The sequence below is a fragment of the Chryseobacterium pennipullorum genome (genome assembly GCF_003384725.1).
Classification (GTDB): domain Bacteria; phylum Bacteroidota; class Bacteroidia; order Flavobacteriales; family Weeksellaceae; genus Chryseobacterium; species Chryseobacterium pennipullorum.
In genome coordinates this window covers 346,030-402,773 of the sequence record NZ_QNVV01000001.1, presented here as the reverse complement: position 1 = coordinate 402,773, position 56,744 = coordinate 346,030, and the positions used below count along the sequence as shown (strand labels likewise).

Here is a 56,744-nt window from a genome sequence, read left to right as displayed (position 1 = left end):
CCGTAGAAAGACAGAAAGATCTTTTTGATTTTTCTAAAAAGAAATTGCGTGAACTCCACCTGTATCCCAAATTTCAAAGTTTTGGTGATGGTTTTGCGGGGCTTCCTACCTTTGCTCCCTTCGATAAAATTATTGTAACCTGTGGAGCTTCGGTTCTTCCGACAGAGCTTTTGAAGCAGCTGAAAGTAGGCGGAAAAATGGTAATTCCTTTAGGACCTACGGATGAGCAGGTGCTATACAGGTTTACAAAAGTAGGACCCACAGAATTTGAAAAAGAAGAATTTGGCGCCTATAAATTTGTTCCTATGCTGGGCAATACCAATCAATAATTGACGATCTGAAAACAGGGGAAAGTTAGGTGCTCTTACGATATGAAAACCTCGAACCATCCTATTTAAGATAAGGCCTGATCTGCGGAATTGGGGGTAAATATCTATTGTCTAAACCAAGCTGGTTTCTATCTAAAGAAACGAACCTCGGATCAGGTATAAAAGTTGTGGAGAAACGAAATTTTTTTTCCTGTTATACTTTTGCCTTGAAGCAAAAGTATACAAAAATTCAAGACTGGAATCATCCACTAAAAATTGACCTTGTCTCCTAAAATTTCCAAACTCGCATGGATTCAACATTGGTTATTCGACTCAATAGAGTGGCCATGCTCAGACACTGGAAATTTTTTAACGGATTCAAGATCAATTTTTTTAACACTCCTGATTCCTAGGTCGATTAAAAAATACTTACAACTATTTTTCTTAGTTCTTATTGGGTTGAAAGCCGATTAAAAAAAACTCTGAAAATATCCTCAAACATCTGTGGTTAATTTTTTTTTACTTGTACATTAAAACCGAAGATTATCTCTCTTTAGTCGATGAATGTTATTTCTACAGACTCAAACAGTGATTGGTCTACAATCCCAATATTATTTTTTCTATTCATATTAACGCAACTTTTTGCTTGCCCTCCAACTTTTGCGCTTGATTCCCAAATCTCAGTCTGTTTTTTTAATCATAATTTAAAATACTTTAACCTGTTCGGAACGGAAATTGGACTTACCTATGACCTAATCACTTAAATCTTATTATTATGGATACGAACAGATTTAAATCATCACACGATTTCAGTAATATTGAGAAGAATTTGCATAATAATCCTGGCTACAGTATAGAAAGCTATTCACAGCAAGCCAAAGATTATATCAATGAAATGAAAAGTAAGAACCAGGAGGCTACCAAACAGGGATTTTTGAGTCATGCCCAAAAATCAGCAAAAGAAGTCTGGGAAGAGATTCAGGAAATTGCTTCTGAAGCCTGGGAGAAAAATAAAAAGCATGCGGATGAAAATGAATAATTTTAATATTAAAGTTCAGTAACCTTACTTTTGCAAGTGAGGTTTTTTATTTAAACAGATTAACGGATATTTATGAGAGTTTTTATCAATAAAAGGATTCCGGAGCTGGGAATCACAATGCTTGAAGAGGCTGGATTAGAGGTAATCCTTCCGGAACATGATGATCTTTCCTATGAAGAATGGCTGAAGTACTGTCAGGACGCTGATGCTATTTTGAGTATAGGGAGCGATTTTAAATACGATAAGAAATTTTTTGAAGCTTGTCCCAATATTAAAGCGATTGCCTTGTATTCAGTGGGCTTTGACCATGTTGATATTCAGGAAGCCAATCAAAGAAATATTCCTGTAGGAAATACACCGGATGTTTTGAGCAGAGCCACCTCTGATGTCGCTTTTCTACTGATGCAGTCGGTATCCCGAAGAGCAAGCTATAATTTTCAGAAAGTAAAAGAGGGCAATTGGAAAACATTTGATCCGTTACATGCATTAGGACAGGAGCTTTACGGAAAAACTTTAGGGATCTTCGGACTGGGGAGGATTGGTTTTGAAATGGCAGAAAAGTCCAGAAAGGCTTTTGATATGAACATCATATACCATAACCGCCATCAGAATGAGCAAGCCGAAAAAGAGCTGCAGGCACAGTATGTATCCTTTGAAGAACTGATTGCCCATTCAGATGTACTTAGTGTGCATGCCAGTTTTACGCCTGACCAGAAAGAGCTTTTTAATCGTTCAGTATTTGAAAAAATGAAACCCAATGCTATTTTTATCAATACCGCAAGAGGGGGCTTTCATCAGCAGCAGGATCTTTACGAAGCATTGGTCAATGGGGCGATCTGGGGGGCAGGGCTTGATGTGACCAATCCTGAGCCCATGTCTGAAAATGATCCTATATTGGAGCTTTCAAATGTGTGTGTGCTTCCGCATATAGGTTCTGCTACCATCGAAGCCCGGAATGGAATGGCAAGGCTGGCCGCAGAAAATATTATTGCTTTTTCTAAAGGAGAAAAGATGCCACATTGTGCCAATCCTGAAGTTTATTAAGGCATCGAATACCATCTTGGAATTATTTTTGTTCTGAATATATAAATATTAAAACACTAGATTATGGCACCAGAAGATAATATTAATGAGCAAAACAGAGAACTGGAAAAAATGGATTACGATTCCAACGAGGATATTTTTAAAAAAGAAAAACACATTTCGCTGGATGGCGATGGCAACCCTATTTTTGATGAAGATGAAGACGATGATAAAATTGATAAAGGACTTGACATCCCGGGCGCAGAAGACGATGATGCTATGGAAGAAATAGGAGAAGAAGATGAAGAAAATAATTATTGGAGTCTCAGTGACAATGAAGATGACCATGAAGAAGAAAATGATGATGTTTTAACATAATAAGGCATACCCGTAAATAATGAACCTTGCTGAATTACAGTGAGGTTTTTTTATATTATAAGAGTTAATATGTGGGGACCATTTCCCTTTGGAGAATGAGATTGCAGGTGTGCTATTCCAAATATAATAGTAAGTGAACAAAATGTGATGATATGCAGATTCAATACTTTTGCATAAGCCATAAGCCATAAGCCATAAGCCATAAGCCATAAGCCATAAGCCATAAGCCATAAGCCATAAGCCATAAGCCATAAGCCATAAGCCATAAGCCATAAGCCATAAGCCATAAGCCATAAGCCATAAGCCATTTTCCCTTTTACTTGTCTATATTTCCTAATTTGAATATCTTTAAAACTTAAAAAATTGTTTAAACATAGAACTTTAAATAGCAATATGACATTTCAAGAACAGATACAGCAGGGAATTCCCAATCAGCTGCCACAGCAAAAACCATACGAGACCAACATCAACCATGCTCCGAAGCGTAAGGAAATTTTAGGCGAGGAAGAAAAAAAGCTGGCATTAAAGAATGCACTGCGTTATTTTGATCCTCAGTTTCATGCTGAGTTAATCCCTGAATTTAAGCAGGAGCTGGAAGATTATGGGAGAATTTATATGTACCGCTTCCGTCCGGATTATGAGATGAAAGCGAGACCCATTTCAGACTATCCCGGAAAATCCGAACAGGCAAAAGCCATCATGCTGATGATTCAGAATAATCTGGATTATGCTGTAGCGCAACACCCTCATGAGCTGATTACCTATGGCGGAAATGGTGCGGTCTTTTCCAATTGGGCGCAGTATCTTCTGACGATGAAATATTTGTCTGAAATGTCGGATGAGCAGACGTTGGTCATGTATTCAGGACACCCAATGGGGCTTTTTCCTTCCCATAAAGATGCTCCAAGAGTAGTGGTGACCAACGGAATGATGATCCCGAATTATTCGAAACCGGATGACTGGGAGAAGTTTAATGCGCTTGGAGTAACCCAATACGGGCAGATGACGGCGGGAAGCTATATGTACATTGGACCGCAGGGAATTGTTCATGGAACAACAATCACGGTTTTAAATGCTTTCAGAAAAATTAAAAAAGAACCGCAGGGAGGTCTTTTTGTAACCTCCGGACTAGGCGGAATGAGTGGCGCTCAGCCTAAAGCAGGGAATATCGCCGGCTGTATTACCGTATGTGCAGAAGTAAACCCGAAGATCACCAAGATCCGTCACGATCAGAAATGGGTGAATGAGATCCATGAAGATCTTGATGCTCTGGTACTGAGAGTAAGAGATGCGCAGGCTCATAAAGAAACGGTCTCCCTGGCTTACCTGGGGAATATTGTAGAAGTTTGGGAGAAATTTGCTCAGGAAGACCTGAGAATCGATATCGGGTCAGATCAGACTTCCCTTCACAATCCATGGGCTGGTGGCTATTATCCGGTTGGACAGACTTTTGAAGAATCCAATACAATGATGGCCGAAAATCCTGAGTTATTCAAAGAAAAAGTTCAGGAAACATTGAAAAGACATGCGGCAGCCATCAATAAACATACTCAGAAGGGAACGTATTTCTTTGATTACGGAAATGCCTTCCTGCTGGAAGCTTCTCGTGCAGGAGCAGACGTGATGGCAGAAAACCCTACACTGGGAAGAGAATTCAAATATCCAAGCTATGTTCAGGATATTATGGGCCCTATGTGTTTCGATTACGGTTTCGGACCATTCCGTTGGGTATGTACCAGCGGAAATCCTGAAGATCTGCAGAAAACAGACGATATCGCTTGCTCGGTATTGGAACATATGATCAAAAGCTCTCCTGAAGAAATTCAGCAGCAGATGAAAGATAATATCCAATGGATCAAAGGCGCTCAAGAAAATAAATTGGTGGTAGGATCCCAGGCAAGGATTCTGTATGCAGATGCAGAAGGTAGAATGAAGATTGCTGAGGCTTTCAACAAAGCCATTAAAAACGGAGAGATAGGTCCTGTGGTATTGGGCAGAGATCATCACGATGTCTCCGGAACAGATTCACCGTACAGAGAAACGTCCAATATTTATGACGGTTCCCGTTTTACTGCTGATATGGCCATTCACAACGTGATCGGAGATAGTTTCCGGGGGGCAACCTGGGTGTCTATTCACAATGGTGGTGGAGTAGGCTGGGGAGAAGTAATCAACGGAGGTTTTGGAATGCTGCTTGATGGAAGCGATGATGCGGACAGGAGACTGAAATCTATGCTTTTCTGGGATGTAAACAACGGAATCTCAAGAAGAAGCTGGGCAAGAAACGAAGGTGCTATTTTTGCCATTAAAAGAGCCATGGAAGCAGAACCCAACCTGAAAGTGACTCTTCCGAATCTGGTAGACGAAAATTTACTGTAATACATACCATTCAACTTTGGCAACAATCAATAAAAAATTATTTGCCCATCTCAATGTAGAGGATCATGATCCTGTATGGGAGAAGTTTGCGGAAGTTGAGTTTTCAAAAAAAACTGTATTTCCGGACAAGAAAGCCTATCTTGTAGAAGATGGCATTGTCCGGAAATATTATATCAGCAGCACATCGGAAATTGAAACCGAAATTTGTGCGGAATTCTACTTTCCCGGAGATATTTTCACCGTTGAAGAAAAAGGTTCTGATGCTGTTTATGAGTCCCTAAATAAAGGGTTGGCCTGGGAAATTACCCTGGATGAGGTGAAGGAAATGTTTGCCTTCAATCCCCATTGCCGTTTCGTTCAGAATTATTACCTGAGCAGAAAGCTGAATGCAGCGATGAAAAGGGAAATGCTTCTTCTGAAAAATACTCCTCAGGATCTGTATGAATATCTGCTGAAGAACAAACCCCATTATATTCAGAATATTCCTTTAAAATACCTCGCATCTTACATCGGGATCACACCTATTTCTTTAAGCAGGATCAGAAAAAGGATTATGTAAGCTGGAAGAGGGGAGCAGGGAGTTGGAAGTTACTCTCAGTCTTTAGATTCTCTGTAAGTTTTAATCATTCAATTGGTTAATCATTTCAAATAAAAAAAAGAGATATAGTTATTCTATCACCTCAGTAACTCCCATTCTCCATCTCCCAACTTCAATACTTTCATTAATTATCTTTTGTTTATTGTCTTGTCTTCCGCAAGTCTTTTCCTTTGTTAAAAAAAAGAACATGGAAATACAAAAGTTAAACTGGGCCGGGATCCGGCTTAGTGCTCACAACAAAACAATCCTCATAGACGCTGCAGAAGACTTCTCATATTATAAGCCCGTTTTGGGTGATGCTGTAGAGGGTCTTATAGAATTTTCAGATAAGATACAGGCAGATTACATCCTGTTTACCCACATGCATCTGGATCATTTTGATAAGAAAGTCATCAGGAAGTGTTTAAAGAACGACGGAAAACTGATTGTATATACAGGATTGGAGGTTATTGTAAAAAAAGTTGTAGGCGACGTAACAATTATTGCCCTGGATCTCAACGAAACTTTTACGGAGGACGGGATAACCTTCAAACCGGTGTTTGCGATGGATGGTGTAGGAGAAATACAGTCTTCATGGATTGTAGATGATGGAACTACAAAAATCTTCCATGGCGGTGATACCATCTGGCACAACCAGTTCTGGAAGCTGGGAAAAGAGAATCCTGATATTGATTATGCATTTTTGCCTGCCAATGGAGTCGTTGTCAATTTTGAAGTCATAGGATTACAATACAGCCCGGTTCCCGCTTCTCTCAATCTGAAAGAAGCTTTTGCGGCAGCCCGCCTTTTACACGCCAGAAAGCTGATCCCGATACATTATAATTTATTTGCCCATGAAAGATGCTATATTCCTCAGGTATTTGGTCAGGAAGATCTGGAAAGAGTTTCAGAGGAACTGGGACAGGAATATATGATTTTGAAGGATGGGGAAACGCTGACAGATTTTTAATGGTCACCACTTGCGGTAGCTGGAAGCAGTAAAATGTGCTTTTTATCCATTTCTATTACGGTCATACAGCTGGCTTTAACCAAAATGTAGAGTGAGTTTTGGGTAAAGCCATAGGTATTCAAATACTTTTGGCTTTATGAGTTGACGTCTGAAACAAATTTTATTGTGCGCTACAACCTTTTCTGTCATTAATGCATCATTATAAGAAAAAGGAAACTATGAAAATTACCATCCCCAAACCCTGTCATGAGAACTGGGAAAATATGAGCGCTGATGAAAAAGGAAGATTCTGTTCAGTCTGTTCCAAAACAGTCCACGACTTTACCGGTTTTACAGATCGGGAACTGGCTGATAGCTTTACATTAAATGATGATCTCTGTGGGAGATTCCGCGAAGATCAACTGGGAAAGAACCTGAATTTTTCGATTGCTATTACTTTGGCCTTGGGATTTTGGGCAGTAAGCAGTACCTTAGCGTCAGTCAAAGCACAGGAAATAAAACCTCCGGCTGCCCGTCAGGTAGCAGCAGTAAGCGAACAGATTGGTAAAGTTGCTATCTGTCAGCCCGTTCAGACCAATACGCGGGTTATGATAGGAGCTCCTCGTTCCAGGCCTGCAGAAAAACCAATGATTTTACTGGACCGTAAAGAGATTTCAGACCAGGCAATGAAAGAGGTAAAGCCTGAACATATTGAAACAGTAAATACTCTTTCCCCCGAAGAAGCTCTTAAAAAATTTGGTAAAAAGGGTAAAAACGGAGTGATCCTGATCACGACAAAGAGAAAATACAGAAGATAACTACTGAAAAAGACAGATTTTTGAGCATTCCTGTTTTTAGATGACCGGTTATTTTTAGGAAATAGTTTAATACATGAACAACATGAAAAAAATAGGAATTATTGGTTGTGGATGGCTGGGTACCCATATGGCGGAGCGGTTAGCCACGCAGCATGAAATCTTCGTAACCACCACGTCAGAGTCTAAAATAAAAAACTTATCGGATAAAGGATATCACGTCACAAAAGTAAGCTTTCCTGATGATATCACCGGAACCATAGCAGAATGGGAGATCACCTCACAGCTGGATGCAGTAATTGTTACCGTTCCCTTTTCAGGCGTAAGGGGCGCTGAAATTTCATTGAAGGAAAGAAATGAAAATCTGTTGACATTCCTTGGTGATTACAAGGGCCAGCTCTTTCTGATGAGTTCTACGGGAGTGTATCCGGATCTGGAAAAGGAATTTATAGAAGAGGACCGTTCCGCAGATGAGGTTCCCAGTGAAAATTTCATTAAAAACAGGTTTCCTCAGGTCAATATTTTGAGATTGGCAGGACTGATGGGAGATCAGCGGCTATTGAAAAATTATAATATTTCAAATCTGGAACAGTTGGTCAATCACATTCATTATGCGGACATTTGTACGGTTGTTGAGAAAATGCTGAATAACGAATCTCAATCCAAAGTATATAATGTCGTGGCGCCTGTTCATCCCAATAAAGAAGAGATCATCAGTGCTCAGAAAGATCTGCCTTACTCAGGAAGCCGCACCACGCAGGGGAGGACGATATCTCCCTCAAAATTGATTTCAGATCTGAATTTTGAATTTCATTATCCTGATCCACGGTATTTTCATCTTGAAAGTATTTAGGAATAGTGGATGTTTACCAGTAATATTTACTTTTTTTGAAAGAAGTCTTCTATCTTAGTAATCCATTCCGGTTTTTTTAGATTTGTGAGGTTGCAATATTCTTCACAGATTGCTTTTTTATTTTCATCAATGAATTTTGCTATTTCATCTTTTAAATGTTTGGGATTTCCTACTATATTTTGTGAGGAATCAGGAAAAATAATAGAATTATCACCTTTAATAAAACTGTTTTTTGATTTCTCATCAAATTTAAACTTTCCAAAAATTCCTTGTATATCTTCTCTGCCAGAGTTTTTAATTATATTACTCAAAGCTTCATAAAAACCATTGGGATCTAAAGCTTCTTCTATCTCCGTTGGATATTTAATATCAGTAGTAATTTTATGCAATTCAATTGATTGATTGTCCATTACCTGTAACCGTCTCATCTTAAGTAATCCATTTTTATGATCGTCTTGAAAATCCTTTATCCCAATTCCTTGAAAGTCAGTGTCAATTAAACAATATATTTTACCATTTAATTCTGAATTTTCAGCATTGTGAGATATTGGTGCATATAAATAATTGTATAATAACTTAACAATTGCAGATCCGCCAACAGGAAGAATCTTTAAATTCTTTACTTTTTCTATGTGTTTTTTAATATAGTTTTTGTCTTCCTCACTCTCTACAATAAGCCAATTATTACTTTTTATTCTCAACGAGCTTATTATAGCAGAAGATAAGTCAAAAAAGCTTTTAAAATGTATATCACTTGATGTGCCCTTTACATCTTCAAAATAATTACGGAATGCAAATTGACTTATTTCGACATTGTCTGCTTTATTATCAATATGAAATAAATTTCCTTTTTCGATTATTGGTAATGCACCATACCAGTGAGTCGTTACAAGCATCTGGATATCAAAATTGTTAGCTAGCTCTTGAAGCCTTTCAAATTGATCATAACACATTGAAATATGTAAAGATGATTCGGGCTCATCAATAGCAAGTATAATTTTGTTTTTTTTTATTTCTTCTTGTATTAAAAATGAATAGGCAATATCTATTAATGCTTTTTTTCTCTCGCCTGCTGATAGATATTTAATTTGTTTTCCATTTTTTTTTAGTTTTCTTTTTGAAAAATAAGTTTCAATCATTACATCAGATAAATGATTGGCTGTTAATTTGGTTTTAGCCTTGTATTCTTTTGCGAAATCATACTCCTTATCAATATCTTGTATTGTTTTTTCGACTTCCTTAATAAACACCTCCAAATCATTATTAATTATTTCAAGGATAGTTTTATTCTGAGATCTATCAGTGTCTATTTCAATAGGGTGCTTTTTATTAAGAACGTTTTCAATTCTTTTTTTTACATCTTCACTCATTAAATCCTGCATGCCTTTTGATTCTAGTCGTAAAAAATCATCAATGGATGTCTCAACAGGTATATATAGAAATTTATATTTGTTAAGGATATCTAATTTTAATTTACTTGTAGTTGATTGATAAACTTTTTGGTCTTTAAAATCATCTAATTCTTGTATTTTCTTTTTAATGAGACTATCAAATGCGAAAAATGATTGGTTGCTATTATCAGTTTGGGGCCAAAATGCAATTGAGAATATGAAATGAGTATCCTTTAAAGTTTTTAAAAAGGTCTGTTGATCCTTGAAACTTTCATAAGGTTTATAATTGGATTGTGAAATATTTACTTCTAACAGAGCATTAGAAATAATAGGTATTATTTGTTGAACTTTTTTGTCATATTTAGAAAGCTCATCTTTTTTTATTAAAAATAATGGTGCAATATATGCATCTGATTTTTTTTCACTTGTGTGGTATATGAATTCAGAATTATTAAAAAAACAATTTAAACTTTCTAAAATTGAACTTTTACCTGCTCCATTTTGACCAATAAAAAGATTGAAATTTTCAAACTCATTAATTCCAAAAGGAATATATTTTGCAGCTTTATATGTTTTAAAATGTCTTTGAAATAATCCTATTACCATATTAAGATATTTAGTGAACTATCGTTTTAATTAATTTCAAAAATACATTTACTTCATTTGTAATATTTACGGGAACCCGTAATCAATTAAAATAAATCCTCCAATGATCAGAGATCATTGGAGGATCTAGAATATCTTTAGAACAAAAATTTAGTTCTTTACTGCTGCAATAGCTGCCTCATAATTTGGTTCCTGCGAAATATCAGGTACCTGCTCTTCGTAAATAATATTTCCCAAAGGATCAATAACGACAACCGCTCTGCTGAGAAGTCCTTTCATCGGTGAATCGATCATTTCTACCCCATAGTTCCATCCAAAATCAGAACGAAAATCAGAAAGCATCACTACATTGTCAATTCCTTCTGCACCACAAAATCTTTTTTGTGCAAAGGGTAAGTCTTTAGAAATGCAAAGGACAACGGTATTGGGAAGGTTGGCCGCATCTTCATTGAAATGATGGACAGATGCCGAGCAAACTCCTGTATCTACGCTTGGAAAGATGTTGAGAATCACATATCTCCCTTTGAAAGACTCCAGGGTCTGGTCATTCATATGAACATCCGTCAGGGTAAATTTGGGAGCCGGTTTATGAAGCGCCGGTAATTTGGAATAAGTGCGTACAGGTTCTCCTTTCATCAGGACGGTATTGGGTGTTTTAGTCTTTTGGGCAAAACCCATTGCCGAGATGAAGAATAAGGTGCTGAAGATTATTTTTGAAAACATTGAAAAATTATTTTTGACAAAATTATTCTTTTTTTTGACGCCGGGATTAATTTTCGTTCAAACAGCTCTCAAATAGAGCAAATCTATTAAATCTGTATTCTTAAAATCAATTTTTACGTCTAACTTTATTTTTCAAAATATTAAAAAGATACTTATGAATTCAGTAAACAGCTTTTCGTTTCAGAATATTTTTAAAAGTGAAAATGAAATTCCTGAAGAATATAAAGTTCCTGAAATCCATCAGAGAGTGTACCTTCTCAATGGCGAGCTGGTAGAATGGAAAGGAGAAGTACAAAATATCTATTCGCCGGTCTGTATTCCTACGGAAAATGGACTGAAGAGAAAACTGCTGGGCAGTATTCCGAATATCGGGCCTGATGAAGCAATGGAGGTTCTTGACGCTTGTGTAAAAGCATATGATAATGGTCTTGGCGAGTGGCCTACTATGTCTGTAGAAGGTAGAATCAAGTGTATGCAAAAGTTTGTATACCTGATGATCGGGCAACGGGACCTGGTGATAAAGCTGCTGATGTGGGAAATCGGAAAAACCTTTGCCGATTCTACCAAAGAATTTGACCGTACCGTGGATTATATCAACCAGACCATCGATGCACTCAAAGATCTGGACAGGGAGTCTTCCCGTTTCCAGGAAGCAGAAGGGACCATTGCACAGATCAGAAGGGCTCCGTTGGGTGTTGTCCTCAGTATGGGGCCCTTCAACTATCCTTTGAATGAAATTTTCACCACCTTGATTCCAGCACTCATCATGGGAAATACCATTTTGTTCAAGCTTCCAAAGCACGGTGTTTTAGCTCATTACCCATTACTGAATGCGTTTAAAGAAGCATTCCCTAAAGGAACAGTGAATACGCTGTATGGAAAAGGTTCAGAAATTATTACGCCGATTATGGAAAGTGGAAAGGTTAATGTATTAGCCTTTATCGGATCAAGTAAGGTGGCCAACGGATTGAAAAAGCTGCATCCTAAGGTAAACCGTTTAAGAGCTATTCTGAGTCTGGATGCTAAAAATGCCGCCATTGTAACCAAAAATGCCAATCTGGATGTCGCCGTCAGTGAATGTATCCTGGGAGCCCTGTCTTTTAACGGACAGCGCTGTACCGCATTGAAGCTGATATTTGTACAGAAAGAAGTGGCCGCAGAATTTACCGCAAAGTTAAGTGAAGCTGTTTCTGCGCTTCAACCAGGCCTGCCATGGGAGAAGGGTGTGAAGGTAACTCCGCTTCCGGAAGTGAATAAGCCGCCTTACCTGAAGGAATGTATTGATGACGCTGTGGCAAAAGGAGCTTCGGTTGTGAACAGTGAGGGTGGACATACCGAAGAATCCTTTGTCTTTCCGGCAGTGGTTTATCCCGTAAACAGTGACATGAAACTGTATCATGAAGAGCAGTTTGGTCCGGTGATTCCTGTCGTTCCGTTTGAAGATATTGAAGAGCCTATAGAATATCAGGTCAATGCATCACACGGAATGCAGGTAAGTATTTTCAGTGAAGACCCCAGAGAGGTCGCCGCACTCATTGATCCGTTTGTCAATCTGGTAAGCCGTGTCAATATCAATTGCCAGGCACAGCGTGGCCCTGATGTATTTCCTTTTACCGGAAGAAAAGACAGTGCAGAAGGAACCCTTTCCGTTTTTGATGCACTCCGTTCATTTTCCATCAGATCTCTGGTCGCCGCAAAGTTGACCGAATCCAATAAAGAATTATTAAATACCATTGTCAGAGAGCATGATTCCAATTTCTTAAGCATGGATTATATATTCTGATTTCAGATGAGGTATACAGGATAAAAAAAGTTTCGGCGGGCTGAAAGCCCGCCGAAACTTTTTTTACTGTCCTCTTTTCTCTTTTTCTTTTGCAATTTCACTTCTGATCCAATCCATTTGGGGATCCCTTTTATCAATGATATCCTGCATGCTTTCCACGATTGTCACATCGGGAACCACGCCTTTTTGGGAATCCGAAAAATTGATGTTTGGTTGTACAAGAAGCAGCCCGATAGGAAAACTGATCTTGGAATTTGGAAGTTTCTGGTAAGAATAAAAGCCGGCTACTGTTCCGTCATTGGCTCCTCCTGTCTCTTCACCCACAAGAATGGCTCTTTTGTCGCTTTTGAGCTTTGCAGTGATGATAGACGATGCCGAAAAACTGCCACCATTGATAAGCACAAAAACTTTCCCTTGAAAAGCTGTTTTTTTTGGTTTTGTAGGCTTGTCAGCCTTCATTTTATAAAATACTTTTCCGTCTTTTCTGTACGTGCTGAAGGCCTGTGCAAAAAAATAACTCGGATAGGCAAGGCTCTTGAATGCAAAATCCAATGGAGTGCTTTTCCTGAAGTAATTGGTTCTTAGGGGAGTGCCTTTCGAAGTCACCTGGGATGGCTTTATCAGGGTGAAAGGCTGATTAGAAAGATATGAATACAGATTATTGATCTCATGAAGAGAGCCTCCGTAATTGTTGCGGACATCAATGATGAGATAGGCAGAATTGGCATTTTTGATCTTTGCAAAAGTCTTTTTATAAAACTCATCCGAGTAGTCCCTTGAAAAGCTTTTTACCTTTATATAGGCTACGCTGCTGTCTTTATCAAGAAATTTGAAGCTTCTGTTATACGAATTGCTGGAAGCAACATAATCGTTCAGCTTCTTTTCCTGGGTCCGTTTTTTCATTGCCTTATCTTTGCTAAGGTCGATTTCGGATTTCGATTCCCTTCTTAAGGTGTAGGTTTTCTTTTGTCCGTTATACAGCGTTTCTATAACCGCTTTATTGGCGAGGCCATTTTCTGCCGTATAGAAATTAAAAAATAAATCCTTTAAAAAATAAGGCTGGAAGGTTGTATTATAACCATCGCTGCTGATCAGGTTTCTGTATTTCCTGATGTATTCGGAAACAGGGGTCGAATTGATGCTCAGAATTTCAGTTCCGGGTTTTATATTTTGTACCGATTCCCTGTTTTCAATAATGAACATTTTATTGCCGCTAATATAGTACTCAAAACGGCTAAACAGTCCTTTGGTGTTTTCTAAGTTCTTAACTTCCTTTTTAGTAAATTTTCTTCTGGGAATTCTTAGTGAAAGATGTCCTTCGCGGATTCCTGCTATCACAGGCTGAATTTTAAAATAAAATTGAAGAGGAGTAAGAGAATCATTGATCGTCAGCTTAAGACTGTCAAACTTACGGTCCAGTTCCTGTTTGGGAATATACCAATAGAGCTGGGGGTGCATCTGCTGCAGTTTCAAGTAGGCATAATCCACATCCTCTTTCAGTTGCTCCGGCGCAATACATGATGCCCGCTGTTCGTTATGCCTTTTGATAGATGCGCACGACGAAAGCACAGCGAGAAGAAATATGACCGAATAATTTTTCAATTTTTTTGAGTTTTTTTAGTCCGCTAAAATAAAAAGATTAAAATTAATCATCACTTAAATGAATAATAAATTTTCCTGGACACATGATAAATTTAGTTAAAAAAATAGAGCGGGCCCGAACATATTTTCATTTAAAAACAAAAGTCAATACATTTGAAGTTTATTTTTGCACATGATATATTGGATCCTCACTTCGGTGATTGTTTTGGCCGTTACTTTTTTTCTGGTGATGAATATGAAAGCATTCGGTGCCGTGCCGAAAGGAAAAAGACTGAAGCGTATCAGACAATCAAAACTCTATAAAAACAAACAATTCCAAAACATCAGTTATACCCCTTCTATTGCTGAAGGCCACAAAATGTCAAGAGTGACCTACGATTTCTTTTTGGGAAAAAAAGATCCCTTGCTAAAGCCTCTGAAACCGATTCCTGCTCTCCACACGGACCTGAAAACGATCGACAAAAATGAAGATGTATTTATTTGGCTGGGGCATTCATCCTATTACCTGCAGACGAATGGAGTTTCTTTTCTGATTGACCCTGTCCTGAGTGCCTATGGTTCTCCATTCAAATATTTCAATAAGGCATTCAAAGGTTCAGATATTTATACACCGGAAGATATTCCAAACATCGATTATCTGGTCATTACTCATGATCACTTTGACCATCTGGATTATCCCACCGTACAATCTATCAGGGAGCGAACTGGCATGGCCATTTTACCATTGGGAGTAGGAGCACATCTGGAAAGATGGGGATACCCGGAGAGCAGCTTAATTGAAGAAGAATGGGGAGCAGAAGTGGTATTGAAAAATAACATACAGCTGGTTTTTAGTCCAGCCAGACATTTTTCCGGCCGGCGGATCAGAAAGAATGATACATTATGGACTTCCTATGTTCTGATAACACCTACAAAAAAGATCTTTTTAGGAGGTGATAGTGGCTACGATTCCCATTTTAAAATGATAGGAGATAAGTACGGCCCCTTCCATTATGCCATTCTTGAAAATGGACAATATGGAGAAGCCTGGAGATATATCCACACCTTACCAGAAGAGGTTATTCAGGCTGGTCTTGATCTTAAAGCAAAACGCGTTATTCCTGTGCATACATCCAAATTCGCATTGGCTCTTCATCCATGGAATGAACCTTTACAAAAGATAGCGGAACTTGGAAAAGAAAAAGAACTGCCAATTCTTACTCCCATGATTGGGCAGGTGGTTCATCTTAATGATCCCAGTCAGCAATTTAGAGACTGGTGGGAAGATTGATCAGGCATGCCAGATATCTTTATACCTTACCGGGTGATTTTCGAACTGCTGGCGTACAAAGTCACATTCCGGGTCTACAAGCAAATCTTTCTCCTCTGCGTAGCGTACCAGCTCGTCCAGCAATAGCTTTGCATATCCTTTTCCCTCAAGCTGCTCATCCATTTTGGTATAATATACAATCAGCAGTCTTCCATCAACCTTTATGGACATATAGCCTGCTTTTTTTTCGTCAATAAGTAGCTGCAATTCATCCTGATATGGAGATACTGTAAACTTTATATTTTCCATAATTATTGAGATTTGATTGATTAAAAAATAATTTTGAGAGCTCCCGAAGGCATTCTCTTCCTTAAAATTACAAAATTAAATGATATAAAATAACAGTTTACGGGAATCTTAACGAATTTTATAATTGTGAAAAGCGAAAAATTTTCCTCCGTATTTCAGTGGTTTCCCATTGATTTTGTTATTCATCTTCATTTTTGATTACAAGAATTTTATCGATCCTGTTTCCGTCCTTATCTACAATTTCCAGGGTAAGATTTCCTATCACCATACGATCTCCGGTCTTTGGAATGGTATCTGTATGATGAAAGAACAACCCGGAAACACTGACAAATTTTTTCTGTATTTCTTCATCAATACTCACTTTAAAGTATTTTCTAAAATCATGAAGCGAACATTTTCCATCGATCAGCCATGAGGTTTCATCGCGCTGAAAAATGTCTTCCTCCTCCCCAGAAGTAGTATAAACCGTACCGATAAGGTCGTCTAGAATATCATTTAAAGTAACAATCCCTTTGGTGCTTCCATATTCATCGATGACTATGGCAATATGGGATTTATTGGTCTGGAAATTTTCCATCAGCGGGTATATAAACGAGTTTTCACTTACAAAAACTGCTTTTTTCAGGATTGTTTTCAAATGAAAGTCCTGCGGCTTCTGGTTAAACAAATCCCGCACTTTAATAATTCCGATAATATTATTGAGATTGTTGCCCTCCGTAACGGGATAGGCTGAAAACAGACTGTTGCTGATCTTTCCATGTACCGTCTCATAGCTGTCATCGATATCTACAGAAACAATTTTCGAGTGGTGAGTAGACAATGAATTTACTTTTCGGTCTCCAAGCTCAAAGGCATTTCTTAATACGTCATGCTCTTTTTTTTCAATGATTCCGCCTTCTCTTCCTTCACGGATGATTGATTTTATTTCATCCTCAGTAATCGCCTCTTTTTCATGAGTCTGAATACCAAAAAGTTTTAAGACGGCTTCATTACTAATAGAAAGAAGCCATACAAAAGGAGAAGCCAGAAGCGAAAGCCAGTACATGGGTTTTGCGATGAATATTGAAATCTTTTCCGGGAACTTTAAGCCCAGTCTTTTGGGGACCAGTTCTCCAAAAACAATCGATAAATAGGTGACGACTGCTATAATCAGGAAAGAAGCGATGCCGTGGGAATGTTCGGGAAATATGCCTGCCTGTTTAATATAATCCGCCAGATCTGCAGTAAGCCGGTCTCCTGAATAAATTCCCAGAAGAATTCCGATCAATGTGATTCCGATCTGTACGGTAGAAAGAAACTGGTTGGGATTTTCAGAGAGCTTCATAGCAGCTTTAGCATTTGAATTTCCTTTTTTGGTTTCCGTTTTCAGTTTAAAACTTTTTGATGAGACCACCGCCATTTCAGACATTGAAAAAATACCATTTAAAAAAATAAGAAAAATAATAATGAGGATCTCCATGATGAATACATCTATTGATTCTATATAAATGTAAATAATATTTCAATGGTATTCGTTAGATTATGATTTTTTTAACAGAACTTAGGATTATCATTGAATATTTGGCACTTTAATTGAGGAGTCATTCTTGTTTAATTTAAAAGTGAATTGGAATGAAAAAGTTATTGATTACCGCATTACTGATGGGTACATTCAGTATGAGTTATGCCCAGTCAGATTATTATAACGATTACAGAAGAAGCATTACAGATATCAACTGGCAGACTGTGGTTGCTGACCTGCTGCTTTCGACAACACAGGCTAATCAGGTCTATTCGCTGAATGACCGCTACCGTGATTATGACACCTGGAACAGAGTGTATGTCGTAGATCCGGGACGGTGGAGAGGCGACCGATATTCTGAACTGGAGAGAATTCTCGGAAGAGAAAAATATATGGTATTCAAAAAGAAATACTATAGAGGACAAAATCCGGTGATTGTGTATGGCAGAAATAAAAATGATTATAAAAAATACCGTAAACAAAAAGAAAAATACTATAAAGAGAGAGCAAAAAGCTATAAAAAACAACATAAACACCATGGTCATAACGACTAGGTGTATACCATTCTCAACAATTTAATTGAAATGACTGGCAGGTTTGTCAGTCGTTTGTATTATAAAAATACGTTATGAAGCCTTTTGCGGTAAGGAAGTCTCTTTTGATAGATCCTGACATCCATATTTTAAAAAAATTTTAAAAAAATATATTTAAAGTACACAGTCATCTGTTTGAATTTTATAATTTTGATAAATGCAAGAAAGCGAATCAGTCAAAAGTTTTTACGAAAGATACGCCCCCAATCTGGGGTTTCCCTGTGTGGGAACAAGTGGTATGGGACACTTCAATGTATTCTCCAGGGAAGAATGTTCATTGCTGAGCCCTTACAGCAGGAGGGATTATTATAAAATTTCATTGATCATAGGAAAAGGTAAACTTCACTATGCGGATAAATGGATCTATGTAGACCGTCCGGCACTGTTATTTTCCAATCCTATCATTCCGTATTCCTGGGAAGCCGATAATGATGAGCAGGAGGGGTGGTTTTGCCTGTTTACAGATCAGTTTCTGCAAAACGGAAGCCGCCTGGGAACCCTTCAGGAATCTCAGCTCTTTAAAATTGGCGGAACCCCGGTTTTTTTCGTGGATGGGCTACAGCAAAACATCATTTCGGATATTTTCATCAAAATGATGACCGAAATTCAGTCGGACTACATTCATAAATATGATATGCTGCGTGCCTACCTTTACCTGATGATCCATGAAACCATGAAAATGCAGCCGGCAGAAAATTTTGAACCCTATCAGAATGCCTCACAAAGAGTTGCCTCACTATTTATGGAATTACTGGAAAGACAATTTCCCATCGACAGTCCTGAGGCATTTCTCAAGCTAAAAACACCCAATGACTACGCGCAGAGTCTCTCTATTCATGTGAACTCCTTAAACCGTTCTGTAAAAGAGGCTACAGGAAAAACCACCAGCCAGCAGATCACAGCAAGAATCATCCAGGAAGCTAATGCCTTGTTAAAACATACGGATTGGAATATCTCCGAAATAGCCTATGGATTGGGTTTTGATGAACCTGCCTATTTTACCAATTATTTTAAGAGACAAACCGGAACTACCCCCAATGCATTGCGAACACATCCTGTTTGAATTTTATAATTCTTAGTTTGAATTCTATATCATGAGTAGCCAGTACATGTTCTAATTTTGTCATGTAAAAATTAAAATCACAAACCATTATGAAATTTAAGACATTAGGAAAAACAGGTGAAAAGCTTTCTGCGATAGGATTAGGTTGTATGGGAATGAGCTTTGCTTATGGCCCCGCAGATGAGCAGGAAAGTATCAGAACTTTACATAAGGCATTGGATCTCGGGGTGAATTTTTGGGACACAGCAGATATGTACGCCAATGGAGAAAATGAAAAGCTGATTTCAAAAGTTTTGGTCCCGAACCGGGATAAGATCTTTATTGCAACAAAATTCGGATTCAGATTTAAAGATGGCAAAGCCAGCCACAGTGGCGCTCCCGGAACTTATTTTGACGGTTCTCCCGAATGGATCAGGCAGGCTGTAGATCTGAGCCTCCAGAGATTAAAAATCGATACGATCGACCTTTACTATGCACACAGGGTGGATCCGAACGTTCCGGTAGAAGAGACGGTAGGGGCCATGGCGGAACTTGTAAAAGCAGGGAAGGTAAAATACATCGGTCTATCTGAAGCTTCAGCAGAATCAATCAGAAAAGCCAATGAGATTCATCCGATTTCGGCTTTACAGTCAGAATATTCTATCCTTACCAAAGATGTCGAGAAAGAGATCCTACCGACTATCCGGGAACTGGGAATATCTTTAGTACCTTATTCACCGCTGGCCAGGGGGCTTTTTGCCAATATCGAAGATGCGCAGAACCTTGGAGATGATGATTTCAGAAAATCATTACCGCGGTATCAGAAAGAATACCTTGAAAATAATACCAAACTGGCTAGCGAAATTAATGAATTCGCAGCTTCTAAAGGAGTAAAAGGAACGCAGCTCGCCCTTGCCTGGGTATTGAATCAGGGAGACGATATCATCCCGATTCCGGGTACCAAACGAATTAAATACTTGGAAGAAAATATTGCGGCCGTCAAAATAGACCTTTCCCAATCAGATTTGGATACCATTGATGCCATTCTGAAAAAATACCCAAATGTAGGGGAAAGATACACCGAAGGCTCAATGAAACTGGTGAATAACTAAAGACTACAATACAAAAACTGAGTTCCTGCTTATGATGGGAGCTCAATTTTTTTTGTTATTATTCTCACCGAGAATGTATAATTAATGAAAAAAACTAATTTATGAACAGAAGAGAACTATTAAAGAATGGTTTACTGGCAGGAATATTAAGTATGATTCCTTTGTCCAGTGTACTGGCAGAAACTCCCAAAATACCTCAAAAAACAATCGATGATCTTTCCGGCTTTAAAAAACTGAAGCTTGGAGAGCTGGAACTGTTTGTTCTTACAGACGGATATATTCATGAAGAAAATCTCAATGCATTTGCTCCCAGAGGAACTGTTTCTGAGCTGAAATTAATCCTTAAGAATAATTTCAGACCGGAGAATTATATTGATATGGCCATGAATATTCTATTGGTTAAAACAAAGAATAAACTCATCCTGTTAGATACCGGAATGGGTATTTTTGCTGATGAAAAAACCGGATTTTTATTAAAAAGTCTCCAAAAAGCAGGCTTTTCACCAAAAGATATTACAGATGTTTTTATCTCCCATGCCCATCCTGATCATATTGGCGGCGTAGTTGACAAAAAGCAGAATCTGGTTTTTCCGAATGCCAGTATTTTCATTTCAGAAATTGAACATGACTTTTGGATGAATGCTACTATCAAAGATTTTAATAATAGTGGTTTGAAAAAGCAGCCTGAATTACTCCATCAGATTATTCCTGCTGTTCAAAATATTCTGAAAACCATTCAGCCGAAACTTAAGTTTTATGATCTTAATAATCCGCTTTATGACCATTTCGGTTTTCAGCTGGCTCCCGGTCATACTCCCGGTTTAACGGTGACAACCATTTCTTCAGGAAATGAAAAGCTAATCTACATTGCAGATTTGGTTCATTCCGATGTCATTCTTTTCCAACATCCTGAATGGGGTTACTTCGGTGATACTGATCTTGATCTTGCTACCGCTTCAAGGAAAGATCTCCTGAAACACTTGGCAGATACCAAAACCAGAGCATTTGCCTATCATTTACCCTGGCCGGGCCTAGGCTTTACAAAAACAAAATCAGGAGCATTTGAATGGCTCCCCGAAAGTTTTATGAATTAAGTAATAGGTGGCAGATAGTAGGTAATAGGTTGCAGGGATTAAGGATTAAGTGCGACAAATAGAAATTTTAAATAAGGAAAATATCATCTTAACCAATCGTCATAAAGTGCTTGGCATTCCCCTCCTCTGGAGGGGTGGCAAAAATTCAAAGGATTTTTGACGGGGTGGTTTATAAAAGGGATTCAATCAATAGCTGACTTTAGTCCGCTTTTTCAATAAATACTTACTCATCCGGCTTTAGCCAAAACTTATTAATCATCAACATATACAACAAATCCTCCCGGGCAACGAGAGGATCTGTTTTTATACATAAGAAAAATTAGAGTTTATTACCGTTAAGCTTCTCCAAATACCAGCTCGGTAGAATACAGCTTTCTGAACATCAGATAAGTCATTGTAAGTACAGAGAAAGCGACTATTGCGTCTATTGTAGTTGGAAAACCCAGTACCGCAATTTTTGAAAAGAAAGCAAAAATAATATCGAAAAACATTCCTGCAAATACCCATTCTTTCAACCTCATTAATTTGTTAGGAAGAAGAAGAAGAACAAGAACACCTGAAATTTTAAAAACTCCCAGTATATAAATAAAATGAGACGGATAGCCAAGTTGTTGAGTAATGTCCCATACGACAGGATTTTTTGTGAGTTCAAAGAAACCACTGGCTCCGAACCATAATGACATAAAAATAGCGCCTGCCCAATAGATGATTTTTGTTGTTTTTGTTTTCATTGTAGTATTATTTTTAGTTGTTATTATTAATATATTATGTGAAAATTATTTGAAAATTGTTTTTGCTGATCCTGATATCTCTCCCGTTTTTGGATTTTGAATAAAAGCTATTACTTCCCAGTTTTCAGGAGAAAAGCCTTCCGGAAGTTTAAATGTTGTTGTTCCTTCCGCCTGCTTGTTCAGTGAAATCTGATTTTGCTTGTGAACAATCTGCCAGTGATGCAGATGACGGCCTTCATTCTCACCTTTTCCTACCTGGGTAGAAGAATGTTTTTCAACCAGATTAACAAGAAGTATATTTTTAAGATCAGTGGCAGAGGTTTTATACTGTACATTGATTTCCTTCTGAGAAACGTTTGCCGATAATGCAACATTTGTTTTTTTAGAGGAGAATAAGGCTTCCCGGATTGTATTTTTGATATTGGTTTCATCAGAGCCCACAAATTCCGTTTTTCCATTGACAACCAACTGAGGGGTATAAACCTGTGAATTTAAGATACGGCTGTACTGCTGTTGCCTCTGTGAATTCTCAGCATTACTGAACCGGTCTTTCCATCCAAGGCGATTCCAGTAATCAACATGGTACGAGAGAAGATAAACAGGTTCGTCCTTATATTCTTTTTCAATTTGTCCCATCAGTTCTTCTGCTGCCGGACAGCTCGAACAACCTTCTGAGGTGAACAGTTCCAAAACAGCAAAACCACTATTTTCCGGTGTTGAATGCTGTTCTGTTTTTGGCATTTTATGTTGATGGATAAATGCTGAAGCAGCAAACAATAAGGCCGTAAAAGCACTTACTGTCATTACATTTTTTAGTATCATATCTTTTAATTTGATTCAAAAGTAGACACTCTGTAAAGGCAAAAGAATATAAAGAAGGATTAACCGGACAAATTAAAACGTGAATCGGGAAAATCGTGAAGGGAAATATATTTTAGATTGAAGTAAGGATGAGGGATGTAGGAATTTTGTGGAGTGTTATAGAACCTTAAATAAAAGAAACCCTGATCATGACAATCAAGGGTATACTATATCTCAAAATGCATCTGTTTATTGTAACTGACTAAAAGTACTTCCAGTATCCAACCTGCAGCTACATAACTCTTCTATCTGTCCTCCAGCCAGGTGAAGAAACTATGGGTCTTTTCTTTATTAATAAGAAGCTTTTCAGGAGTTTCAATGGTAAGTTTTACCAAGATTTTACGTTGAAAATAATGCTCCATCTCTTTAATTGCTTTGAAATTAACAAGGTACTGCCTGTTGATTCTAAAGAATTGCTTGTCAGAAACCTGCTCCGCCACCTGACCCAAAGGTTGTGTAAGCGGAAATTGCTCTTTGGTAAATGTGACCAGATGCGTCATTTCATTTTGAATATAAAAGTAGGCAACCTCCTCGGTAGGAATTGTGGCATATTTTTGATTTTTAAAAACCAGGAAGCTGCTTTTACCAGAGGGTGGGTTGATTTTCCTGATCAACAACTCCAGATCGGGGAGATCATGTTTCCGAAAGAATTTTTTCAGTTCATCAACCTTTCGTAAGGCTTCAGAAATATCTTCTCTGGAGAATGGTTTTAGAACGTAATCAACTCCTTTGCTTTTAAAGGCATCCAGCATATACTGATCAAAGGCAGTACAAAAAACGATGGGGCAGCTGATGTCCACCGATTTGAAAATTTCAAATGAGAGTCCGTCCGAAAGATGGATGTCCATAAAAATAAGATCGGGCTGGAGCTCCTTTAAACCTTCAATACTAGTTTCAATACTGTCGTAAACACCCAGTATTTTCGAGTCGGGTTTTAAATCTGATATTAAACTCTGTAGGGATTTTGCAGCCCTGAATTCATCTTCAATAATGATTATATTCATGAATTAATGGTAGTTTTATCTGAAAAGTTTTTTCGTCAGAATTAATTGTAATGTCTTTTTCCAGCAAGTGCTTATACCGCATTTTAATGTTGTCTAGTCCGACTCCCAATGAATCTTCAGGATTTATTTTTCGCTGTATAGCATTTTCAATGGTAATGGTATCGCCGGAGGTATATATTTTAATATGCAAAGGTTTACTCTGAGAAACAATATTGTGTTTGATACAGTTTTCTACCAGCAGTTGAAGCGTAAAAGGCGGGATAAGAGTTGCTGTGGCTTCCTCTCCAAGTTGATTAGTGAACAGGATACCTTCTCCAAAACGCGCCTTTTGAAGAAAAAGATACGCATCTACGATTTTCATTTCTTCCTGAATACTGATCAAATCTAATTTTCTGCTTTCAAGAGTAAATCTATAAAAATCAGAAAGTTTTACAATAAAATCAACCGTTTCCTCATCATGTGTTTCTGCCATCAGTTTTAAGGTGTTCAGACTGTTGAAAAGAAAATGAGGGTTGATCTGTTGTTTTAATAGTTCGTACTGAGCCCCCAGATTATCACTTTTTACCTTTTCCAATTCAAGCAATACCTGCTGACCGGTATAGTTATTCTGAAGAAGATTCAGGAACATATAGCATACCAGATTGATTAGAATTCCGCGAACCTCAATCATCAGCATAACCGGTCCAAAATTTATATGGGAGAGAATCAGTTGCTGAATCCATGCCAGCCCAAACATAATCACCATCCCGAAAGCAAGAACCACCATCAGTCTTGAGTAGGAGATATGCTGTCTCCGTTTTTTCGTGCGGTTTAGCATATAAATATTAATATACCACATGATCACAGAAAAGGCCGCTGTAATCGCTGAGTTTACCATAGCCTCTTTCCAGTTGAACTGATGGGAAGCAAGCTGAGGTACGGAGGATAGAATGCCCAGAAAGACAGAGCTGATCCAGATAATGGCCTGTGATATTTTTACTTTTTGCTCTTGCATGAAATCTGCTGATTTAAAAAAGGTTAAATTAATGTTTTTTACTGATAATATTATGATCAATAGTGAAATGGAAAATTGTCCAAAGTACTATTCACAGACACGATCAGAGAGAGTATCACAAAGTAATTCTGAATGGTGCTTTATGGTCTGCTGACCGGACGGTAACTCATGAAATACTGTATTCTTTCTGCCTTGTTAGGGAACGTGGTTTCGGCCATATCATTTCTAACATCATAAGAAATTCCCCCGGCATCATCAGCCTGAATGGTTTCTATGCTTACCAATTCCCCGGTAATAGTTCCACCGATATATTGAGGATTATCATGGTATTTCCAGGTGACCAGTTTCATCAAAGCGCCTGCTTCCGGTGTCTGGCTTTCCTTTGATAAAGACTCTAAAGCTTTTTTATTACCATATAAAGCGGACATGGTTTTTTTCTTGGGATTTAATGAGTTTGAAATAAATTTGAGTGGGCCCGGATCGAAAACAACTCTTGAAAGGGCACTGTCTTTATCATTGCTTTCTTTGTTGCAAGCAGTAAGACAAATAAGGCTTACCAATAAGATGAGGATTGTATTTTTCATTTCTTCTCTAAATTTTGGATTAATCTTTGAGTATTTACTTTCATAGGAACATCAAAAAGATACCCTGTTTTCTCTGCGAGCTGCCTGTGGCAGGCAATGCATGATTCTTTGGCGAAAGAGGCATTTTTCCCTGTTGGATGGAGGTCGTCTCCAGAGAATTTCGCAAATCCCCATCCTTCAGTGTCCCGATATTGTTGGGAATCTTTTACCATAAACTGAGCATTGATAAATTTTCCTGGTCTGATTTCCCCGTCCGGTAGTTCTTCCTGTTTCCACACGGATTTTACAACAATACTTCCGTCTGGCCATGGATGAAAGTTTTCTGTTTCCACAGCTTGTACAGCAATATCATTTCCATAGATGACACGGATGGAGTTGTCAAAGAGCGTACTCATACTGATGACTTTCCAGTTTTTGAAATCAGGAGTATACTGAACTCAATTGGGCGAAACCGGAAGCTTTGTTGGGGCTGCAGCAGATGATGTTGGGGATTGTTGAGGTTCTTTTTTATGTTGAGCTGCCGGATTTACCGGAGATAATGAGAGCGTATATTTTTTGATGGTTTCAATATCTTTTTTTGTAATCTTAGCTGAAGGATGCAGAAGTGTGTATTCATGAAGAGGCATTTTCCCGCTCTGCATCATATTGAGAATTGCATACATATTTCCCTTATGTTCAGCAGGAGATTTTTTTTCCCATTCTGAAAAATTCAGAACTTCTCTGGCCCTCTTGATGTCTTTATTCACAGCCCAGGAAAAAGGAGCGATTTGATCATACCAACTTAGATTCTGCTGGTTGGAATGACAGCTGAAGCATGAGTTTTCAAGAATACTGATCACTTCCCTGGGAGCTTCTATTTTTTTTGTAACCGGTTTTCCTTCCAATGGTTGATTCCATAACTGCAGTCCTCCCAAAACTCCCAGCATTGCCAGAAATAGTATAGCAATAGGATTTTTTCTTTTTTTTACGGTATCCATAATGAGTATTGTTTTTAATTTTCCGAATCAAAAGTAAGTGGTCACTCTGTAAGGTGAAATGAAAAAAAGGCCAATCCGGACAAATTAAAAGGTGAATCCGGAATTTTTAGCCCTGAAAATTAACAAGAAAAATCCCGGTAATTGTGTTACCGGGATTTGATTGATCTGTTATTTATAATGTAATACCACCGTCTATCACAATTTCGGTTCCTGTGACATAACTTGAAATCTGATCATCTGATAAATAAATAACCAGTTTGGCAACTTCTTCAGCTGTTCCCATTTTTTTCAATGGAATCTGATCGATGAGATGATTTTGAATATCTTTCAAAGTTTCTGCATCAAGACCGGCTTTGCTCATAATCTCAGTTTTTATGGGACCGGGGCTTATGATATTCACTCTGATTTTTCTTGGAGCCAGTTCTGCCGCTGCTGTTTTTGCAATGGAGTTCAATGCAGCTTTGCTTGCCTGATACGCTGAACTGTTGGGGCTATAAGTAGAAGCCACAATGGATGATAAAAATACAACAGAAGCTCCGTCATTCAATAAAGGAATGAATTTGCTTAATGTAAAATAAGCTCCTCTGAAATTAATATTCATCACCTGATCAAAATTTTCAACATCCATATTCTCAATTGGCGTTAGGCTTCCTGTAATGCCTGCATTGACGAACAGAATGTCTACTTTTCCAAATTGTTTCTCCACTTCCTTCTTCAATAAATCAATATCATCAAGGTTAGCCTGATCTGCAATGAACGAAATCGCTCCAAGTTCCTGGGCTGCTTTTTCTACAGCTTCTTTTCGTCTTCCAGTGATAATGACCGTTGCTCCTTCTGAAATAAGTTCTTTGGCCGCGGCAAATCCAATTCCGCTGTTTCCTCCTGTTACAACAGCTATTTTATTACTTAATTTTTTCATTGTAAAATTTTTTTGACAAAGTTATTTCAAATTGGTATACTTTTGTAACCAGTATCACGGAGTATACCAATATCATTCATGATATCACTTAACTTTGCAACTATGGAAAGAGATCAGACCGAAGAACTTAGAGCCCTGCAGGATACCCTTTATTTTATTGGAGGGAAATGGCGAATTCCTGTGATCAATTCAATCTGTAACGGCAACAGACGTTTCCGGGAAATTGAGCGGAGCATTCCCGGAATTACCACCAGAATGCTTTCAAAAGAGCTGAAAGATATGGAGCTGAACAAATTGGTAAAACGCACCGTTTACCCGGAAACACCTGTTTTAATAGAATATGAACCCACAGAATACTGCCGAACTTTTGGAAATATCATTCAGGAAATGATCAATTGGGGAAGGGAGCATAGGAGAGTGATTGTGGAGGATAGGTAGGTGAGAGGTGGCAGATATTAGGTTGTAGGAATTAGGGAGACGTCGGACTTTGATGAGTAAGTATGTGTTTATTATTCCCTCCTCTGGAGAGGTGGCGAAAATTCAAAGAATTTTTGACGGGGTGGTTTTAAATTACGAATAGTAATAATCCTCCCACAAAAAAAGCCCCTTTAAAAAAAGGAGCTTTTTATCTATATCAATGCGAAAAATTAAATTCCGTCAATAATTTCATTTAAAACCGTACTTGGTCTCATTGCTGCATACGTTTTATACGTATCAGTTTTATAATAACCGTCGATATTCTGAGGTTTGCCCTGAGCACCGATGAGTTCAGCATTGATTACATCTTCGTTTTCCTGCATTGCGTGTGCAACCGGAGCAAACTGAGCTGCTAATTCAGCATCAGCAGTTTGGTTTGCCAATGCTTCAGCCCAATACATGGCTAGATAGAAGTGAGAACCTCTGTTATCAATCTGGCCTACCTTTCTTGCAGGAGATTTATCGGTAGCTAAGAATTTAGCATTTGCTTCATCCAATGCATCAGCCAGTACCTGAGATTTTGTATTCCCCTGCGTTTGTGCCAAATGCTCTAAAGAGGCCTGAAGGGCTAAAAATTCACCCAGAGAATCCCATCTTAAGTATCCTTCTTCCAGGAATTGCTCTACGTGTTTTGGAGCAGAACCTCCGGCACCTGTTTCAAATAACCCCCCACCGTTCATCAATGGAACGATAGAAAGCATTTTTGCAGAAGTACCCAATTCAAGGATTGGGAAAAGATCTGTTAAATAATCTCTCAATACGTTTCCTGATACAGAGATCGTATCTTTACCTTCTCTTGCTCTTTTCAGGGTTTCAGTCATCGCATCTTTTACGTCAAGAATTCTGATGTCAAGACCTGCTGTATCGTGATCGGCAAGATATTTTTCTACTTTTTTGATGATTTCTCTGTCGTGAGCTCTTCCTTTGTCTAACCAGAAGATGGCAGGAGTATCAGATAATCTTGATCTGTTTACTGCCAGTTTTACCCAGTCCTGGATCGGAGCATCTTTAGTCTGACACATTCTGAAGATATCATCTTTTTCTACTTTCTGAGAAAGAAGAACATTTCCGGCTTCGTCCTGTACTTCTACAGTTCCTTCGGCAGCTAACTGGAAAGTTTTATCGTGAGAACCGTATTCCTCAGCTTTCTGAGCCATCAATCCTACGTTGGGAACAGATCCCATTGTGGTAGGGTCTAATTTTCCATGCGCTTTCATATCATCGATTACAGACTGATAGAAACCTGCATAAGAACGGTCAGGGATGATACATACGGTATCTTCTTCGTTTCCTTCTTTGTTCCACATTTTACCTCCACCTCTTACAAGAGCAGCCATAGAGGCGTCAACGATGATGTCAGAAGGTACATGGAAGTTCGTAATTCCTTTGTCAGAATTTACCATTGCTACTCTCGGTCCTTCAGCAAGAGCTTTTTCAATATCAGCTTTGATGTCAGCTTCCTGAGCATTTCCTTTGATCTTGTCAAAAAGATCGGCAAGACCGTTATTTGGATTGATGTCTAAAGATTTGAATGTCTCAGCATATTTGGTAAATACTTCTTTGAAGAAAGTCTCAACGATAGCCCCGAAAATGATTGGGTCAGAGATTTTCATCATCGTTGCTTTAAGGTGAGCAGAAAGAAGTACATTTCTTTTCTTAGCTTCCTCAATTGCTTCCTGAACGAATGCTTTTAACGCATTTAAGTTCATCACAGAAGAATCGATTACTTCACCGGCCTGAAGACCAGCGAAGTCTTTTAATACTGATTCAGAACCGTCGTTTCCTTTGAATACAATTCTGTATTTTGTAGCGTTTTCTAACGTTGTAGAAGTTTCTGTACCATAGAAATCGCCATTGTTCATGTGTGCTACATCCGTTTTACTGTCCGAAGCCCATTCACCCATTCTGTGAGGATTGGCTTTTGCATAGTTTTTCACAGCTTTCGGAGCACGTCTGTCAGAATTTCCCTCTCTTAATACAGGGTTTACAGCACTTCCTAAAACTTTCGCATATTTAGCTTTAATAGCTTTTTCCTCCTCATTTTTAGGTTCTGCAGGATAATTGGGAACGGCAAAACCTTTAGCCTGTAATTCAGCGACCGCTGCATCCAGCTGAGGCACAGATGCCGAAATATTAGGTAATTTGATGATATTTGCATCAGGTTGAGTTGCCAGTTGTCCCAATTCAGCCAATGCATCACCGATTTTCTGATCTTCTTTTAAGAATTCAGGAAAATTCGCTAAAATTCTTCCTGCCAAAGAAATATCCGGAACTGCGATTTCGATATCTGCTGATTTCGTGAAAGCTTTTACAATAGGTAAAAACGAGTGGGTAGCCAGCATTGGAGCCTCATCAGTAAGTGTGTAATAGATTTTTGATTTTTCTGACATTATACTGTTATTTTTTATTTGAAATTTAAAGTCCCACAAATTTAGTTAAAATTTAAATTTTGTGATTCATACTGTGCCCAGATTTTTTACTTTAAGAATTATTTAACCTTTATTTCGCTCAAAAAAAATACATTTTAAGTACATTTGAAAAACTAAAAAATATAATTATGTCTACGACCATCACTTTAAAAGGAAACGAAGTACACACCATAGGAACATTACCATCTGTAGGAACTACCGTAAAAGATTTTGCACTGGTAGATTCCGGGTTAAATGTAAAAACACTGGAAAACTTTGAAGGAAAGAAAAAGGTTTTCAATATTTTTCCAAGTATTGATACGCCTACCTGTGCTGCTTCCAGCAGGAAATTCAACGAGGAGGCTTCAAAACTGAATAATACCGTAGTCATTAATGTTTCCAAAGACCTTCCTTTTGCATTGGGAAGATTTTGTGCCGCAGAAGGATTAGACAGCGTGGAGACGCTTTCAGACTTCAGAAGCAGCTTTGGTGATGATTATGAAGTGACGATCACAGACTCTCCTCTGAAAGGATTGTTGAGCCGTGCGGTCATCGTTACAGACGAAAATAATAATGTGGTTTATACAGAACAGGTTTCAGAAATTGCCAATGAACCTAATTATGAGGCTGCACTTGCTGCCTTGAATAAATAAAAAAATAATTTTGTAAAAAGCCTTGTGAAAAGTAATTTTTTGCAAGGCTTTTTTTATTTTAAAAAAACACAAATAAAAAAATATGTCAGACACTTATGATACTTATGGAGAGCTGTTCCAGGTGGACCGTGACCATTTCGATGAATTCTATGCCTTACTGAAAAATACAATGCTTTTAAAATCTGATTTTTTTCTGAAACAAGGAGAAAAATGCAGGTATCTGGGTTTTATAAAAAAAGGAACAATCCGATGCTTTTATATCAATGATCAGGGACGCGAGATTAATTTCGGGTTTTATTTTGAAGACGAATTTTTTACAGACTATGAAAGCATCCTTTGTGATACCGTATCCAATATGAATATTCAGGCACTTGAGAATTGTGAGATTTTATTGTTGAATAAAGATCATTTGCAGGCACTGTATAAAAAAGAGGCCTACTGGCAAAAATTCGGACGCATCATGAGTGAAAAAATTTATCTGGATGCCAAAAAGAGAATTGATGACCTGCTATGCCTGTCTCCTGAAAACAGATATCTGAACTTGCTGAAAAAACAACCTCTTCTGTTTCAGAAAATAGCCCAAAAGCATATCGCCAGCTACCTAGGGGTAACGGAACAGTCGCTCAGCCGTATTCGAAGCAGAATCGTTAATTAAACCGGTCAAATAGTCCTCCCCCTGATGAATACCAGGAACCCATTGACTTTAATTTCACGTTCGAAGTTTAATAAATTAACTTAAGTTAACTCCTGCCGATGTTTTAGATTGTAGATTTACTAAGATCAAATTATAATCATCATGGAACAAAAAGATTTAACCATTATTTTGGTACACGGAGCCTGGGGAGATGGCTCCCATTGGCAATACGTTATTCCTGCCCTTGTAAAAGCAGGATATAAAGTAAGAAGCGTTCAGAATCCACTGACTTCTTTACAGGATGACATCAATAAGACCAAAGATCTTATTGACGCCCAGGAAGGGAAAGTTCTTTTGGTAGGCCACTCGTACGGCGGTGCTGTAATCTCGGGAGCAGGAAATCATGATAAAGTTACCGGGTTGGTTTACATCGCGGCCTTCGCTCCGGATGCAGGGGATAGCCTGGGCGCATTGTTAGGAAGAAGGGAATCTCCGGGGGGAGCCAGTATTTATCCGGACAGTAAAGGTTTTTTATGGATTAAATACGATGAATTTCAATCTGCGTTCTGTCAGGATCTGGATGATGAAAAGGCACTGGTAATGGCATTATCACAAAAGCCTATTCATGGACAGTGTTTTGGAGATGAAGCAGGAGAGCCGGCATGGAAAACCAAACCAAGCTGGTACCAGATTTCTGCAAATGACCGTATGATTCCGGCAGAAACAGAAAAAGAAATGGCAGAGCGTATTCAGGCTAAGAAAATAATCACCTTAGATGCAGGCCATGCTTCATTAGCTTCACATCCGGAGGAAGTGACACAATTGATTTTAGAGGCCGCCTCTTCTCTTTAAGTGTAAATAAATAAAAGACTTTGTAAAGCCTTGCGAAATTTTATGTAATTTCACAAGGCTTTTTAATGTTATAGAAATGGTAAAAAGAATCGTAGCCAATATAAAGACGGATGAAACCGGAAAAACCAAGCAATTCTATCAGGAGATCTTGAAACTGGATACCTTGATGGATCATGGCTGGATAAAGACGCTTGGTAATGATCAGGAAGCAAAAGTCCAGGTCAGCTTTGCGGAACAGGGAGGGAACGGTACTGACGTTCCAGATTTGTCTATTGAAGTAGATCATGTAGATGAGGTGTATGATGCAATGAAAAATGCAGGCTTCAGAATCGTATACCATTTAACCGATGAAGATTGGGGAGTTCGCCGGTTTTTTGTTGAAGACCCCTTTGGAAAACTGATTAATATTCTATCTCATCAATAAACACCCTTTCGTGAAGACCTTACTGACCATTCCCGTTTTCAGGATCTTTGACTACCAGAAAGCCATCGAATTTTACATCCATTGGCTGGGATTTGAAGTGGAATGGGAGCATCGTTTTGATGAAAATGCACCAGTCTATATCGAAATAAAAAGGGAGGGAATGGTGTTCCACCTGAGTGAGCATCATGGTGATGCAAGCCCTGGGAGCAGCGTTTTCATTTGGGGAGAAGACATCGCAGCATTTCATAAGGAGCTTATTGATAAAAATTATAAATACAACCGCCCCGGACTCGAAAAAACTTTTTATGACGCGGTCTCATTTACAGTCAATGACCCGTTTGGAAATAAAATTATTTTCAACGAAACATTCGATAACGAAAAGCATGGTTCGCTGAAATTCTATTCCCATGACTGAATATCCTAGCTTTACTTTTGCTTCTTTAGCGCTGTCTAGCGTTCTGTAAGCTACTTCATCCTTAGCCTTTTTCGCTGCTGGAATGGAATGTCTTTCCAAAGACTCAATAAGAGTTTTCGTGAACGCAGTACATACATGTGGAAAGTGCGGCCTTCTGTTATCACTGAAACAGGCTAATTACTGACTCAGATCATTAATATTCTAAAATATTAAAACTAACTTTGTTATCTTAAAACAACAATGAAACGTTCAGGAACAGCAGATCTACCGTTACACTATGGCAAAGTACCCCCTTGGCTGTACGAGCGTATGTCCGTACTTGGACTTTCAATCATTGAAGTGATCCTGATGGATTATGGAAAAGATGAAGTTTTGCGCCGGCTGGCAGATCCGTTCTGGTTTCAGAGCTTTGGAGCTGTAATGGGGATGGATTGGCACTCTTCTGGAATTACAACTTCCGTAATGGGAGCTCTGAAACGTTCCATCAATCCCAATTCTCAGGCTCTCGGCCTTTATATTTGTGGAGGGAAAGGTAAATTTTCGAGGGAAACTCCGTCAGAACTGATCCGTATTGCTGATCAGACCGGTCTGAATGGTACAGAACTGGTGAGAGCCAGTAAGCTCTCTGCAAAAGTAGACAATACTGCAATCCAGGATGGTTACCAGTTGTATCTGCACAACTTTGTATTGTCTGATAACGGGAATTGGAGCGTTATTCAGCAGGGAATGCATGAATCTGATGGAACTGCCAGACGGTACCATTGGCATTCGGAAAATATAACTTCTTTTATCGAAGAACCCCATACAGGAATCAATGGTATTTCAAGGGGAAAAATCCTCAATCTTACCGATGTTGAAGCTGCCGGAAACAGAAAAGGAATTCTTGATATTTCCCTTACAGATTCTGTAGACGTTATGAAAGATTTCTCACGGCTGATTCTTCCGGCGCACCATGATGTACGGGCTTCTGATGTTGATTTAAAACGCCTGGGTGCATTATTGTATGTTGCCCGTGAGCAGCAGCCTCAAAATTTTGAAGATTTACTGATGTTGGAAGGTGTGGGACCCAGAACCATGCAGTCGCTGGCTTTGGTAAGTGAAGTTATTCACGGAGCTCCATCGCGGTTTGCAGATCCGGCAAGGTTCTCTTTTGCCCATGGAGGAAAGGACGGCCATCCTTTTCCTGTTCCCACAAAAACATATGACGAAAGCATCAGTATTCTCAGAAAAGGAATAGAAAAATCTAAACTTGGAAATTCAGATAAGCTAAATTCCTTGAATAAGCTGCATCAGATCATAACCACCACTGAGAAAGACTTTACTCCTGATTTTGATGTTCAGCAGGTGATTGAAGAGGAAAGACAGAACTCCTGGCGTTTCGGAGGTAAAACAGTATTTGGTGATGCTCAGAAGCCGGATTCTTCACAATCCATCCAGCTGTCTCTATTTTAATTTTGCAACAGGATCTTTCATTATATGTTCTAGAAATAATAAGCTGTACCAGTAAAGGTGTTTAATTTTGTTTCTCGTTAAGACGCCTTGATATCAATTAGGTGTGTCCTGTATTTTGGGTGTTTTTCTTATTTGTTTAATTATTATAGACTTTAATTCAATTTAAAATTCTATTTTTAATGACTTAAAAAAATTAACCTGATGACTAATAAAGCATTAGAAACATGCTATGATTTTCCATTTTTCCTTAATGATGAATTGGATGAGATCTTTCGGGCTCACGAGAAAACATCATTTCAGAAAGGCGACTTTATCCTGGAAGAAGGAAAAACGGCGAATGCCTATTATATTTTGGAAAGTGGCCTGGCCCGTTCTTTCGTGAATGATTTTAACGGAAATGAAGTTACAACTCATTTTTTTACAGAAAATGAAGTCATTATTGATGTTTTATCATTATTTCAGAGAATACCGTCCCAGGAAAATATAGTCTGTATTACAGATTGCGATTGCTGGAAGCTGGATTATGAAACCTTTCAGGAGCTTTTTCATAAAATCCCGAATCTCAGAGAATGGGGGAGATCCTGGATGGCTAAAGAACTTTTCGATTACAAACAGCGTTCTGTAGAAATGTTTACCCTGTCTGCCACCAAAAGATATCTTAATCTGCTTGAACAGAAATCTAAAGTTATACAGTTTGCCCCTCTTAAACAGATTGCTTCCTACCTGGGAGTGACAGATACTTCTTTGAGCAGAATCCGTAAAGAATTGGTTTCTCATCCCAATAAAAATTAAATCTTGTCTTATGGCAAGTAGACTTTCATCGGGCATTGGTAATTTTGGTTTATAGTTTAACACCAAAATTACAAAAAATGAAAGTCAATCAGATTTATGTCAATCTACCCGTAAAAGACGTTCAGAAAACAAGAGCATTCTGGACACAGCTTGGATTTTCTATCAACGAGCAGTTCTCAGATGAAAATGCAGTTTGCGTAGTCATGAATGAAGAATATATCTATACGATGTTTCTGAAACAGGAGTTTTTTCAGACATTTACCAACAGGCCTTTTGCCAAAGGAGATACGACCCAGGTACTTCTGGCTATTGGAGTCAGCAGCCGTGAAGAAGTAGACCAGATGGTAAAGACAGCCATTGAAAATGGAGGTTCCAAATACAGTGAACCCATGGATCATGGCTGGATGTATCAGAGTGCCTTCGCGGACATTGACGGACATCAATGGGAAGTCATGTATGGTGATGCTTCGCAGATCCCTACGGAACAATAGAGTAACACCAGATTAATCTGTAATACGATGGAAACAAAACCTAACGATATAGAATTTGTGAGAAATCAGGTTTCAACGAATTATCAGGTGATTGTATTGAACCTCAAGGGGATCACCCATGAAGAGTCAATGATTTTTCCTAATGGTGAAGCCAACAGTATGAACTGGATCCTCGGTCATTTGATTTACATTAGAAATGCTTTTCTGAATATTTTAGGCGAAGAATCTGTTTGGGAAGCAAGTACATTCTCGTGCTATGACAGAGGGGCGATTGCTTTGGATATGAAAGATGAATTTGTGCATTTTGACGAGTTGAAATCCTATTTAAAGCTGTCCCAGGAAAGGCTGGAATCAAAACTGAATGTCATTGAAAATTTTAAGTCAGAAAGCGTACAAGATATTTCTACCCTTTGTCTGCATGAAATTTACCACAGCGGACAATTGGGATACCTTCGTAGAATTCTCGGAAAACCCGGTGCTATAAGATAACTTTGGAACAGAGTTCACGAAAAATAATCAGATCCTGAAGATTCCGGTAAAAACCATTCAATGGCCTGTGGTATTTTTACCCCACTCGTAAAAAACTCAAACAATTCCGGGAATCACTACATGATTAAGCCTTAAGGGTTGGCATGCTAACCTAAAATGACATACCTATCTAATTTATACATCTAATATCACTAAAAGATGGACACACCAAAATCAAAAAAAATTGAAATCATCCTTCCGGCTTACAGGATGCATACCCAAAGCTTTATCAATGTTTTGGACGGCATTTCGGAAGAAGATGCTCTGAAAAGAATTGAAAACAGAACCAACCACATCGTATGGATGGCGGGTAATTTTGTAAACATGCGGTACGGCATGGCCCTGGTATTGGGAATACAAGGGGAGGACCCTTATAATGAGCTGTTTTTTCAGGGAAAAGCGCTGGATGAAAACATACAATATCCAACACTGGCTGAACTTCGGGAAAATTTTCATGATATTTCTGCCAAAGTATATCAGAAATTAAGAGACGTGACGGATGAAGAACTGGATGAAATATTTGAAATGGGAATGAACATTCCTTTTGTCACAGAAAACAAACTCAATTTTTTAGGAATGGGTATTGGCCGTGAAGATTACCTCTGCGGGCAGATCGGTTTGATGCGCCGAATTCTGAACTACCCTGGGATGAAGTATGACATGGATGAAAATCTCACCTATTAATCATGGATCCCATCGAGAAAGGCTATAGAAAAGTCAACGGAATTCAACTGTATTATGAGGTGTATGGAACCGGCAAACCTCTGGTTCTTATTCATGGTGGAGGGTCATCTTTCCTGTACGACTTTAAAGAAGTCATTTCAAGATTGGACGGAAAATTTCAGATGATAGGAATAGACCTTCAAAACCATGGCCAGAGTGATCATCGTGATATTCCTGAAACGTTCGAGCAAGATGCCGATGATGTTGCTGCACTTTTAGCAGAGATCAACATTCATACAGCTTTCTTCTGGGGCTTCAGTAATGGAGGAAATACAGTGATGCAGATTGCCCGTCGTTATCCCGGAATCGTGGAAAAGCTGGTCGTTGCCTCATCATTTTATAAAAGAGAGGGGATGATAGACGGCTTTTTCGAAGGGATGCAAAATGCCAACTTTGATTCGATGCCGGAACCGTTTAAAATTAATTTTTTACAACTCAATCCGGATTTCTCAAAATTGGAAAATCTTTTTGACAAAGACTGTAAAAGGATGCAGAATTTTCAGGACTGGGATGATGACGTATTATCGTCGATACAGTCGCCGGTGCTGTTTATCAGTGGCGATCAGGATGTCATGAAACCGGAACACACCGTAGCCATGTGGCGTCTCGTGAAAGATTCGCAGCTGATGATCCTTCCCGGTACCCATGGCGTCTATATGATGGCTGATTTTGATGGAAATACTGATGATAGCTTAATCCGCTTTACCGTAGATCGTGTAGAGAAATTTTTAAATCTTTAGAAACTCAGAAAGTAAAGACTTTCACAAGCCTAAGCTGATGATATCAATGGTATCCGGCTTCTTTAAAAATATAATAACATTTTAAAATTAAAAATCATGGCAAAATTAAATCCTTATTTAAATTTCGATGGAACAGCTGAAGAAGCGTTCAATTTTTACAGATCCGTTTTTGGAGGTGAGTTCGTGGGTGGTATTCACAAAATGGGGAATGCCCCGGGTACAGAGAACCTTTCGGAAGAAGAAAAAAACAGGGTGATGCACATTGCTTTACCAATAGGAGGTGATCTTCTGATGGCGTCGGATATTGTTCCGGGATTCGGACAGACACTCACGGTGGGAAACAACAACTATGTTTCTATTTTCCCGGAATCAAAAGAAGAGGCAGACAGGATTTTCAAAGGTCTTTCCGAAGGCGGAAATATAGAAATGCCTATTGAAGATCAGTTTTGGGGAGACTATTTCGGAAGTTTCCAGGACAAATATGGTATTCATTGGATGGTGAACTATAATGATGAATCAGCAAAATAATCTTATATTTAACTTCATTATAAAAAGAGATGCCCGTTGCCGGGCACCTCTTTTGCCCAATCACTAAAAAATTAAAAAATGGACCCGATTACAATAGACATTACCATTCTGGCTCCCGTAGAAAAAGTCTGGAAGTATTTCAATGAACCCCAACATATTACAAAGTGGAATTTTGCCGATGAAAGCTGGCAGTGTCCAAGTTCTGAAAATGATCTGCGCGTTGGTGGAAAGTTTAAAAACAGAATGGAAGCTAAAGATCACAGTTTTGGATTCGACTTTGAAGGCGTATATGATGAGGTGAGTCCTCATGAAAGAATACGATATCATATGGAAGACGGAAGAAAAGTAGAAGTAATTTTTGAGGCAATAGATGCCAATACAACGAAAGTTATTGAAATTTTCGATCCTGAAAAGCAAAACTCCGTGGAAATGCAGAGAGACGGCTGGTACGCCATCCTCAATAATTTCCATAAGTATGTTGAGAATCATTAAAAAATTATGTATAGCCATGATTAATTTAATTATCATGTCAAAAAGTTTAAACTCTGTGTATTCCATTAATTATGATTCTAAAGAAGAATTTCTTAGCGGTGTCATTGCAGTGCCGGCAAGAAAAGCTTTAGAAAAAGAGAAAATAGATTCTTTAGAAAAACTGTCTCGCTATTCTGAAAAAGAAATCATGCAGCTGCATGGTTTTGGAAAAAATACAATGGTGAAGCTGAAGAATTATATGAGCGATCATCAGTTTTCTTTTACAGAAGCATAAAAGTATACAATTGGAGAAATTATTTGTTGTCATTGCAGATCGGGGTGATGTCATTCCACTGCCGCAGATGACATAGCTGGTATTGTGGGATGCCCATTGCCAGCTGGCTTGTAATTGGCCATAAAAAAGATACGTCAACGATATCCAATCCTAATAAAAAATTAAATTATGAATAACGATATTTTCCCATGTCTCTGGTATGATGGCGATGCCAGACAGTCTGCTGAGTTTTATTGTAGCGTTTTCGGTGGCGAGATCACTGCTGATACTCCTGTTGTGATGAATATCGACCTCTTTGGACAGAGAATTATGCTGTTGAATGGCGGTCCGCAGTTCAAAAAAAATCCTGCAATATCTTTCATGGTGATCTGTGAAACGGAAGATGAAGTTCAGAAGTATTGGGATGAGTTATTGGAAGGAGGGATGGCTCTCATGGAGCTGGGTTCTTATTCGTGGAGCTCAAAGTACGGATGGGTGCAGGATAAATACGGGGTTACATGGCAGCTATTCCTGGGAGAAAAGATAAGCGATCAGAGAATAGTTCCCACCCTGATGTTTATTCATCAAAACAACGGTAAGGCAAAAGAGGCCATGGAGCTTTATACAAAGACCTTTCCCAATTCAAATATTGGCAATATATTGGAGTATGGTGCCGGAAGCGAAGGGCATGGTCAGACGGAACCTTCAGAAAACGTACAGCATGGCCATTTTGTAATTGATCAGTACAGTTTGTTTTGCATGGACAATTCGTATGACCATCAGTTTGATTTTAACGAAGGTATTTCTTTAGTAGTCATGACGGATGATCAAAGCCAGACTGATCACTACTGGAATGCTTTAACCGGCGATGGAGGAAGAGAAAGTATGTGCGGCTGGCTCAAAGATAAATATGGGCTGAGCTGGCAGATTGTCCCTAAAAGACTGATCCAGCTAATGAATGATCCCGATCAGGAAAGAGCCTACCAGGTAGTGCAGGCTATGATGAAAATGCAGAAAATTATTATCCAGGATTTAGAGGATGCTTATCATTCATAAAGTCATTTCGGCTTATTGTTTGATATGATTTAGAGAAAAGATTTGCATATGAAAACACAGAACAAATCAGATTCTAAATCAAAAGTCCCTAAAGATGGAGTTTATCCTGAAATTATCCGGGATGACTATCAGGGCAGTGGAAAACTGATCGGAAAAAAAGCGGTGATTTCCGGTGGAGACAGTGGAATAGGACAAGCTGTTGCCGTCCATTTTGCCAGGGAAGGAGCAGATGTTGCCATCATTTATAAAGAAAGTGACAACGACGCCAAAGAAACCAAAAAGCTGGTAGAAAAAGAGGGCAGAAAGTGCCTGCTGGTTAAAGGTGATCTTACCGGAAAGGCTTTCAGGACCCAATGTGCCTCAAAGATAAAAGCAGCGTGGAGGAACCTGGATATTTTAGTCAATAATGCAGGAATTCATACTTCCAAAAACAGCCTTGAAAAAATTTCTGATGAACAGATTCAGGAAACTTTTGATACCAATATCATTTCAATGATCGCCTTTACCAGAAATTTTCTGCCATTACTCAAAAAAGGAGGCAGGGTTATCTGTACCACATCAGTTACCGCATACCGGGGCAGTGATCATTTGATTGATTATGCTGCTACCAAAGGTGCTGTGCTTGCCTTTATCAGATCCCTGGCCGATAATCTCGCAGAAAAAGAAATTCTGGTCAATGGAGTTGCCCCGGGGCCTATATGGACCCCGCTGGTAAAGGAAGCCTTCAGCGATCTTTCGACATTTGGAAAAGATACACCGCTGAAGCGGGCAGGGCAGCCTTCAGAAGTAGCTCCTGCGTATGTTTTTCTGGCTTCTAAGGACGCCAGCTATATCACGGGAGAAATCATTCACATCAATGGCGGTGATTTCGTGGGCGGATAGAAGATTAACAATTAACAGTGACGGAAGAAATTTTGGGCTTACGGCTCTTCTATCCAGTCATCAGTTGCAAAATATTATATTACAATGGAAAAATTATCATACGAAATTGAGATCAATGCAGAACCGGAAAAAGTATGGAGCGTCCTTTGGGGAGATATTACCTATAGACAGTGGACGACTGCCTTTATGGAGGGCTCTTTTTACGAAGGCATACTGGAAGAAAACAGTATTGTAAAATTCTATGACCCCAAGCATAATGGGATGTACAGCAGGGTTGAAAAAGTTGTACCCAATGAGGAAATAAAGTTTCTTCACCTGGGAGAAATTTATGATGGCATCGAAGTGGCAAGGGACTGGGGTGATGCCACAGAAACTTATTTCCTGGAAGAAGTGGAAGACGGAACCCTTCTGAAAGCAAAAATTCAGACACCGGCAGAATTTAAAGACTTTTTTGAAGAAAAATTTCCCAAAGCATTGGCGATTATCAAACACCTTTCGGAAAACCAGCTTTAAAGAAATTCCTGGTACAGCACAGCGATATAAGCTATATTTAATAAACAAATCACAAAAATTTAAAATATGGAAACCTTATCTTACGAAACAATAATAGATGCTCCCCTCGAAAAAGTCTGGGACATCCTTTGGGGACCCGAAACCTATAGTGAATGGACAAAATTTTTCGGGGCAGGCTCTACCATGAAATCCGACTGGAAAGTAGGGGGAAAGACCTACTTCCTCAATGAGAAAGGAGAAGGAATGGTATCTACCATAGATAGTCTGGATGAGCCCAATCAGGTCGTTTTTAAGCACCTCGGAATGGTAGATCAAGATGGTAACGAGGATACCCAAAGTGAAGAAGTAATGGAGTGGAGCGGATCTTTCGAAAAATATTTCCTGATCGACTTTGGCGGGAAAACAAAACTTCATACCGAGGTACAGGTAGATAAACAATGGGAAGACCATATGAATACTGGCTTTACAAAAGGGCTTATGGTGGTAAAAAGCCTGGCTGAAGGGGTAAGCCTTGGCTCTGTATGATGGAGATTGGAAAATAAGAACGAAGAGTAAATATTGAAGAGTGATAAATTAAGAATTTAGAATTAAAAATTTTAAATAAACCGGTGATAGGGCAGGTGTATCAATTTTTACTATTGGTGCCTGCTTACTGGTGCCGGTGAACTCAAAAAAGTATGAAATTATTAGTAATCCTTTTCGGTACATTTATTCTGGCTTTATTAGGAACAGCATTGTTTCAGGGAAAGCCGGATATTTTATTTTCAGGAAACCTCGGGATGGCGGTTTTTATTGTTTTTACAGGGCTCTCTCATTTTAAGTTCCAAAAAGGAATGGCCATGATGATTCCGAAATTTATGCCTGGCAAAATGTTTTGGGTCTATTTTACCGGAGTTCTGGAAATTGCAGCAGGGATTGGATTGATGATCCCCTCTATTCGTGAGATCACCTCTATTTTGTTGATTATTTTTTATGTTCTTGTCTTTATTGCGAATATTAACTCTTCCATAGAAAGAATCAATATTTTTAAAGCAGACCATACAGGCCCTGGAATGAAATATCTCTATGTGCAGAGAATTCCGATGCAGATCATTCTCATTGCCTGGACCTGGTACTTCGGGATTTACCTTACTTAATGATGGATGCTGGATAAGTTTTTTTTCAAATTAAGATTTTTTTTAATTTTTTCTTTAAAATACTGTAACGTTTTATAGTTTAAGTTGTCTTATATATAAGAAGTTCCTGTTGTTTTATGAATGTAAAGTATAGGGCAAATTTTTTTAACTTTAAAACATAAGTTATGAATCTCAATTCCAAAATTTTTGGTACGGCCTATATCGTACTGTCTGCTGTTATGATCAACGCACAAAGTTCTGCCGGTAAGCTGCCTGGTGATCCTACACTTCCATCTTCTAAAGCGAATCTGGAAAAACTGGTTTCTTATGATAAAGGAAACTTCAAATATAGAGTGGAAGACTATTTTGCCAGACCTAAGGCATCTTCATTCAAATTATCTCCAGACGGAAAATACCTTTCTTACAAAGAAAAAGATAAGGACAGTAAAAACCACGTTTACGTTAAGGAACTGAATACGGGTAAAATCACGAAAGCGATTGTTGAAAAGGATGACCTGATCAAGGCATACGGATGGCTGAACAAATCGCGTCTTTTCTACACTCAGGATAAAGGTGGAAATGAAAATATCCATCTTTATGCGGCCGATGTGGATGGTGGGAACCTTAAAGATCTGACCCCTTTTGAAGGGATTACCCTGGGAACGATAAGACCAGTAAAAGATACCGATTTTGTGGTGGTAACCATGAATAAAAACAATAAGCAGATCTTTGAACCTTATAAAATCAATTTTATAACAGGAGAAATTACTCAATTGTATGAAAATAAAGACGTCAAAAGCCCCATTGATGACTATATTTTTGATAAAGACGGAAATTTGAGAGGATACACCATTCTTGAAAACGGGCTGACGACAAAAACCTATTACAAAGATTTGCAGACGGGTAAGTTTAATCTTCTTAAATCGACGGATTGGTCAGATACCTTCAGTATTATGAGGTTTAATGATAATTCCGGAAATAAAGATGAGGCATATGTGATCACCAACTTAGAGGGGGATAAGGCAAGAATTGTTTTGTATGACCTGAAGAAAAATGCGGTGATCAAAGAAGTATATTCGAATCCGGTATACGATGTAAGTTCTATAAGCGTTGCAGGCAAAAACAGGAATTATGAACTGGATTATATCAGCTATGAAGGAATAAGGGGAGAAACAGTTCCTGTCAGTAAGTTTTATAAAGAAATTGATGATCAACTAAAATCTCAGTTCAAAGATAAAGAATTTGCTGTTGTTTCTTCGGATGACAATAATGATAAACTGCTCGTGATGGTAGCCAGTGATAAACTTTATGGGACTTATTATGAATATGACACCAAAAAGAAGGCGTTGAAACTTCTGTATAACCTTATGCCACAGCTTAAAGAAGAGGATATGGCTGAGATGAGACCCATTGAATTCAAAAGCAGAGACGGCTTAACGATCCGTGGGTACATTACGTTGCCAAAAGCGGCTTTAGAAGGTAAGAAAGTTCCTTTGGTGGTGAATCCTCACGGCGGGCCGCAAGGAATCAGGGATAGCTGGGGATTCAATCCGGAGACTCAATTGTTTGCCAGCAGAGGATATGCGACCCTTCAGGTCAACTTCAGAATTTCCGGTGGCTATGGAAAAGAATTTCAGAAAGCAGGCTACAAGCAGATCGGAAGAAAAGCGATGGATGATGTAGAAGACGGGGTGAAATATGCCATCAGCCAGGGATGGATAGATCAGGATAAAATAGCGATCTACGGAGGCAGCCATGGAGGATATGCAACACTCATGGGAATGATCAAAACTCCGGACTTGTATGCATGTGGAGTGGATTATGTCGGGGTATCCAATGTTTTTACATTCTTCGATTCATTTCCGGAATATTGGAAGCCTTATAAGGAAATGGTAAAACAGATCTGGTATGATCTGGACAATCCCGCGGAAGCTAAAATTGCAAAAGAAGTATCACCGGTATTCCAGATTGATAAGATCAAGAAACCGCTGTTCGTCGTGCAGGGAGCTAATGATCCAAGAGTGAATATCAATGAATCTGATCAGATTGTAAAGGCAATGCGCGCCAAAGGGTTTGAAGTTCCTTATATGGTAAAATATGACGAAGGGCATGGCTTTGGGAAAGAACCGAACAGAATTGAGCTGTATAAGTCGATGCTTGGGTTCTTTGCTGAGAATTTCAATAAAAAATAAACAGGCAATTTTTATAATTTTGGAAACGGAGGATGTAAGGTCTTCCGTTTCTTTTTGTGTCATTGTGAGCGAATTATTCTCTTTGAAATTTAAGTGTAGAGGTTGGGTTCTAGAGGTTGGAAATCGCCAAGACGCAAGATTATTGCTAGACTTTTTGTTTTAGGGCGCAAGGATTTTATCTGCGATAAAACTGAATGATGCATATATTTCTCCCGCAGATCTCACAGATTTCGCAGATTTTTAATTCATAGTTTTTTTCCTAAAGAGTTCGTATTATAGTAAAAGCTATTGTTCTTTAGATTAATTAATAAGATAACCATTTTTGTCATTCAGAGCACAGACTGAAGGTCTGCGACCAAAGTTCAGAAGATCAGAGTGGAATCTAAACAGTCTCTTGTAGACTTTGCCGTTTTTTTAGCCTCAATCATCTGCCAGATCTGCTCAATCAGCGAGATAAATAAAAGATCAACAGCTTCTTTGTCATTCTGAATAAAGCAGAGCTGAATGAAGTGTCTCAATACTAATTTCTCACAGATTCTGCTTATGATACAAAAAATACATGAAATAAAAACCCGATGAATGCAAGGGAATTTGAATTGTAAGAAAATTATTTTAAATTTATTAAAGTAAAACCCAAAGGATAGCCGTCATAGCAGTATGGAGGTTGTCGAAAAAATAACAATGCCACAGAAGGAGAAAGAAAGCATCATCTCACAGACCGTTTCCAACTACGGAGGGAAGCTGATGTCTTATATTCGTCCCAAAGTGAAAAACACGGAGGATGCGGAAGATATTCTGCAGGAGGTGTGGTATCAGTTCAGCAGTCTTACCAATCTCTCTGAGATTGTGAATGTGGGCGGCTGGCTATACAGGGTGACGGCAAATAAAATTACAGACCGTTACCGTAAAAAGAAAACAGAAAATCTTGAAGATTTCGTGTATGAAGATGAAGACGGAAGTTTTTCCATCAAAGATATTTTGTTGATGGATGAAAGTGCAGGTCCTGAAGTAAAGATGTTCCAGGATGAGATCTGGAAAAAACTGTTTGAGGCTCTTGATGAACTTCCCGAAAAACAAAGGCTGGTCTACGTAGAAAACGAACTGAACGACAAGACCCTCCAGGAGATCGCCGATGAACAGGGAGAAAACATCAAAACCATCATCAGCAGAAAAAACTATGCTGTGAAGCATTTAAGAAACAGATTGAGAAGATTATACGAAGATTTAAAAAGTTAGAAAAAGAAATTATGAATCATAAACACAAAAAAGGCTGGATTTTTTTATTAATATGTCCACCACTGATTTTCCTGGCTGTTACATGGATTGTCATGTTGCTTTGGAATAGTCTTCTTCCTGATATTTTAGGGGCAAAAACAATTACGTTCTGGCAGTCAATGGGAATATTGATATTAAGCAAAATTCTTTTCGGAGGTTTTCATTTCGGCAAAGGAATGAGAGATTTTAAAGAACGGAAAATGAGAGAAAAAATGGAAGGCTTATCTCCTGAAGAGAGGGAAAAGTTCAAAGAGGTATGGAGAAATAAATGTTCCGGAGGATTCTTCAACAGAAACAACGAATAATTTGACAATTTTAAAGAATTAGTAAAGTAAAATTAAAATTCATTCGTCTCTATAAAAAAGTAAAAGTAGTAAAATTTAAAATTTAGAAAAAATGAAAAATTCAGCATTAAAAGGCGCTCTTGGAGCATTGGCCGTTGTGGGTGTAGCTTTAATCGCTAAAAAAGCCGTACAAAGAAAAAGATTTATCAAGGGTATTTTTGATGAGTACGGAATCAAGGAAAAATCACCATTCGGATTGGCCGATAAGATCAGAGAAATGAATGATCACGATTATCAGGAACTGAAAGGAAAATTCAAAAAAGAATTTGCATCAGGGTGCTGCAGAAAAGATTCTACCTGCGAAGCTTAAAAAGTACCAACTCAATTGAAATTGTTTAATTCCGGCGCGGGAAGCAAAGCTTCCCGCGCCGGAATTTTTTTAATGTCATAATTATACAATTTGTACAATTATTGCTATATTTGAGAAAACAACTTGATGAAAATTAAAATTATAAAAGTAGAAGATAATGAATTTGTTGAGGGAGAAATAATAGAAGCCAGGAAATTAAATGTGGTTTTACCATCGATTACTGATGGATGGAGATTTAATTTTAAGAAACACTCAAAAAATAAGGACGCACAAGTTTTCGTCTTGATCATTGATGGAAATAACAGAATCGAAGGTTGCTTAATTTTTGAGATGAAGGATAAGGTTGAGCCTTACATGGCTTTTATAGAGGTTGCTCCCCATAACAGAGGTGATAAAAAAGAATTTGAAAGCATTGCGGGTTGTCTTATTGCTTATGCATGTAAACTGAGTTTTGTTTATGGTAAAAAATGGTATACAGGCTGGTTGGCTTTTGATGTTCAAGAAGAAACAGAAGAAAGTACACTTCAGTTAATGGCTATTTATTCTAAAAAATATAGGGCACAAAGGTTTGCAGATACAACAATAATGCTTATCTCGCCGGAAGATGGAGAATGGCTGATTAATGAATATTTAAAAACAGAGTAATGAAAGTAAAGGAAACAAATTTCGATCAAAAAAAGGATCTAATCAAAGATTATATTAAGGCAGAGTCTTTGAAGCAAAGTAAGGAGAGGATATTGAGAAATGACCTTCTTTCCATACAGTATAAAATTGAACATTATATAGAATCAGATGTCGCGGAACCCGAAAAGCTGCTTAAGGCACTTGATTTTATAAAAATGTATCTAAAAGTATTAAATATTACCAAAAAAGATCTGGCTAAACATTTTGATATGCATGATTCCAATCTGCATAAATATTTGTCTGGGGAAAGAAAGCTGAGTGTACAGCTCGTAATGAAATTAAGTAAATTTACCCATACGGATCCTGAATACTGGTTTAGGATTCAAATTAAAAACGAATTGCTGGAACTGAAAAAAGAGTCAGAAAAGATTAAGGATTATGCTAAATACGATTATAGGTATCTGGTAGAAAACTAAAACAATAAGATAGTCGTTTCATCATGAAACAGTTTTTATGAATATCTGTATCTCAGCAAAATTGCTTTATACTTTTAGCTTTAGTCCGATTATGACAACAGATTTTTACTGAAATTATCAAACAAAAATCCCTATTTTTGTAAGGCTCAATGAAAGACTACTATTATTTTCTCGGGATATCACAGGATGCTTCAGAAGAAGACATCAAAAAGGCTTATCGAAAGCTTTCTCTAAAATACCATCCCGATAAAAATGAAAATGACGATTTTTTTGCGGACCGTTTTCGTGAGATTCAGGAGGCCTATGAAATGCTGAGTGATCCGGGAAGGAGACGTACATACGATCAGAATTTAGAAAATCACCAGCGGAGCTTCAGGTATACTATTCCACCTGCTATCAAAACATTTACAGCTAATAAAATTCATGCGAAGAAAGGAGAGGAGGTTATCATCAGCTGGCAGACCAGTAATGCTGATGTCGTGAAGGTATTACCATTTGGGCTGGAAAAGCCTTATGGTGAGAGAATTTTTAAGATTACCGAATTTAAGGATGGGAAGTTTCAGCTTTTGCTCCATGCCACCAATACTCTTTTACATAAAACCGTGGTACAGGGTATTACCATTACTGAGGTTTTTGAGAACGACGCGGAGAAGTTCAAAAATAATGTAGAGGAAATGTTTAAGCCTCAGCCACGAACAGTTGCTAACCGATATGGCCAGCGTAAAATCGTCATGCTGTTTTGGGGAATCGTTATCCTGGCACTTGCCCTGTATTTCCTGATCAAAACTTTGAGTTAGTCTAGGCCATTTTTTTTCTGCCCGGACATTTTTTACATCTTTTTCCTTTTTTGAATTTTTTACAACACGATTTCTTTTCACAGAACATCTCTTCATTATGGAACGCATATCCGGGAGTTAAAGGCGGAACTTTAAAAGGGGTAATCATATTCATGATGCAAATATATTAATTTAGAATAAATATAATTAATAAATTTTCATAAATAATATCATATCTGGAAATCAATCTGTTGATGGGGATTATGATTACTCCTCTCTGCAGGTATTCTTTAAAATGAAAGTGAAGTTGAAAGTTGGATCCGTGTTGCATTTGCTTTTTGCCGGCCAAAGTTTTTTACCCTACCATGGGTACCTTCTATACCCAGTCTTAACTTTTTAAAAGGCTGATAGGCCAGATTTATCCCCAAATTTTGAAACGTATGAGTCATGGTATCCGGAACAAATTCTTCCCTTCCCAGCTGGGAATAACTGTAGTAAACAACAGAACTCCATTTTGGAGACCACCAGTGTTCATAGATTCCCACTATATTAAAAAGACTCAGTGTAACCAGCCTGTTATTAGCCATATCGGGGACAGCATCATATTTTTCGCCGTTCAGGACGGCATTGTAATTCGAATATCCTTTTCCATAAGAGGACTGAAACCTGAAATTGTTTAGCTTTCCACTGTATATTTTACCTGAAACCATTCCGCCGAATCCCATGGTCATATTGTTTTCGGAATTCTCGCTATCATCTTTTATTTCATAGCTGATCGGTGATACGATGGCGCCTAATTTATAATAGTCCCGTTCATTTCCATACCGGTAAACAGCCGTAAAAACGGGAAGCAGTGATTTTTTCTTCCAGTTGGGGGCATGGTTAGGCAGGAATATGCTTATTCCGTTGGGGTCTTCCAGGGAAATTGAAAGCTTCTCTTTTTGGGAAAGGGGAGTGGAATAACGTACCTGAATTGTTCTAGCGAACATTACCCCGTTAGGCCCCACAAAATCAAAGATGTTAGGGAAAATATCAAAATCACTGAAATTGCTCCAGGTTTGGCCGATCAATACGTTTTTCCACTGGATGTACCCATGTCTGAATCGGGGAGCAGTTGTTCCGTTCGGACCCAAAAAGTCAATTTCTACATAGGCAGAAAGGCCGGAGTTTCCTTCAGAATCGGTTTTTTTAATTCCTAGTCCTATTTGCGATTGTTTAATACTGAAGTTACTGCTTGCAGAACTGTTTTGTGGAATCTGAATAGAAGGAGCACTGAATCCATCTTTAAAAGCCATTTCCTGGAAGTCGAACATGGCGTCGGCCTGAATAAAGCCTTTTACATAAGTAGACCAGCTGTCGCCTGAAGCCTCTGGAATAGATTCTGATTGGCGGGATGATATTTTTATCTGACCATTTACTTTAAGTAGGGATACAAGAATAAATGAGGCCATTAGCCCCTTTTGTTTTTTTTTCGTCATGTATTGTGTTCTTTTAAAACTTACAATTCTATCTTCTCATGTGTTTTGCCGGTAATTAATTTTTATGAATGCTATGATTAATATAATCAATAACTGAATGAAAATCAAGTTGGTGTGGTGAAAATAACAAGGGTAAAATAAGGCTGTCGTTGACAAATACCAGGCACCAAAACCATTCTGTATTTTGATTTGCGGATGAAACTACAATTTTTTTTTAAAATTGATTTTGTTAATATTTTTAAGTCTATGACTGCTATTTGTTATTTTTGTTTAGTGTTTCGTTGTTTTCTTAACAATAAATATTGGATATTTTTACGCACTATTTACAAAATAAACCTATTTGCTGTTTAAAATAAATTAAACTTTATGTATTGGCTGTGAAACGTGAAATGGTCTAAAACAACTAAACAGCTTAGTGAATTATCTATGGTTTTCTGCTGTTGTACAATCGTTCAAAAAATTGTAATTTTACCCATCTTTTTACAAACAAAATCTAATAAATAAAAATGAATACAGAACAGTTTGTGAGCCGTCACATTTCCCTTAATGAAGCCGATAAACAGGCGATGTTGGAAAAACTTGGCGTTTCTAGTATTGAAGAGTTAATTTCTCAGACCATTCCTTCTTCTATCCGTTTAGAGAAAGATCTTGAGATCTCAGAACCGCTTTCGGAGTACGAAATGTTGAACCACTCAAAAGAATTGGCGTCGAAGAATACAGATTATACAAGTTATATCGGTTTCGGATACCATAATACCCTTTTGCCTTCAGCAATCCAGAGAAATATCTTTGAAAACCCGAGCTGGTATACAGCATACACCCCATACCAGGCAGAAATTGCACAGGGAAGACTGGAAGCTCTTCTTAATTTCCAGACTGTAGTATGTGATCTTACAGGCTTTGCCTTAGCTAATGCCTCTTTATTGGATGAATCTACTGCAGCGGCTGAAGCAATGCATATGTTCTTTAACAACAGAACGAAAGAGCAGAAAAAAGCAGGAGCTAATAAATTCTTTATTTCCGACCTTGTTCTTCCTCAGACCGTTTCTGTATTGAAAACAAAAGCAGAAGGATTAGAAATCGAAATTGTAATCGGAGATCATAAGACCCATGAGTTTGATGGTTCTTATTATGGTGTTTTATTACAATACCCTGGTAAAAACGGTATTGTTTTAGACTATACAGAAAATATTGTAGAATATAAAAAGCTTGATCTTCAGGTAGCTGTTGCCTGCGACCCTATGGCTTTGGTTAAGCTGAAGTCTCCGGCAGAGATGGGTGCTGACTGTGCGGTAGGAACTTCACAGAGATTCGGTATTCCATTAGGATACGGAGGACCACACGCAGCATTCTTTGCCTGCAGAGAGGAATATAAAAGAGATATCCCGGGAAGAATCATTGGAGTTTCTCAGGATATGTACGGAAAACGTGCTTTAAGAATGGCTTTACAGACCAGAGAACAGCACATCAAGAGAGAAAAAGCAACTTCAAATATCTGTACCGCTCAGGTTCTCTTAGCAGTAATGGCCGGAATGTATGCAGTATATCACGGTCCGAAAGGATTAAATTATATCGCTGATCAGATCCACTTTAAAGCTAACGCTTTGAAAGGAGGCCTTAAAGCATTGGGATATCAGGTTGTAGAAGAGCCGATCTTCGATACGGTGAAAATCACGATGCCTGAAGATGAAAAAGCGAGACTCATCAGATTGATGCAGGATCACAGACTTAACCTTAACTATTTCACAGAAGGAGTGGTAAGTATTGCCATCAATGAAAGTACTACATTAGAGAAATTAAATGTTCTGATGGCTTCTTTTGCTCAGTTTAAAGACAAGCAGACTTTCAAATTAGAAATTAAAGAAGGATACAGTATTCCTGAAGAAAATCTTAGAAAAGACGAAATTCTTACAGAAGAAGTATTCAACAAATACCATACGGAGACAGAATTGATGCGTTACATCAAGCGTCTTGAAAGAAAAGATTTATCACTGACTCATTCCATGATTTCTTTAGGGTCTTGTACAATGAAACTGAACGCAGCTACTCAAATGCTGCCGCTTTCATGGGAGAACTGGGGTGCTGTTCATCCGTTTGTTCCTATCAACCAGGCTGAAGGTTACCAGGAAATGATTCGTGAATTAGAGAAAGATCTGGCAGAAATTACAGGTTTTGCAGGAACTTCTCTTCAGCCAAACTCCGGAGCTCAGGGTGAATATGCTGGATTAATGGTTATCAGAGAATATCACATCTCCAGAGGTGACCACCACAGAAATGTAGTTCTGATCCCGCAGTCAGCACACGGAACCAATCCGGCTTCTGCTGCCATGGCAGGAATGAAAATCGTTGTCGTGAAAAACCTTGAAAACGGTGAAATCGATTTCGAAGATCTTAAAGCGAAAACAGAACAGCATTCTGAAAATCTTTCTGCAGTAATGATTACGTATCCGTCTACTTACGGATTCTTTGATGCCAATATCAAGGAAATTACAAACCTGATCCATGAGCACGGAGGGCAGGTGTATATGGATGGTGCCAACATGAACGCTCAGGTAGGATTTACCAGTCCTGGAAACATCGGAGCTGACGTATGCCACCTTAACCTTCACAAAACTTTCGCAATTCCTCATGGAGGTGGAGGTCCTGGGGTAGGTCCTATCTGTGTTGCCAAGCACTTAGTTCCTTTCCTTCCTTCTAATGCGAATATCAGAATCGGATCTAAAGAAGCCATCGACGGTATTTCTGCAGCCCCTTACGGTTCAGGATTGATCCTGAATATTTCTTATTCTTACATCAAGATGCTGGGAACTGAAGGTCTTAAGAAGGCTACAGGTCATGCGATCATGAATGCTAACTATCTGAAAGAAATTTTAGCAGAGCACTTCCCGATCTTATATTCAAACGAGCAGGGAAGAGTAGCTCACGAATGTATCGTAGATTTCCGTCAGTTCAAATCTTTAGGAATTGAAGTGGCTGATGTAGCGAAAAGGTTAATGGATTATGGGTTCCATGCACCTACTGTTTCTTTCCCGGTTGCCGGAACATTAATGATCGAACCTACAGAGTCTGAAAGCAAGTCTGAAATTGACCGTTTTGCTGAAGCATTAATTTCTATCAAAAAGGAAATCGATGAGATTGCTAACGGAGAAGCAGATGCAGCCAACAATGTATTGAAAAACGCTCCTCATACAGAACAATTGGTAATCTCTGATTCATGGGATAAACCATACAGCAGAGAAAAGGCAGCTTATCCATTGGATTGGGTGAGAGACCACAAATTCTTCGCTTCTGTATCAAGAGTAGACGAAGCATATGGAGACAGAAACTTAGTGTGTACTTGTGAGCCTATTGAAGCTTATATGTAATCTGAGTTTTTAGAGATAAAAAATCAATCCCTTTCAGTAATGAGAGGGATTTGTTTTTTTTATGGTTCCACAAAATCTGGAGACTTTGAGGAGCGTGGGATTTTATTTTCCGTTCAGCACTGTGCTCACATGGTCTGTCCAATCGTATGCTGGAATACTTCTGTCCAGATAAAAATCAGGCTGCAATCCTTTTCCATCGATGGTGAAATCCGGAATACGCATACTTCTTGAAAGTGTATATCCTAGCTGGAATTCATTACAGGGTGAAGGAACATAATACATGTTGGAAACATCCAAAACTCCGGCAGTGGTTGTCCCGAATAATTTTACTTTTTTGCTTTGCTTGGCAGCCAGTAAAAACTGTTCGTCCGTACTTCCGTTTCGTTCGTTGATGATAATTCCTATATTCCTTGGATATGCATACATAGAGTCATATTTGTTTATAGTAACGATATTTTCGCTAAGGTTTACAAATTTTCCCGGTTCCTTTTCCAACCTGTTAAAGGCTTCCTGAGCCCATTTTTTATTTTCCTCCGTAAATCCGTATTCAGGTTTGTTGATGAAATCCAGCATTCTCTGGTTATTCAGCTTTGTAGAAAGGTACTCCACACCTACGGTTCTGATCGGGTTGGTATATAAAAAGGCAGTATTTCGGAATAACTGGCATCACTTCCGCCCGTGCCGTTTCTAATGTCAATAATGAGGTTTTCAGTAGCCAGGATTTTACCTTTGTTTGCTGCAATGACACTGTCTATTTTTGGTTTTTGCGAAGCCTGAAATGACGGAATTCTGAAATAAAGGGTTGTTTCGTTTAGCTTTTCTGTATAAGGTACATTTGAGTTCACAGATTTAAAATATTGTGTATATTTTGCCTCGTCCACAACCTCCGGATATATTTTTGAAAATTCGAAATCTCCGATCTGTAAATGATTTTTCCCGATCAGCCTTACCTCTTCAGATTCTACTGCCGAATGATCCCCCATATAATAAACAGATTGAGCTTTGCCCTCGCTAAAACTAAATTTCAGCTTGACTTGACCTTTTGTCCAGGTATCTGATCCAGATTCTATAATAAATCCTGTATACTGATCGCCGGTTTTTTTTATTCCGATGGTATAAGGGTCGCTCTTCCAGATGCCCTCATAGTCAGAAGTCTTCTTTTTCTCCAAGTATTTTCTGAAATTCTGAGTTTCGATTGATAGGGTTTCCCAATTTGAAAAACGGTTTTCAGAAGCAGCAACAGCAGCAGGATTTGTGGATGGTGGTTGGTTTTTTTTAATGGGTCTGATAGCAATATGTCCGGAACGGAAAAAACTAAGCCATTCATATAAAACAGGTCCGCATTCATTAAATGTTTTAGCCAATTTTGTTTTTTCCGATATTGTTTTGTTTTGAGCTTCATAGGCCTGACTGCCTTTTTGTTTTAAAGCGCTTGCAAAACCGGCATCGTTTTCTTCAAAAGTTTTTTTTATCCATTCAAAATTTTGGTTGCAATTACAGTTCTGGGCATATACTGTCGTTGTTAATGTAAGTAAAGACGAAATTAATACGGCTTTCAGGTTCTTCATTTCTTCAATTTATAAGGTAAAGACATCTGCTGTAGCGAATCTGTTACATAGGTGTTGTTTTAACTGCTTCAGGATGTACCGAGACTTGCTGCAAGACAACAAATCGCCCTAAAATTAGCTAAATATACAGTGAAAACCAATTTTAATAGACAACATAATACATAAAGAAAGCTCGTAATCATGATTGGATGTACAGGATTTCGGAAAAACCCTGGAATTTTTTTGTCATACTGTAAGGAGATGATGAAAACTTATTATAAAACGATCGCCTTCCAATATTGAAAGACGATCTTCTGAGTTCTATTGTATTTTCTTACCTTCTTTTAAAACTGTAGGCTACCAGAATAGCTACGCCCATCGTAAGGCAGGTTATAATTGAAATAGTTTCAATTGAAATTCCACTTTTCATCTGTGTGTTTTCTTTTTCACATGAAAAAAAGAATAATACTGTCATAAAGAGACAGGCTGATAGTAGTTTTTTAATCATAAATGCTTTGTTTGGTTATTAATCATTTATCATCAAAAAGTATACCGAATTTGTAGACTAACTAAAGTATTCCTAAAGAAAATATAAGTTTATTATCGTATTGATAATGAATTGTCTAATGGTCGGTATTTTCCTCATTCCAGTAATAAGTGTCAGGATAAATCCTCGGGCCAAAAACAGCCGTTCCCACTCTCACCATGGTAGCACCTTCCTCAATGGCTGTTTCCAGATCACTGCTCATTCCCATCGATAGCTCTTTCATTTCCACATTCGGGATGTTTTCACGGATGATATCCTGCTGAAGGTCTTTAAGGATCTTAAAACAGGTACGTACTTTTTCTGTTTCTGCACTGAAAAGACCAATGGTCATCAGTCCTTTTATTTTTAATGTAGAGAGCCTGGAAATTTTTTGAACAAGGTCAATGGCGTCAATGGGATCAACTCCAAACTTGCTTTCTTCGTTTGAGGTATTCACCTGAATGAAAACATCCATCGTTTTGTTTTCAGCTAAAAGTCTTTGATGAAGTTTTTCAGCCAGATCCAGCCGGTCAAGGGACTGAATGCAGGTTACTCCAAACTTCAGGATGTCTTTTATCTTATTGGTCTGGAGATGACCGATAAAGTGGCTTTCATGAGTGATGTTCTTCAGGTCCTCATACTTTTCCTTCAATTCCTGTACCTTGTTTTCAGCAATTAGAGTCTGGCCGCCACCCAAAGCGATTTTGATGCGATCTGCAGAAACCGTTTTCGTGGCCAGCAATAACCTGACTTCATCAATATCTCTTCCTGACTGCTGACAGGCTTTTTTTATCCGTTCGTGGATGGTAGCCATGTTGTGGAGAATATCTTCTTTCATGATGAAATTGTTTCTTTAGCTTCCAGTTTCTTGATTAAGGCAGCTTTAACGGCTGTGAGAGCATGATCTTTAGCCTCAGCAAAAGAAATGGCATACTTTCTCTCAATTGTTGTGATCTCTTCAGGAAATTTGGCGAGTAACCGGTTGTAGAAAAGATCCAGAATTTCGG

Annotated in this window: 63 protein-coding genes and 1 pseudogene (2 of these 64 only partly in view); 43 read left to right on the top strand and 21 right to left on the bottom strand. The window is 38.4% G+C overall.

Annotated elements, in window-relative coordinates:
- The 4 genes from DRF67_RS01880 to DRF67_RS01865 form a co-directional block, all read left to right on the top strand.
- On the top strand, positions 1-329 hold the 3' portion of the coding sequence (locus DRF67_RS01880; RefSeq protein ID WP_115926127.1) for a protein-L-isoaspartate(D-aspartate) O-methyltransferase. It extends 322 nt beyond the left edge of the window; the window shows 329 of its 651 coding nt (coding positions 323-651); its start codon lies off the left edge, out of view; its stop codon occupies positions 327-329.
- A 754-nt stretch (positions 330-1,083) separates the two neighbouring features.
- Entirely contained in the window at positions 1,084-1,347 is a 264-nt protein-coding gene (locus DRF67_RS01875) for a prevent-host-death protein (RefSeq protein ID WP_115926126.1), read from the top strand.
- 72 nt (positions 1,348-1,419) lie between these two features.
- Positions 1,420-2,391, top strand: a complete 972-nt coding sequence (locus tag DRF67_RS01870; RefSeq protein WP_115926125.1) for a 2-hydroxyacid dehydrogenase — start codon at positions 1,420-1,422, stop codon at positions 2,389-2,391.
- Positions 2,392-2,454: 63 nt separating this feature from the next.
- The gene (locus tag DRF67_RS01865) at positions 2,455-2,748 is read left to right on the top strand and encodes a hypothetical protein (protein WP_115926124.1); all 294 of its coding nucleotides are present in this window, start codon (positions 2,455-2,457) and stop codon (positions 2,746-2,748) included.
- A 50-nt stretch (positions 2,749-2,798) separates the two neighbouring features.
- Here DRF67_RS01865 and DRF67_RS01860 read toward each other — a convergent pair whose 3' ends face one another.
- Positions 2,799-3,140 (bottom strand): hypothetical protein, encoded by a 342-nt coding sequence (locus DRF67_RS01860; RefSeq protein WP_115926123.1) that lies wholly within the window; start codon positions 3,138-3,140, stop codon positions 2,799-2,801.
- A 1-nt stretch (position 3,141) separates the two neighbouring features.
- Here DRF67_RS01860 and DRF67_RS01855 point away from each other — a divergent pair, with 1 nt between their 5' ends.
- The 5 genes from DRF67_RS01855 to DRF67_RS01835 all read left to right on the top strand — a co-directional run bounded on the left by DRF67_RS01855 (position 3,142) and on the right by DRF67_RS01835 (position 8,321).
- A complete protein-coding gene (locus tag DRF67_RS01855) occupies positions 3,142-5,127 on the top strand; it encodes a urocanate hydratase (protein ID WP_115926122.1) in 1,986 nt (661 codons plus the stop codon).
- A gap of 16 nt (positions 5,128-5,143) precedes the next feature.
- Complete coding sequence (locus DRF67_RS01850) at positions 5,144-5,686, top strand: Crp/Fnr family transcriptional regulator (protein ID WP_115926121.1); 543 nt, start codon at positions 5,144-5,146, stop codon at positions 5,684-5,686.
- Between the two features lie 226 nt (positions 5,687-5,912).
- A complete protein-coding gene (locus DRF67_RS01845; protein ID WP_115926120.1) occupies positions 5,913-6,674 on the top strand; it encodes an MBL fold metallo-hydrolase in 762 nt (253 codons plus the stop codon).
- A gap of 218 nt (positions 6,675-6,892) precedes the next feature.
- Positions 6,893-7,471, top strand: a complete 579-nt coding sequence (locus tag DRF67_RS01840; protein WP_123912694.1) for a hypothetical protein — start codon at positions 6,893-6,895, stop codon at positions 7,469-7,471.
- An 82-nt stretch (positions 7,472-7,553) separates the two neighbouring features.
- Positions 7,554-8,321: an NAD(P)-binding domain-containing protein gene (locus tag DRF67_RS01835; protein ID WP_165851723.1), complete on the top strand. Its 768-nt coding sequence runs from the start codon at positions 7,554-7,556 to the stop codon at positions 8,319-8,321.
- A 26-nt stretch (positions 8,322-8,347) separates the two neighbouring features.
- Here the strand turns inward: DRF67_RS01835 and DRF67_RS01830 are convergent, their stop codons facing one another.
- Together DRF67_RS01830 and tpx (DRF67_RS01825) are read right to left on the bottom strand one after the other, a co-directional pair.
- Entirely contained in the window at positions 8,348-10,318 is a 1,971-nt protein-coding gene (locus tag DRF67_RS01830) for an AAA family ATPase (protein WP_115926117.1), read from the bottom strand.
- Between the two features lie 150 nt (positions 10,319-10,468).
- Positions 10,469-11,041, bottom strand: a complete 573-nt coding sequence (tpx, locus tag DRF67_RS01825) for a thiol peroxidase (protein ID WP_115926116.1) — start codon at positions 11,039-11,041, stop codon at positions 10,469-10,471.
- A 154-nt stretch (positions 11,042-11,195) separates the two neighbouring features.
- Between tpx (DRF67_RS01825) and DRF67_RS01820 the strand changes: the two genes are divergently transcribed.
- Entirely contained in the window at positions 11,196-12,824 is a 1,629-nt protein-coding gene (locus tag DRF67_RS01820) for an NADP-dependent glyceraldehyde-3-phosphate dehydrogenase (protein WP_115926115.1), read from the top strand.
- 63 nt (positions 12,825-12,887) lie between these two features.
- Here the strand turns inward: DRF67_RS01820 and DRF67_RS01815 are convergent, their stop codons facing one another.
- Positions 12,888-14,426 carry a S41 family peptidase gene (locus tag DRF67_RS01815; RefSeq protein WP_115926114.1) on the bottom strand — a complete coding sequence of 513 codons (1,539 nt, stop codon included), beginning with the start codon at positions 14,424-14,426 and terminating at the stop codon, positions 12,888-12,890.
- A 172-nt stretch (positions 14,427-14,598) separates the two neighbouring features.
- Here DRF67_RS01815 and DRF67_RS01810 point away from each other — a divergent pair, with 172 nt between their 5' ends.
- A complete protein-coding gene (locus DRF67_RS01810; RefSeq protein ID WP_115926113.1) occupies positions 14,599-15,696 on the top strand; it encodes an MBL fold metallo-hydrolase in 1,098 nt (365 codons plus the stop codon).
- On the opposite strand, the gene DRF67_RS01805 is transcribed toward DRF67_RS01810, so the two are convergent.
- Both DRF67_RS01805 and DRF67_RS01800 read right to left on the bottom strand, forming a co-directional pair.
- On the bottom strand, positions 15,697-15,984 hold the full coding sequence (locus tag DRF67_RS01805; RefSeq protein ID WP_115926112.1) for a GNAT family N-acetyltransferase: 288 nt from the start codon (positions 15,982-15,984) through the stop codon (positions 15,697-15,699). It abuts the gene before it with no gap.
- A gap of 178 nt (positions 15,985-16,162) precedes the next feature.
- Positions 16,163-17,443 carry a hemolysin family protein gene (locus DRF67_RS01800; RefSeq protein ID WP_115926111.1) on the bottom strand — a complete coding sequence of 427 codons (1,281 nt, stop codon included), beginning with the start codon at positions 17,441-17,443 and terminating at the stop codon, positions 16,163-16,165.
- Positions 17,444-17,595: 152 nt separating this feature from the next.
- Between DRF67_RS01800 and DRF67_RS01795 the strand changes: the two genes are divergently transcribed.
- The 4 genes from DRF67_RS01795 to DRF67_RS01780 all read left to right on the top strand — a co-directional run bounded on the left by DRF67_RS01795 (position 17,596) and on the right by DRF67_RS01780 (position 21,326).
- Complete coding sequence (locus DRF67_RS01795; protein ID WP_115926110.1) at positions 17,596-18,039, top strand: hypothetical protein; 444 nt, start codon at positions 17,596-17,598, stop codon at positions 18,037-18,039.
- Between the two features lie 196 nt (positions 18,040-18,235).
- Positions 18,236-19,141 carry a helix-turn-helix domain-containing protein gene (locus DRF67_RS01790; protein ID WP_115926109.1) on the top strand — a complete coding sequence of 302 codons (906 nt, stop codon included), beginning with the start codon at positions 18,236-18,238 and terminating at the stop codon, positions 19,139-19,141.
- Positions 19,142-19,230: 89 nt separating this feature from the next.
- Positions 19,231-20,232, top strand: a complete 1,002-nt coding sequence (locus DRF67_RS01785; RefSeq protein WP_115926108.1) for an aldo/keto reductase — start codon at positions 19,231-19,233, stop codon at positions 20,230-20,232.
- 101 nt (positions 20,233-20,333) lie between these two features.
- Positions 20,334-21,326 (top strand): MBL fold metallo-hydrolase, encoded by a 993-nt coding sequence (locus DRF67_RS01780; RefSeq protein ID WP_115926107.1) that lies wholly within the window; start codon positions 20,334-20,336, stop codon positions 21,324-21,326.
- A gap of 335 nt (positions 21,327-21,661) precedes the next feature.
- On the opposite strand, the gene DRF67_RS01775 is transcribed toward DRF67_RS01780, so the two are convergent.
- The 8 genes and pseudogenes from DRF67_RS01775 to DRF67_RS01745 all read right to left on the bottom strand — a co-directional run bounded on the left by DRF67_RS01775 (position 21,662) and on the right by DRF67_RS01745 (position 27,396).
- On the bottom strand, positions 21,662-22,057 hold the full coding sequence (locus DRF67_RS01775; protein WP_115926106.1) for a DoxX family protein: 396 nt from the start codon (positions 22,055-22,057) through the stop codon (positions 21,662-21,664).
- 45 nt (positions 22,058-22,102) lie between these two features.
- Positions 22,103-22,879, bottom strand: coding sequence for a DUF1223 domain-containing protein (locus DRF67_RS01770; protein ID WP_115926105.1), 777 nt, complete (start codon positions 22,877-22,879; stop codon positions 22,103-22,105).
- 284 nt (positions 22,880-23,163) lie between these two features.
- Positions 23,164-23,922 carry a LytR/AlgR family response regulator transcription factor gene (locus DRF67_RS01765; protein WP_115926104.1) on the bottom strand — a complete coding sequence of 253 codons (759 nt, stop codon included), beginning with the start codon at positions 23,920-23,922 and terminating at the stop codon, positions 23,164-23,166.
- A complete protein-coding gene (locus DRF67_RS01760; protein ID WP_115926103.1) occupies positions 23,903-24,916 on the bottom strand; it encodes a sensor histidine kinase in 1,014 nt (337 codons plus the stop codon). The genes DRF67_RS01765 and DRF67_RS01760 overlap by 20 nt, the downstream gene beginning before the upstream one ends.
- Before the next feature lie 140 nt (positions 24,917-25,056).
- Complete coding sequence (locus DRF67_RS01755; RefSeq protein ID WP_115926102.1) at positions 25,057-25,500, bottom strand: hypothetical protein; 444 nt, start codon at positions 25,498-25,500, stop codon at positions 25,057-25,059.
- Positions 25,497-25,910: pseudogene (locus tag DRF67_RS21755) on the bottom strand (cytochrome P460 family protein); the annotation flags it as partial. The pseudogene DRF67_RS21755 and the gene DRF67_RS01755, both read right to left, overlap by 4 nt.
- A 27-nt stretch (positions 25,911-25,937) precedes the next feature.
- Positions 25,938-26,477 (bottom strand): heme-binding domain-containing protein, encoded by a 540-nt coding sequence (locus tag DRF67_RS21750; protein WP_228435714.1) that lies wholly within the window; start codon positions 26,475-26,477, stop codon positions 25,938-25,940.
- A 172-nt stretch (positions 26,478-26,649) separates the two neighbouring features.
- The gene (locus tag DRF67_RS01745) at positions 26,650-27,396 is read right to left on the bottom strand and encodes an SDR family oxidoreductase (protein WP_165851722.1); all 747 of its coding nucleotides are present in this window, start codon (positions 27,394-27,396) and stop codon (positions 26,650-26,652) included.
- Between the two features lie 102 nt (positions 27,397-27,498).
- On the opposite strand from DRF67_RS01745, the gene DRF67_RS01740 reads away from it, so the two are divergent.
- Positions 27,499-27,834, top strand: coding sequence for a winged helix-turn-helix transcriptional regulator (locus tag DRF67_RS01740; protein ID WP_115926300.1), 336 nt, complete (start codon positions 27,499-27,501; stop codon positions 27,832-27,834).
- A gap of 209 nt (positions 27,835-28,043) precedes the next feature.
- On the opposite strand, the gene DRF67_RS01735 is transcribed toward DRF67_RS01740, so the two are convergent.
- Positions 28,044-30,263, bottom strand: coding sequence for an NADP-dependent isocitrate dehydrogenase (locus DRF67_RS01735; protein ID WP_115926101.1), 2,220 nt, complete (start codon positions 30,261-30,263; stop codon positions 28,044-28,046).
- Between the two features lie 167 nt (positions 30,264-30,430).
- Between DRF67_RS01735 and tpx (DRF67_RS01730) the strand changes: the two genes are divergently transcribed.
- The 20 genes from tpx (DRF67_RS01730) (at position 30,431) to DRF67_RS01635 (ending at position 45,016) form a co-directional block, all read left to right on the top strand.
- Positions 30,431-30,934: a thiol peroxidase gene (gene tpx / locus DRF67_RS01730; RefSeq protein ID WP_115926100.1), complete on the top strand. Its 504-nt coding sequence runs from the start codon at positions 30,431-30,433 to the stop codon at positions 30,932-30,934.
- 82 nt (positions 30,935-31,016) lie between these two features.
- On the top strand, positions 31,017-31,589 hold the full coding sequence (locus tag DRF67_RS01725) for a Crp/Fnr family transcriptional regulator (protein WP_115926099.1): 573 nt from the start codon (positions 31,017-31,019) through the stop codon (positions 31,587-31,589).
- A gap of 141 nt (positions 31,590-31,730) precedes the next feature.
- The gene (locus DRF67_RS01720) at positions 31,731-32,420 is read left to right on the top strand and encodes an alpha/beta hydrolase (RefSeq protein ID WP_115926098.1); all 690 of its coding nucleotides are present in this window, start codon (positions 31,731-31,733) and stop codon (positions 32,418-32,420) included.
- Between the two features lie 76 nt (positions 32,421-32,496).
- The gene (locus DRF67_RS01715) at positions 32,497-32,844 is read left to right on the top strand and encodes a VOC family protein (RefSeq protein ID WP_115926097.1); all 348 of its coding nucleotides are present in this window, start codon (positions 32,497-32,499) and stop codon (positions 32,842-32,844) included.
- A gap of 10 nt (positions 32,845-32,854) precedes the next feature.
- The gene (locus tag DRF67_RS01710; RefSeq protein WP_115926096.1) at positions 32,855-33,259 is read left to right on the top strand and encodes a glyoxalase superfamily protein; all 405 of its coding nucleotides are present in this window, start codon (positions 32,855-32,857) and stop codon (positions 33,257-33,259) included.
- 240 nt (positions 33,260-33,499) lie between these two features.
- A complete protein-coding gene (locus DRF67_RS01705; protein WP_115926095.1) occupies positions 33,500-34,711 on the top strand; it encodes a DUF763 domain-containing protein in 1,212 nt (403 codons plus the stop codon).
- A gap of 201 nt (positions 34,712-34,912) precedes the next feature.
- Positions 34,913-35,503: a Crp/Fnr family transcriptional regulator gene (locus tag DRF67_RS01700; RefSeq protein WP_115926094.1), complete on the top strand. Its 591-nt coding sequence runs from the start codon at positions 34,913-34,915 to the stop codon at positions 35,501-35,503.
- A 77-nt stretch (positions 35,504-35,580) separates the two neighbouring features.
- A complete protein-coding gene (locus tag DRF67_RS01695; protein ID WP_115926093.1) occupies positions 35,581-35,994 on the top strand; it encodes a VOC family protein in 414 nt (137 codons plus the stop codon).
- Positions 35,995-36,021: 27 nt separating this feature from the next.
- Positions 36,022-36,483, top strand: a complete 462-nt coding sequence (locus DRF67_RS01690) for a DinB family protein (RefSeq protein WP_115926092.1) — start codon at positions 36,022-36,024, stop codon at positions 36,481-36,483.
- Positions 36,484-36,681: 198 nt separating this feature from the next.
- Positions 36,682-37,206 carry a DinB family protein gene (locus DRF67_RS01685; protein ID WP_115926091.1) on the top strand — a complete coding sequence of 175 codons (525 nt, stop codon included), beginning with the start codon at positions 36,682-36,684 and terminating at the stop codon, positions 37,204-37,206.
- Between the two features lie 2 nt (positions 37,207-37,208).
- On the top strand, positions 37,209-37,985 hold the full coding sequence (locus DRF67_RS01680; RefSeq protein ID WP_115926090.1) for an alpha/beta fold hydrolase: 777 nt from the start codon (positions 37,209-37,211) through the stop codon (positions 37,983-37,985).
- A 96-nt stretch (positions 37,986-38,081) separates the two neighbouring features.
- Complete coding sequence (locus DRF67_RS01675; RefSeq protein ID WP_115926089.1) at positions 38,082-38,513, top strand: VOC family protein; 432 nt, start codon at positions 38,082-38,084, stop codon at positions 38,511-38,513.
- Positions 38,514-38,591: 78 nt separating this feature from the next.
- Positions 38,592-39,005, top strand: a complete 414-nt coding sequence (locus DRF67_RS01670; RefSeq protein ID WP_115926088.1) for an SRPBCC family protein — start codon at positions 38,592-38,594, stop codon at positions 39,003-39,005.
- Between the two features lie 34 nt (positions 39,006-39,039).
- Positions 39,040-39,279 carry a helix-hairpin-helix domain-containing protein gene (locus DRF67_RS01665; protein WP_228435713.1) on the top strand — a complete coding sequence of 80 codons (240 nt, stop codon included), beginning with the start codon at positions 39,040-39,042 and terminating at the stop codon, positions 39,277-39,279.
- Between the two features lie 168 nt (positions 39,280-39,447).
- Positions 39,448-40,314: a VOC family protein gene (locus DRF67_RS01660; RefSeq protein WP_115926087.1), complete on the top strand. Its 867-nt coding sequence runs from the start codon at positions 39,448-39,450 to the stop codon at positions 40,312-40,314.
- Between the two features lie 48 nt (positions 40,315-40,362).
- The gene (locus DRF67_RS01655) at positions 40,363-41,196 is read left to right on the top strand and encodes an SDR family oxidoreductase (protein WP_115926086.1); all 834 of its coding nucleotides are present in this window, start codon (positions 40,363-40,365) and stop codon (positions 41,194-41,196) included.
- Between the two features lie 84 nt (positions 41,197-41,280).
- Positions 41,281-41,709 carry an SRPBCC domain-containing protein gene (locus DRF67_RS01650; protein WP_115926085.1) on the top strand — a complete coding sequence of 143 codons (429 nt, stop codon included), beginning with the start codon at positions 41,281-41,283 and terminating at the stop codon, positions 41,707-41,709.
- A 66-nt stretch (positions 41,710-41,775) separates the two neighbouring features.
- Positions 41,776-42,234: an SRPBCC family protein gene (locus DRF67_RS01645; protein ID WP_115926084.1), complete on the top strand. Its 459-nt coding sequence runs from the start codon at positions 41,776-41,778 to the stop codon at positions 42,232-42,234.
- A 152-nt stretch (positions 42,235-42,386) separates the two neighbouring features.
- A complete protein-coding gene (locus tag DRF67_RS01640; RefSeq protein WP_115926083.1) occupies positions 42,387-42,845 on the top strand; it encodes a DoxX family protein in 459 nt (152 codons plus the stop codon).
- Between the two features lie 164 nt (positions 42,846-43,009).
- Positions 43,010-45,016 carry a S9 family peptidase gene (locus DRF67_RS01635; RefSeq protein WP_115926082.1) on the top strand — a complete coding sequence of 669 codons (2,007 nt, stop codon included), beginning with the start codon at positions 43,010-43,012 and terminating at the stop codon, positions 45,014-45,016.
- A 362-nt stretch (positions 45,017-45,378) separates the two neighbouring features.
- On the opposite strand, the gene DRF67_RS21420 is transcribed toward DRF67_RS01635, so the two are convergent.
- Complete coding sequence (locus DRF67_RS21420; protein WP_165851721.1) at positions 45,379-45,534, bottom strand: hypothetical protein; 156 nt, start codon at positions 45,532-45,534, stop codon at positions 45,379-45,381.
- Between the two features lie 163 nt (positions 45,535-45,697).
- On the opposite strand from DRF67_RS21420, the gene DRF67_RS01630 reads away from it, so the two are divergent.
- The 6 genes from DRF67_RS01630 to DRF67_RS01605 all read left to right on the top strand — a co-directional run bounded on the left by DRF67_RS01630 (position 45,698) and on the right by DRF67_RS01605 (position 48,842).
- Positions 45,698-46,252: an RNA polymerase sigma factor gene (locus DRF67_RS01630; RefSeq protein ID WP_228393925.1), complete on the top strand. Its 555-nt coding sequence runs from the start codon at positions 45,698-45,700 to the stop codon at positions 46,250-46,252.
- A gap of 11 nt (positions 46,253-46,263) precedes the next feature.
- Positions 46,264-46,596: a hypothetical protein gene (locus tag DRF67_RS01625; RefSeq protein ID WP_115926081.1), complete on the top strand. Its 333-nt coding sequence runs from the start codon at positions 46,264-46,266 to the stop codon at positions 46,594-46,596.
- Positions 46,597-46,687: 91 nt separating this feature from the next.
- Entirely contained in the window at positions 46,688-46,945 is a 258-nt protein-coding gene (locus DRF67_RS01620; protein ID WP_115926080.1) for a hypothetical protein, read from the top strand.
- A gap of 126 nt (positions 46,946-47,071) precedes the next feature.
- The gene (locus tag DRF67_RS01615) at positions 47,072-47,590 is read left to right on the top strand and encodes a hypothetical protein (RefSeq protein ID WP_115926079.1); all 519 of its coding nucleotides are present in this window, start codon (positions 47,072-47,074) and stop codon (positions 47,588-47,590) included.
- Positions 47,590-48,045 carry a helix-turn-helix transcriptional regulator gene (locus DRF67_RS01610; protein WP_115926078.1) on the top strand — a complete coding sequence of 152 codons (456 nt, stop codon included), beginning with the start codon at positions 47,590-47,592 and terminating at the stop codon, positions 48,043-48,045. The genes DRF67_RS01615 and DRF67_RS01610 overlap by 1 nt, the downstream gene beginning before the upstream one ends.
- A gap of 149 nt (positions 48,046-48,194) precedes the next feature.
- Positions 48,195-48,842, top strand: coding sequence for a J domain-containing protein (locus DRF67_RS01605; protein ID WP_115926077.1), 648 nt, complete (start codon positions 48,195-48,197; stop codon positions 48,840-48,842).
- Positions 48,843-49,111: 269 nt separating this feature from the next.
- Here the strand turns inward: DRF67_RS01605 and DRF67_RS01600 are convergent, their stop codons facing one another.
- Positions 49,112-50,299, bottom strand: a complete 1,188-nt coding sequence (locus DRF67_RS01600) for a DcaP family trimeric outer membrane transporter (protein WP_115926076.1) — start codon at positions 50,297-50,299, stop codon at positions 49,112-49,114.
- Positions 50,300-50,805: 506 nt separating this feature from the next.
- Here DRF67_RS01600 and gcvP point away from each other — a divergent pair.
- Complete coding sequence (gene gcvP / locus DRF67_RS01595) at positions 50,806-53,664, top strand: aminomethyl-transferring glycine dehydrogenase (RefSeq protein ID WP_115926075.1); 2,859 nt, start codon at positions 50,806-50,808, stop codon at positions 53,662-53,664.
- 102 nt (positions 53,665-53,766) lie between these two features.
- Here the strand turns inward: gcvP and DRF67_RS21745 are convergent, their stop codons facing one another.
- The 4 genes from DRF67_RS21745 to DRF67_RS01580 all read right to left on the bottom strand — a co-directional run.
- Positions 53,767-54,273: a S41 family peptidase gene (locus DRF67_RS21745; RefSeq protein ID WP_228435712.1), complete on the bottom strand. Its 507-nt coding sequence runs from the start codon at positions 54,271-54,273 to the stop codon at positions 53,767-53,769.
- Between the two features lie 2 nt (positions 54,274-54,275).
- A complete protein-coding gene (locus DRF67_RS01590) occupies positions 54,276-55,232 on the bottom strand; it encodes a S41 family peptidase (protein WP_228435711.1) in 957 nt (318 codons plus the stop codon).
- Positions 55,233-55,834: 602 nt separating this feature from the next.
- Positions 55,835-56,575 (bottom strand): YggS family pyridoxal phosphate-dependent enzyme, encoded by a 741-nt coding sequence (locus tag DRF67_RS01585; protein WP_115926074.1) that lies wholly within the window; start codon positions 56,573-56,575, stop codon positions 55,835-55,837.
- Positions 56,572-56,744, bottom strand: partial view of an AAA family ATPase gene (locus DRF67_RS01580; protein WP_115926073.1) — the final stretch only. The gene runs 547 nt beyond the window's last position; the window shows 173 of its 720 coding nt (coding positions 548-720); its start codon lies off the right edge, out of view; the stop codon is at positions 56,572-56,574. Before DRF67_RS01580 ends, DRF67_RS01585 begins: the two co-directional genes overlap by 4 nt.

Excerpts from the sequence above, each read along its gene's own strand:
- DRF67_RS01645 (WP_115926084.1), top strand. The coding sequence starts at position 41,776 with ATGGAAACCTTATCTTACGAAACAATAATAGATGCTCCCCTCGAAAAA.
- DRF67_RS01725 (WP_115926099.1), top strand. The coding sequence starts at position 31,017 with ATGTCAGACACTTATGATACTTATGGAGAGCTGTTCCAGGTGGACCGT.
- tpx (WP_115926116.1), bottom strand. The coding sequence starts at position 11,041 with ATGTTTTCAAAAATAATCTTCAGCACCTTATTCTTCATCTCGGCAATG.
- DRF67_RS01610 (WP_115926078.1), top strand. The coding sequence starts at position 47,590 with ATGAAAGTAAAGGAAACAAATTTCGATCAAAAAAAGGATCTAATCAAA.
- DRF67_RS01805 (WP_115926112.1), bottom strand. The coding sequence starts at position 15,984 with ATGGAAAATATAAAGTTTACAGTATCTCCATATCAGGATGAATTGCAG.
- DRF67_RS01655 (WP_115926086.1), top strand. The coding sequence starts at position 40,363 with ATGAAAACACAGAACAAATCAGATTCTAAATCAAAAGTCCCTAAAGAT.
- DRF67_RS01670 (WP_115926088.1), top strand. The coding sequence starts at position 38,592 with ATGGACCCGATTACAATAGACATTACCATTCTGGCTCCCGTAGAAAAA.
- DRF67_RS01735 (WP_115926101.1), bottom strand. The coding sequence starts at position 30,263 with ATGTCAGAAAAATCAAAAATCTATTACACACTTACTGATGAGGCTCCA.
- DRF67_RS01875 (WP_115926126.1), top strand. The coding sequence starts at position 1,084 with ATGGATACGAACAGATTTAAATCATCACACGATTTCAGTAATATTGAG.
- DRF67_RS01780 (WP_115926107.1), top strand. The coding sequence starts at position 20,334 with ATGAACAGAAGAGAACTATTAAAGAATGGTTTACTGGCAGGAATATTA.
- DRF67_RS01705 (WP_115926095.1), top strand. The coding sequence starts at position 33,500 with ATGAAACGTTCAGGAACAGCAGATCTACCGTTACACTATGGCAAAGTA.
- DRF67_RS01585 (WP_115926074.1), bottom strand. The coding sequence starts at position 56,575 with ATGAAAGAAGATATTCTCCACAACATGGCTACCATCCACGAACGGATA.
- DRF67_RS01650 (WP_115926085.1), top strand. The coding sequence starts at position 41,281 with ATGGAAAAATTATCATACGAAATTGAGATCAATGCAGAACCGGAAAAA.
- DRF67_RS01820 (WP_115926115.1), top strand. The coding sequence starts at position 11,196 with ATGAATTCAGTAAACAGCTTTTCGTTTCAGAATATTTTTAAAAGTGAA.
- DRF67_RS01795 (WP_115926110.1), top strand. The coding sequence starts at position 17,596 with ATGAAAAAGTTATTGATTACCGCATTACTGATGGGTACATTCAGTATG.
- DRF67_RS01665 (WP_228435713.1), top strand. The coding sequence starts at position 39,040 with ATGTCAAAAAGTTTAAACTCTGTGTATTCCATTAATTATGATTCTAAA.
- gcvP (WP_115926075.1), top strand. The coding sequence starts at position 50,806 with ATGAATACAGAACAGTTTGTGAGCCGTCACATTTCCCTTAATGAAGCC.
- DRF67_RS01770 (WP_115926105.1), bottom strand. The coding sequence starts at position 22,879 with ATGATACTAAAAAATGTAATGACAGTAAGTGCTTTTACGGCCTTATTG.
- DRF67_RS01640 (WP_115926083.1), top strand. The coding sequence starts at position 42,387 with ATGAAATTATTAGTAATCCTTTTCGGTACATTTATTCTGGCTTTATTA.
- DRF67_RS01760 (WP_115926103.1), bottom strand. The coding sequence starts at position 24,916 with ATGCAAGAGCAAAAAGTAAAAATATCACAGGCCATTATCTGGATCAGC.
- DRF67_RS01765 (WP_115926104.1), bottom strand. The coding sequence starts at position 23,922 with ATGAATATAATCATTATTGAAGATGAATTCAGGGCTGCAAAATCCCTA.
- DRF67_RS01830 (WP_115926117.1), bottom strand. The coding sequence starts at position 10,318 with ATGGTAATAGGATTATTTCAAAGACATTTTAAAACATATAAAGCTGCA.
- DRF67_RS21750 (WP_228435714.1), bottom strand. The coding sequence starts at position 26,477 with ATGGATACCGTAAAAAAAAGAAAAAATCCTATTGCTATACTATTTCTG.
- DRF67_RS01590 (WP_228435711.1), bottom strand. The coding sequence starts at position 55,232 with ATGAAGAACCTGAAAGCCGTATTAATTTCGTCTTTACTTACATTAACA.
- DRF67_RS01785 (WP_115926108.1), top strand. The coding sequence starts at position 19,231 with ATGAAATTTAAGACATTAGGAAAAACAGGTGAAAAGCTTTCTGCGATA.
- DRF67_RS01840 (WP_123912694.1), top strand. The coding sequence starts at position 6,893 with ATGAAAATTACCATCCCCAAACCCTGTCATGAGAACTGGGAAAATATG.
- DRF67_RS01800 (WP_115926111.1), bottom strand. The coding sequence starts at position 17,443 with ATGGAGATCCTCATTATTATTTTTCTTATTTTTTTAAATGGTATTTTT.
- DRF67_RS01680 (WP_115926090.1), top strand. The coding sequence starts at position 37,209 with ATGGATCCCATCGAGAAAGGCTATAGAAAAGTCAACGGAATTCAACTG.
- DRF67_RS01835 (WP_165851723.1), top strand. The coding sequence starts at position 7,554 with ATGAAAAAAATAGGAATTATTGGTTGTGGATGGCTGGGTACCCATATG.
- DRF67_RS01775 (WP_115926106.1), bottom strand. The coding sequence starts at position 22,057 with ATGAAAACAAAAACAACAAAAATCATCTATTGGGCAGGCGCTATTTTT.
- DRF67_RS01690 (WP_115926092.1), top strand. The coding sequence starts at position 36,022 with ATGGAAACAAAACCTAACGATATAGAATTTGTGAGAAATCAGGTTTCA.
- DRF67_RS01845 (WP_115926120.1), top strand. The coding sequence starts at position 5,913 with ATGGAAATACAAAAGTTAAACTGGGCCGGGATCCGGCTTAGTGCTCAC.
- DRF67_RS01720 (WP_115926098.1), top strand. The coding sequence starts at position 31,731 with ATGGAACAAAAAGATTTAACCATTATTTTGGTACACGGAGCCTGGGGA.
- DRF67_RS01620 (WP_115926080.1), top strand. The coding sequence starts at position 46,688 with ATGAAAAATTCAGCATTAAAAGGCGCTCTTGGAGCATTGGCCGTTGTG.
- DRF67_RS01625 (WP_115926081.1), top strand. The coding sequence starts at position 46,264 with ATGAATCATAAACACAAAAAAGGCTGGATTTTTTTATTAATATGTCCA.
- DRF67_RS01865 (WP_115926124.1), top strand. The coding sequence starts at position 2,455 with ATGGCACCAGAAGATAATATTAATGAGCAAAACAGAGAACTGGAAAAA.
- tpx (WP_115926100.1), top strand. The coding sequence starts at position 30,431 with ATGTCTACGACCATCACTTTAAAAGGAAACGAAGTACACACCATAGGA.
- DRF67_RS01695 (WP_115926093.1), top strand. The coding sequence starts at position 35,581 with ATGAAAGTCAATCAGATTTATGTCAATCTACCCGTAAAAGACGTTCAG.
- DRF67_RS01790 (WP_115926109.1), top strand. The coding sequence starts at position 18,236 with ATGCAAGAAAGCGAATCAGTCAAAAGTTTTTACGAAAGATACGCCCCC.
- DRF67_RS01685 (WP_115926091.1), top strand. The coding sequence starts at position 36,682 with ATGGACACACCAAAATCAAAAAAAATTGAAATCATCCTTCCGGCTTAC.
- DRF67_RS01745 (WP_165851722.1), bottom strand. The coding sequence starts at position 27,396 with ATGAAAAAATTAAGTAATAAAATAGCTGTTGTAACAGGAGGAAACAGC.
- DRF67_RS01700 (WP_115926094.1), top strand. The coding sequence starts at position 34,913 with ATGACTAATAAAGCATTAGAAACATGCTATGATTTTCCATTTTTCCTT.
- DRF67_RS01715 (WP_115926097.1), top strand. The coding sequence starts at position 32,497 with ATGGTAAAAAGAATCGTAGCCAATATAAAGACGGATGAAACCGGAAAA.
- DRF67_RS01675 (WP_115926089.1), top strand. The coding sequence starts at position 38,082 with ATGGCAAAATTAAATCCTTATTTAAATTTCGATGGAACAGCTGAAGAA.
- DRF67_RS01740 (WP_115926300.1), top strand. The coding sequence starts at position 27,499 with ATGGAAAGAGATCAGACCGAAGAACTTAGAGCCCTGCAGGATACCCTT.
- DRF67_RS01615 (WP_115926079.1), top strand. The coding sequence starts at position 47,072 with ATGAAAATTAAAATTATAAAAGTAGAAGATAATGAATTTGTTGAGGGA.
- DRF67_RS01660 (WP_115926087.1), top strand. The coding sequence starts at position 39,448 with ATGAATAACGATATTTTCCCATGTCTCTGGTATGATGGCGATGCCAGA.
- DRF67_RS01600 (WP_115926076.1), bottom strand. The coding sequence starts at position 50,299 with ATGACGAAAAAAAAACAAAAGGGGCTAATGGCCTCATTTATTCTTGTA.
- DRF67_RS01630 (WP_228393925.1), top strand. The coding sequence starts at position 45,698 with ATGCCACAGAAGGAGAAAGAAAGCATCATCTCACAGACCGTTTCCAAC.
- DRF67_RS01635 (WP_115926082.1), top strand. The coding sequence starts at position 43,010 with ATGAATCTCAATTCCAAAATTTTTGGTACGGCCTATATCGTACTGTCT.
- DRF67_RS01855 (WP_115926122.1), top strand. The coding sequence starts at position 3,142 with ATGACATTTCAAGAACAGATACAGCAGGGAATTCCCAATCAGCTGCCA.
- DRF67_RS01605 (WP_115926077.1), top strand. The coding sequence starts at position 48,195 with ATGAAAGACTACTATTATTTTCTCGGGATATCACAGGATGCTTCAGAA.
- DRF67_RS01810 (WP_115926113.1), top strand. The coding sequence starts at position 14,599 with ATGATATATTGGATCCTCACTTCGGTGATTGTTTTGGCCGTTACTTTT.
- DRF67_RS01870 (WP_115926125.1), top strand. The coding sequence starts at position 1,420 with ATGAGAGTTTTTATCAATAAAAGGATTCCGGAGCTGGGAATCACAATG.
- DRF67_RS01755 (WP_115926102.1), bottom strand. The coding sequence starts at position 25,500 with ATGAAAAATACAATCCTCATCTTATTGGTAAGCCTTATTTGTCTTACT.